This is a genomic window from Mycolicibacterium sp. 624 (assembly GCF_040548615.1).
In the GTDB taxonomy this organism is placed as follows: Bacteria; Actinomycetota; Actinomycetes; order Mycobacteriales; family Mycobacteriaceae; genus Mycobacterium.
The window spans coordinates 342,425-398,091 of the sequence record NZ_JBEPRZ010000003.1 but is presented as its reverse complement, the minus strand read 5'-3'; the positions used below and the strand labels follow the sequence as shown (position 1 = coordinate 398,091).

Here is a 55,667-nt window from a genome sequence, read left to right as displayed (position 1 = left end):
CGATGTCTGCGTCACGGCCATCAGCCACAACAGCGGCGCGCTGACCATCCAGGCCGCCGTCGACAAGGTGCGGGACCGGGGTGGTGTGGTCTGTCTGCAACCCGGTGTCTACGTGCTGCGCGAGACCGTCGACATGTCGCGGACCAACGCGGTGCGGGTACGTGGCAAGGGGTGGACGACCATCGTGCTCACACCGGGGCCCATGCCGGCGTTCTTCGTCGATCGTGCCAGGGAGGTCACGATCGAGGAGTTGACCGTGCTTGGCAACGACGGTCGGTTCATAGACCGGCAGGAACCCGGCAGGCCGGCGGAACCCGGAAGGCCAGCGGAACCTGGAAGGCCGGCGGAGCCCGCAAGGGCAGCCGGGCCCGTGGCTGCCGGGCCCGTGGCTGCCGCGCCTGTCGTCACCGGCGGGCTGCTCGCTGGGCTAGGCGGCAACGTTGCGATCGCGGTGCGCAACACAATTGGCTTCGCTGTGCAGCGCTGCTCTCTGATTGTGCATCCAACTCGCGCGCGGCTGCCCGCACTGGCGTTGCTCGGCATCATCGCGGGGCTGCGCGTGCGCGACTGTCAGATCCTGGGCGCCACGGCAATCGGCAATGCCCCCCTCGACGCCCTTGCACCACGCGCCGAACGCGCATTCGTCGCCGACGAGCGCACACCGGGACGTCTGTTACTCGCTCACTCCAGGATTGAGGACAACGTGCTCGTCGGTGTGCGTGCGGGTGTCTCCTTCGTCGGCACGGCAATCCACGTCGGGGACAACGTCGTTGCCGACAATATCGTCGCGGCGGTGATCGCCGGGATCACGCACTTGGGTACCTCAGCTGTGGGCGCGACGGTGGTCAGGTCGAACGTCGTCGCCGCCGGTTTCTACGGCATCGTCGACGGTCTGGACCCCGTCCGGATCACCGACAACGAGATCTTCGGCCTGAACACCCAGCTCGATCGGCTCGGGATTCCCGACCCGCGAGTTCCCGCCGAGCCTACCGATCCGCTCCGCCCGAACCCGTGCGCACCGGCGAGCGTCGTGTACAAGGCAGGGCCTTTCGGAATCGTGACCGACGTCGGCAGTATGCGCGGTGATGTCGGCTTGCCGGCAGCGATCTTCGTGACTGACGGCCTCGGCCACAGCGGACGTGTCAGGTCGGTGCGCGTCGCGGGCAACGAAGTCGTCGAATTCCTCGGTTACGGCATCATGGTGCAGGCCGCCGTCGTGACCGCGATGATTCACGGCAACCGCATCGCCCGAGTACCGCTCGACGGCATCGTCGTCACGGCCGTGCGCGGTGGCGCGGTGTCGGTGAACGACAACGTTATTCGCGGTGTCGGCTTCGAGGTCCGCGAGCAGCGGCATGCCCCAGCCGCGGAAGGGAAAGTGCTCGCCGCCATCTCCATCGGTCCGGTGCAGGAGGCCGATGTCCGCGCCAACCAGGTACTTGGGGTGCGGTCGATGTTCGCACAGACTGTGGCAGGCGTGTGGATCGAAGGTGCCCGCAACTCCCAGGTCGCCCTCAACACGGTCAACGACGTCAGTGCTCCCGACGGATTGTCGTTCGGTATCGCGGTACGAGCACCGTTCGACCGGACCGATGTCAGCGAGAATCGAGTTCACCAGCAGTCCCCGCGGGGCCGCTACACCGGCGTGTCGATCGGGGGTCTGTCGACATTGCGGCACACAGAACGCGCAGAGGAGTACCACCCGGTGGGACTCAAGTTCGGGAGACTGGTCATCGTCACCGACGGCGGCACCTGGTGGTACGGCGACGACAGGATCGTGCACCTGCAGTTGGGTCGCGAACTCGGGGCGGTGCACGGAAACACCGTCGACGGCGCCGGAATCCGCCCCATGGTGCAGGTCATCGTGGACGGGAATGCGCTGGTAAACGACAATCGAATCGTGTTCGTCCCCAACGAACACGTCGCCGCGGTACGCATTCGCGCCGACTCCGCCGTCGTGTCTGCGAACTACATCGAGACTCGACCGGAGGCGTCTGCGGTTGCGATCGACGCCGCCCCGGCGAGGGTCGCGATCTCGACGAATGTCACGAACGGCGAGCTTCGCATCAACGGCTTACCGCTAGCGTCGCCCTGGGACGCCATGAACGTCGCGACGCCTTGATCGCCATCACCGCACCGAGGAGGAAGCACCGTGTCGGCAAAACCGCCCAAGGTACCAGAGGACCCGCGCATCGGTCACCAGTCGCACGCCTTGTTGCGCCAGGCGCTGGAATCGACCCGTGGGCACGTCGCTGCGGCAGCCGATACCGCCAAAGCGGCAATGGCAGAGAGCAATCCGGAGGTCACGCGAGCCCGCCGAGCCGCGCGTGGGGACGGTCCGGAAGAACTGCAGGCCATAGTGGACGCGCAACGCGGTCACGTGAGGACGATCGCAACGACTGCCACCGCACACGGCAAGGCGATCGACGATCTGATCCTTGACCTGGCAGAGCTCTTCGACTCCTGACTCGCTGCGTGGCCACAATCTGTCAGGAAGCGACGGCTCCTCGACGCAGTGCGATCAATTCGTGCCCGGTTTCTTCTTCCGGCCGGTGCCCGATCTCCTCGAATCCCATCCGGGCATAGAAACGGCGGGCGCGCTGGTTGCGCTGGTAAACCTCCAGTGTCACCGTGCCGTGTAGTGCGCTGGCATGCTCGACAAGTGCCCGACCGACCCCACGCCGCTGCGCCTCGGGCGCGACGAACAAACCGCCGATCTCACTGCCCAGCATGCCGAGCAAGCCGACGATAGTGCCGTTGACGACAGACTCGACGACCCAGTTCTCGGCTTCCACCAGGTAGACGTCACGCATCTTTTGTTCGCGTTCACCCTCGCCCTCCCCGACGACGAACGGGTGAGCCTCCCGAGCGGCGCGCGCCCACACACTGACCACCGCGTCTTCATCAGCCGGTCGGTAGGGGCGCACGATCAGGTCACTGTCCACCTCGCCAACGGTAATCCAATCAACCAGCGGATTGCCCTTCCCAGGAGCCACGGGCGCGCGCACGATGGGAGACGGAAGCGCAGGAAGGGATTGGGCGATGAAGGCCAAGGTAGGCGACTGGTTGGTGATCAAGGGCACGACAGTGGAACGGCCGGATCAGCGCGGTGAGATCACCGAGGTGCGTTCGGCGGATGGCTCGCCACCATATGTGGTGCGATGGCACGCCACCGGCCATGTGGCGACAGTGGTACCCGGCCCGGACGCGGTCGTCGTCACGTCCGCGGAACAGGAAGAGGCGGACAAGCGGGCGCGGTCCCGGTCCGCATCGGTGGAGACGGCGGTCGCGCACCACATCAAGAGTGAGTAACCGCCGCGACTGATCGTGCCCGGTTTCTGGGCGTCGAGTTCACCTGGCGGATGCCGCCGATTTGGCATGGGGTGACGTAATCTCCGTCCGTGTACGTCGACGTGATGACCACGCCGCAGCGGTTGAGCCAGATCGGCGGCTTCGCCCAGCGCATTCAGGCTTCGGGGTTCTCCGGTCTCCTGCTCACCGAGACGGGCCGCACGGCGTATCTCAACGCGGCGGTGGCGTCGCAGTCCGCCCCCGGCCTCGAGCTCTCGACCGGTGTCGCCGTCGCCTTTCCTCGCAGCCCGTTCATCACGGCGGCGTCGGCCTGGGAGTTGCAGGAGGCAACCGGCGGCAGGTTCCGGCTCGGCCTCGGCACTCAGGTCCGCACGCATGTCGTCCGGCGCTACGGGATGCCCTTCGAACATCCGGGCCCGCGCCTGCGTGACTACGTGCTGGCGGTGAAGGCATGTTTCGCCGCCTTCCGGACCGGCAAACTCGACCATCACGGCGAGTTCTACGACCTCGACTTCATCACTCCCCAGTGGAGTCCCGGGCCGATCGACGCACCCGATCCCAAAGTCGATGTCGCAGCAGTGAATCCATGGATGCTGCGGATGGCAGGCGAGGTCGCCGACGGCGTGCACATTCATCCGATCGGCGAGCCCGGCTACATCGCCCGTCACGTGCTTCCCAACGTTGCCGCAGGTGCGGCCAAGGCCGGCCGCTCCCCCTCCGATATCGCCAAGATCGTTCCCGTCATGACGATCGTCGGCGACACCGACGAGGAGCGCGCCAACGAGCGCGAACTCGTGCGGGCCAGCATGAGCTTCTACGGAAGCACACCGAACTATGCGTTCATCTGGGACGAGGCCGGCTTCGAGGGCACGACGGCCCGTCTGCGGGAGAAGCAGAAGGCCGGTGACTTCGCAGGTATGGCATCGCAAATCACGGACGACCACATCGCCACCTTTGCCACCGAATCGACATGGGATGGCTTGGCAGACGCGTTGATCGCCAAGTACGACGGAATCGCCACTCGTATCGTGTTGTACAACGCGGGCAGCGAGACAGGGCGTCTCGAGAAGTACGGCGAGATCGCGCGCCTGATAGCGGCGCGGCACCCCGCGGCGGGTTGATCGACCGCGATCCCCGAGCGCAGGAGCCCCGATGATGCGATACACCCCGATGGCAACGTCGATGCACACCCCGCGTCTTCGTCTGGAGTTGCGTGACGAGTGCGATGCCGTCTGGAATCACGAACTGCTCGGTGAGCACGAGGGCGGGACGACCGAGTCAGTGCAGGATGTCCGTCTTCGACTGGCCGAGCAACGAAACAAGTTCCACGACAGCGGTATCGGACTGTTCACGATTCGCCGCAGGGCCAACGACGAACCCTTGGGGTACTGCGGGCTGATCGTCGGTCGATGCAGCCTCGATGAGCCGGAGATCGCCTGTGAACTGCTGAACCGGTTCCACGGCTGCGGTTACGCGACCGAGGCCGCGCACGCTGTGATGGACGCGGCATTCACGACAGGCCGCGGCCGAATCTGGTCAACCGTGGGGGCATGGAACCAGCCGTCACTACGGGTCCTGGAGAAACTTGGATTCCAACGACACCACGAGACCATCGACGATCGCGGCCGGCCGCTCATCTACCTGGTGCGGCAAGCCCCAGCACGCGAGTCGGGGTGATCCCTCTCATCTTCGACAGGCCGAGTTCTTCACGGTTCCCGGCGTTCTGCTTCCTTGACGAGTTTCCGCGACAACGTCCCCAGGACGAACCGCACAACAAGCCAGTACGCCACACCGATTGTCCGCGAACGAGTCTCATACCCGCCGCGCCACGTCACCAGGGTCCCGCCGGCGTCTTCGGTTAGCGTCACGTCGGCCTGATAGTTCCGGATTGGGCCGTCGGCCAGGATCGTGTAGCCGTGCCGGATTCCGGGCTCGTGGACGGTTGTCATCTCGCGGGTCTGCCGTCCCTTCGCTCCCACAGCACGAATAGCGCCGACTCCCCCGTCGCCCGCTGGTCCCAATGAGTCCCATGCCGAATAGCTGATCAGCGGTGAGGCCCAGTCCGACCAGTTGGCTCCGTCGGAAACGATGGAGAACAGGACCGCTGGGGACGCCGTGCTGTGGCGTCGGATGACACATTCGTATTCGTGAGGCATGTCGAGGACGATAACAGAATGGTGTTCTATTATCGTGGGATGTCAGGACCGAGTGCACCGCTTCCCTTCGCCCGTGCGCGCACCGAGGCGCAGCGGGACGAACGCCTGACCCAACTGGCCGCGGTCACCCGTGATCTCCTGCAGCGGTCCCGCGCTACGGCGCTGACGTTGGGCGATATCGCGGCGGCGTCCGGCCTGGCGAAGTCGGGCATCCTGCGATACGTCGGCTCTCGCGAGGCGTTGTTGCTACGGGTGATGTACGACGAGCACTTGCACTGGATCGACGCGCTGGACCGCGAGCTTCCGAACCGCACGGCGGCAGCGGCAGTGGCCTCCACGCTCGCGGCACGGCCGGTGCTATGTGATCTGATCGCCGTGTCGCCAGTGCTCCTCGGCCGGCTTGGCTCCGACGAACAACGCGTTCTCGCATCGCAGGCGACCGATGCCCAACAGCGACTCGGCGCGGCGCTGCAGCCATCGCTCCCCCTGTCCGATGACCAGCTCAGCGCGCTGACGGCCGCCATCCACGCGTTCACCGGGACCGCCTGGGCGTGGGCCACTCCCGAGTCCGCCAGCACCAATCCGATGGTCACCGACTTCGAATCGACCCTGGGCCGCCTCGTCGCCACGTTCATCGCCGGCCTGCGGGCCGAGGCTGGCTGACGCGCCTGCCTCTTGCCGCGCCCGGGCGGTTCTATTGCGGGTGATCCGCCAGGTAGTCGTGAACGGGAATCGGTGTCGTCGCGGCATACCCGACCGGCAGCAAGACGTCACCGGCCGTCGTGCGGTAGTAGATGTCCCACCGGTGGTAGCCGGCGAACGCAGCGGGGTCGGCCGCGAGCACGGCGGCGTAGTCGTTGACCCCCTGCACATACCTGTCCGAGTTGTTGTAGCGGAAGATCGCGCCGTCGCGGTCAGCGGCGAATCCGTTGGCAGCAAGGTGGCGTCCTGCGGCCATGATGCTGTCGCGCAGCGAGTGAATATCGCCACCGTCGCCGTACTCGGCGAACGTCGAGGGTAGGAACTGCATGGGGCCCTGGGCGCCGGCCGAGCTCGTGCCCGCAATTCGGCCGAGCCCGGTTTCGATGAGATGGATCGCGGCCAGGTAGTTCCAGCCGACGCCCGTAGCCGCCTCTGCTTGCCGGTAATACCCGAGCAACTCATCGGCCGGTGCCGGCGGGTTGATGCGCCAGGCGGGCAGGGTGTCCTTGATGTCACTCGCGCCCAACACGGTCAACTGTCGGCGTGCGTCGATGTTGCGGTCGTAGACGTCGAGAAGTGATGCCGGGATCCGTGCGCGGGCAACGGTGTCCCACTCCGGATGCCTGCCGAGGACGCGGTATGCCGCCTGCTGGCCGCGCGCCGCTTCCGCCAGCACTGCCTCCGATGAGGACGGGTCGCGAAGCACCCGCTCGTCTGCGACCAGGTCATCGGCGAGCTGCTCCGGGCTGGATGCCAGCCGTGGCTGCGCGGGCGGGCGTGGAAGCGCTGCCGGGGATGGGGCGGTGGACGGCGCCTGGGTCGACGTCGGTGCTGTCGATGTCGTCGGTGTGGTCGGTGGCGTCGGCGACTCTGCGCAGGCCACGAGGGCGAGCACGGTCGTGACGATCAGCGTCGTGCAGCGACGCATCGCACGGCGTCGACAGGCGGAATCGGTTCCGGCGCGCAAGGCCACCTATCAAGTAGAGCACGCGAACTATGCCCGGCTACTGACAGGCGTCGCCGTGCTCATCAGACACTGTGTGTCACAGTGCTTTTCCCCAAACGCCTCAGACGCACACCTCAAGCTGATGTAGATCCACCCGCAGCGCTACGTGCTCATCGAGTATCCGGCGCAGCGCGGCGTCCATTGGGCGCGCCGATGTGAGATCACGGCCGAACCGGCCGTCCACTGCCACTATCGCGCCCTCACACACGTCGGCGGTGTCGACCTGATCGACGAACGCATCGAAGAACGTTGGTGGCGTGGCCAGGTAATACAGCGCACGGTGTGACTCGTTCAATCCGGCGGCGTATATGAGTCCGTGTTGGGTGATGACGAAGGCTTCCGAGGTGATCCTGGCTTTCGGGTTCTCTGCTTTGCCCCACGTCACTGCTGCGCGCCGGCTCTCTGTCAGATGATCCGGGATTTCGTCAGTCAGCGTGAACAACCTTTCAACGAGGACTCCACCCATCTGCGGATAGGCGTCGATGGCGGATCTGAAGTACCGCTGGAGGATCTCGCCGAAGAAGTCGTACAGTTGCTCGCTCATCGCGGCTCCCCTGGTTTCGGACGAACACCACAATTGTGCTCCCGAAACGCCAGCTGAGCACGAATTTGCGCCCCGTTGTCTTCATCGGAGCGAGCAGCTCAACACCCCTGGTCAATCGTGCGAGGAAGAACATTGCCCTTGACTTATATAACTGATTGCTTATTCTTGTACCGTGCACGCGTTTGACGTCCTCGGCGATCCCGTCCGAAGGCGCATCCTCGAACTACTGGCTCGCGACGAGATGCCAGCTGGCGACGTGGTTCGTGCGATTGGGACAGAGTTCGGGATCACGCAACCCGCGGTCTCCCAGCACCTAAAGGTGCTGCGGGAAGCCGGGTTCGCGAGCATTCGAGCCGAAGGAACCCGCCGTGTGTACGCGCTGGATCCCGCACCACTACGCGGCGTCGATGAGTGGCTGGATCCGTTCCGGCGGTTTTGGGCGCCGCGACTGGATGCACTCGCGACCGAGATCGCCCGCGGCAAGAAATCACAACGAGATCGCAACGGGCGGCCGGCACCGACCAACGACTAGGAGCGACCATGGCTGAATCAACCGACAAGATCATCGCCGCGCAGCCCGGAGCGGTGCGCCGAGACCTCACCGTCAACCGCGGTGATACGACGCAGCACACGGTGCAGACCATCAGCCAGTCCTATGCGACCACGACCGACGACCTTTGGGAGGCCTGCACGCAGGCCGACCGGCTCGCGCGCTGGTTCGCGCCGGTCAGTGGCGACCTCCGGCTGGGAGGCCGCTACCAAGTCGAGGGCAACGCCTCTGGAGAGGTGACCGCCTGCGACCCACCACAATCCTTCACCGTGACCTGGGAGTTCGGTGGTGACTCGAGTCAAGTGTCTGTGCACCTCGCACCGGAGGGAGACCAGACGCGCCTTACCATCGAGCACTCTCACACGGGCGCCGCCGACTCTGACTTCTGGGCCCAGTTCGGACCGGGCGCGACGGGGGTGGGATGGGACCTCGCTCTGCTGGGCCTGTCGCTGCATCTGGTCGCGGGACAGGACCGTCCTGGCGATCCCGACGCCTTCGCGCAGACCGCACCCGCCCAGCAATTCATCCGCGCGGTCAGCGAGCGCTGGGGACAGGCCTCCATGCACGCCGGAACACCGGAGGAAGACGCCACCGCGGCCGCGAACCGCACCACCGCCTTCTACCTCGGCGAGGAAGTGGGAGGGCACTGAGGGTGGCCGATACGATGTTGGTCCAGACCATGGCCGAGCTGGCGACACTTGAGGATCCGAAGGCACGTGCGGTGAACGAGAGGCACGGTGACGATCACGGTGTGAACCTCAGCAAGCTGCGTGCACTCGCGAAGCGGCTGAAGACCCAGCAGGAACTCGCGGGCCAACTCTGGGAGACCGGTGACACCGCGGCCCGTCTGCTGGCGATCCTGATCTGCCGTCCGAAGGGCTTCGACCGTGACGAGCTGGATGTCATGCTGCGCCAAGCGCGCACCCCCAAAGTGCATGACTGGCTGGTGAATTACGTGGTGAAGAGCAATCCGCATTGCGAAGAGTTGCGGGTGATCTGGCTTGCCGATCCGGATCCGGTAGTCGCGAGTGCTGGCTGGGCACTGACCGCCGAGCGCGTGAAGAAACGTTCCGAGGGCCTTGATCTCGCGGGGCTGCTGGACGTCATCGAGGCGCAGATGAAGAACGCCCCGGACCGGCTGCAGTGGGCGATGAACGAGTGCCTGGGTCACATCGGCATCGAACACACCCACTACCGCGCCCGCGCGATCGATATCGGTGAGCGCCTGGAGGTGCTCAGGGACTATCCGACGCCGCCTGGCTGCACGTCTCCCTATGCGCCCACCTGGATCACCACGATGGTTAGCCGGCAGGGACGATAGGCGACAACGGATGGGGCTGGCGTGACGACACCTTTCGAAGTGCACGAGTCCGGTGCGCTCCTGCACGGCACCAAGGCAGATCTCTCTGTAGGTGATCTGCTGGTGGCCGGACACCGGTCGAACTACGAAGAAGGACGAATCTCGAATCACGTCTATATGACGCAGACCTTGGACGCCGCAGTGTGGGGAGCGGAGATGGCCGTGGGCGAGAGCCGCTGCCGCATCTACATCGTGGAGCCAGAGGGCGCGGTGGAGGACGACCCGAACGTGACGGACAAGAAATTTCCGGGAAATCCGACCCGTTCCTACCGCACGTCGGATCCGGTGCGAATAGTCGGCGAGATCACGGACTGGGTGGGGCACTCGCCCGAGCAGCTTCAAGCCATGCAGGACAGCCTGGCGGACCTGAAGCGGCGGGGACTTGCCGTCATCTACGACTAGATCGAGCCCGCCGGTAGATTCGGGGTATGGAGAACGCCGGACGCAGTCGGACAGCGCTCGCTACCGCGTATGCCCGTGCCTATCACCAGTGCGCCGACCGGCCGTCGATCTTCGCCGATCCCCTGGCGATGCGCATGCTCGGCGTGACTGCGGGTGAGCTGATCGACTTGAGCACGCGCACAACCGATCACCCCGTCGCTGCGGCCATTGATCGGCCCCGGCGGCTCTTCTTCGCGGCGCGCGCCCGCTTCGCCGAGGACGCCGTGGCCGCGGCCGTGGCCACCGGTGTGCGGCAGGTCGTGATCCTCGGCGCCGGACTGGACACCTTCGCCTACCGCAATCCGCACCCGGACCTGCGCGTCTTCGAGGTTGATCACCCTGCCACCCAGGCGTGGAAGCGCGAACGCCTGGCCACGGCCGGGATTGATCACCCAGAGACGCTGACACTCGTGCCGGTCGACTTCGAAACACAAGTGCTGGCAGCGGAATTGGAAGCCACCTCGTTCGCGCGCACGGAACCGGCGATATTCGTGTGGCTCGGCGTCGTCTTCTATCTGACTCCTAGCGCCGCCCACAGCACCCTGGAGTACATCGCCGGACAGGCCGGGCCCGTCGAGGTCGTCTTCGACTACCTGCAGCCAGCGGACACCGACGAGGATCGCGCGCACCTGCGGGCTCGGGCTGAGCGACTCGCCGGCGCCGGTGAGCCCCTCGTCAGCTACTTCACACCTGACGACATCTCCGGACAGTTACGCGCACTCGGCTTCACCGCCGTCGAGGACCACACCGCGCGAGACATCATCGGCAGGTACCTGGATGAATCCCCGGGTTTCGATGAGGACCCGCCCCGGGCACTTCGTGCGAGCCGCATCGTGCGCGCGAGCCGCTGAGCCCATGACACAACCGGGATATGAGGCGCTCGCCGAGCGCTACGCCGCGATGTTCCCCGGCCCCTACCAGTCGCCAATCGAACAACACGCCGTTGCCGCCTTCGTGGAGAAGATCCACACCGCGGGTGTCGTTGTCGACGTGGGTTGCGGCATCGGACACGTCACCGCCGACCTCGCTCGTCGCGGACTCGATGTCATCGGATGTGACCCCAGTCCGGCGATGCTCGCCATCGCCCGCACCACCTACCCGCACCTGGCCTTCATCGACACCGACGCAACTCTGACAGATGTAACCGACACCATATCGGCGGTCCTCGCCCGGTTCAGTCTGATACACGTCCCGCCTGATGAACTCGAAACCATCCTTGGGCTGTGGGCTGATCGACTTCGTTCCGGAACACCGGTGCTGATCGCGTCTCAGTCATCCGACATGCCTGGCCCCGCAACACCGTTCGACCACGCGGTAGCCCCGGCTTGGCGCTGGCACCCCGACGAGCTGAGCCGCGTCCTCGCTGACGGCGGCTTCGCCGAGGACTGGCGGATCGTCAACCGTCCCGACACCGTCCACCGCTTTCCCGGAGTCCATCTGCTCGCACACCGCCGCTAATAGCGGGGCCACCGTCCAGCCGCCTACGTCGCGATCCTGTGCAGCATTGCCAACGCCGCGGTCATCGCAGGTCCTTGTGCATCGGTGATTGAAACTCTGCGATATATTGGGTCCAGGCGAGCGTCCTGAACGTCTGAGCTGCACCGCCGACGCCGTCCCGCCAAGTCGCACTCTGCGCGGCGCGCGAATCGAATCTCCCCCATCCCGGTAGTTCCCTGACGCCGATGGTCGTCGCTCTCTCGCGATCGATCGCTGCACCGTCGCCTCGTGCCATTCATCACGACCCACGCAGTCAAACAGCGCCCATGGTGCACAACAGAGTGGAGTGAAAATTGATGAGTACCAACCGAACAACCGCTGGAACCGAGCGAGCAGTCATCGAGAGCATGCTCGACGGCAACCGCGAAGCTCTCATCGAGACCGTGCGCGGTTTGTCTGACGCCGACGCCCGCCGGCGACTCGTTGCGTCACTGACGACACCGATCTCCTTGATCAAGCACGCCGCGGCTGCGGAAAGGATCTGGTTTCAACGATTCTGGGCGGGACTCGACGAATCCGAATGCGATGGATACTCGCGCCGCGACGAGGGCACCTTCGTCGTCACGGCCGACGAGTCGCTGGCAGATGTTATCGCCGAGTTCGAGCGCGCCAGTCAACGATCGCGTGCGATCGCCTCCCGCTTCGACCTCGACGACATCAAGGTCAATCCACGCGAGGGGACGGTCAGCATGCGGTGGACCCTCCTCGCCATGATCCAGGAGTTCGCAAGGCATGCAGGTCACGGCGACATCCTCCGCGAACAGATCGACAGGCCCCCACGGCGAGAGCCGAACTCTTGAGAATGCGTAGCTGGTTGCGGGGATGAGCTTGGGACTGCGTCTCCCCCGCAGTGTCACAAAACGCGCCGTTGATCGGTCCTACCTGTAGACGGAGCCCAAACCGTCCAATTTTCGCAACGTCTTTGGTTAAGGCGCTCAGGAGGAGAAGAACATGAGCTTGGACACCACCTCACACATCGTCACGCCCGACGAGTTGGTTCCGTCGCGCTACGCACTGCGAGTCGGCGATATCGACGTCATGGTGATCAGCGACGGGGTGCTACCGATAACCACCGGCACGCTGGCCACCAACGCCGCTCCTGCCGACCTGTCAGCCTGGCTCACGGACATGTACCTGCCTCAGGAGGTGCTCGACTGGCCGTTGAATGTGGCCGTAGTGCGCAGCGGTGGCAAGACCATCCTCATCGATTCCGGACTGGGCACAGAGTTCCCGGACTTCCCGCGGGCCGGGCAGCTGGCGATGCGCCTCGTCGCCGCCGGGATCGATCCGTCGTCGGTGACCGACGTGGTGCTCACGCACCTGCACATGGACCATATCGGTGGGCTGCTGGTCGACGGGCTCAGGAATCAGCTCCGTCCAGACCTGCGGGTGCACCTGGCGGCGGCCGAGGCCGAGTTCTGGGAAGCGCCCGACTTCTCCCGCACGGTCATGCCCGGTCCGATTCCGGACGTGCTTCGACGGACTGCCGCGCAGTTCCTCGACGTGTATCGCAGCCAGCTGCGGCCGTTCGAGACCGAGCACGAGGTGGCACCCGGCGTGCTGCTTCGCCGCACCGGCGGTCACACCCCGGGTCACAGCATCGTTCGCATCGAGTCCGGCGGCGAGGCACTGACGTTCGCCGGTGACGCCGTGTTCCAGGTCGGATTCGACAACCCCGAGTGGCAAAACGGATTCGAACACGACCCCGAGGAGTCCACCCGAGTCCGGATCCGCTTGCTGCAGGAGCTCGCGGCCAGCGGCGAGGCGCTGGTGGCCACTCACCTGCCGTTCCCGTCGGTGTGCCACGTGGCGGTCGCCGGCGACGCCTTCCGCTTCATACCGGCCAACTGGGACTACTGACCGCCTGGTGGAAGGGCCGGCCCAGGCATCGGCCCTTCCACCGCGGCCCTCCCCCGGTCGGCCCTGAAATCAACCCGATCAACGAGCCGTCCCGCGGCAAGGACCGCGTACCGCGGCTGTAGCGTGGCAACCGTGAACTCCTCTCGCGTGTCCTCCTCCGTCGCGATCGCGGCCTGCGCCGCGTCGCTCGTCATGGCGCTCGCCGCGTGCGGCTCCGATACCGATACCTCATCGGCCAGCTCGTCGCCCGTCTCCGACGTGTTCACGCCGCCCAGCATCACGGAGACGGCAACCGAGGCCAGCACCTGCCCAACGGCTGCGCCTGCGGACGGTGCCGCCCCCGAGTGGACGCTCCCGGGAGCCACTGGCAGCGTTGCGGTCAGCGGATCCACGGATACGGCAGCGCCGAACGTCAAGGTCACTGCACCCTTCAGCGTGACCGAGACCCAGGTGCACACGCTGCAGGCCGGTGACGGTCCAGTCGTCGCCGACAATGCCACGGTTTCGGTCTGCTACATGGGCGTGAACGGCCGTGACGGATCTGTGTTCGACAGCAGCTACCAGCGCGGCGAGCCGGTTGAGTTTCCGCTGAACGGAGTCGTGCCGGGCTTCCAGAAGGCCATCGCAGGACAGACGGTCGGATCCACAGTCGGTGTCGCGGTGGTCTCTGCCGACGGCTACCCCTCCGGTCAGCCCGCCGCCGGCATCCAGCCGGGTGACACGCTCATCTTCGCGATCAAGATCCTCGACGCAACCAGTTGAGTTCGGCGGATCGACGCCCGACACGTCAGGCGTCGATCCGCACCTGGTAGCTCTGCGGCCATTCCTTGCCGCTGATCAGGAACTCCTGGCCGCTGATGTGGGCGATGCCGCTGACTACCTGGCGAGCCGTGCGTTCACTCGGGTTCCACAGGCCGGACGTGTCCAGCACCAGGTCAACCACGCCGGTCGCGGGATCGACGCGAACGAACTGGTCGTTGGGCCACGCTGCAGCCCAGACGCGGCCGTCCACACAGTCGAGCTCGTTGAGCCCGCTGACAGGCTGGCCGTCGCGCGTCACGGTGATCCCGCCGGTCACGGCGAAGGTGTTGACATCGTGAAACGACAACCGGCCGGTGCCATCGCTGCTGATGAGCCGATCACCGTCGAAGCACAGCCCCCACCCGCCGACGTCGATGGGGACTTCGCGAATCGGAGTGAATGTGGTCTTGTCCCATTCGATCGCCACATTGTTCTGATAGGTCAACTGCCAAATGCGGTCACCGACAACGGCAATGCCCTCGCCGAAGTACGTCGGGGGTAGGCCGACGGAGCGAAGCACCCGGCCAGTCGCCGGATCCACCTCGCGCAGTTGAGATTTCGTCTCCTCCCCCGTGGACTCATACAGGTCGCCTCCGTCGAACTCGAGCCCCTCGCTGTATGCGGCCGGGTCGTGTGGGATGACGCCGACGACTACCGGCGTGATGACTGGAACCGGCGTGACCTCCGCATCCGGCGGCACCAACAACACCGCCGCCCCCACGATCGCCGCCCCTGCGAACACCGCCGCTGTCGATCCCACCAACACTCTGCGAGGCCACATCACTTCGTTGTACATGGTCGTAGTCGTGTCCTCGCCGAGGCGCTCGGTCTTGACTGTCCGTCTCAGACCTTCTTTGGCCGAACGGTCATGGCGTGATCCTGTCGAGGACGCCAATCAGCCCGAGGCGGATCGAATCGCTGTCGCCGGTATCCAATCCGTGGGTGACCTCATGCCACGGGCCCATCTGGTGCCAGGACAGCGCACGATCACGCTGGTCGGCGGTCACCCCGTATGTCGACGCCAGTGCCTCGGCGAACGCCGCCGGGGTGCCGTGCAGTGCCCAGGCGAGGTCAAGCGCCGCATCGTCGCATCCGAGGTCCCCGAAGTCGATAACGCCGGTGGGGCCATCTCCCGTCGTGAGCACGTGTTCTGGCCCGAGGTCTCCGTGCACGATCGTGTCGGCGGGGTAGCTCAGGACACTGTCGAGCAACGCCAGTGCCGACGCGGCGCGTGCCTTCGGCAACAACGGCACGACGTCAGCCCGAAAGCGCTTCAACGTGTCGCCACGCTCTGCGATGGTGTCTGCGGCGGCGGGGAGGCCGCGCTCGATCGCCTCTGTCACCGGACACCCGTGTAGTGCGCGCAGGAACATTCCAAGCGCCCGGCCCGCCGTCGCGTCTAGAACGGTCAATGGCACGCCGGGAACGAGTTCGTGGCGCAGGACCAGCAGCGCGTTGCTGACTACCTTGGGTTCGGGCACTCGAAGCGGCAAGCGTGGCGCCAGCCACGGCATCAAAGCTGCCTCCCGGCGGAGCTGATTGGCGACCTCGGGCCGCCTGGGCGTGCGCTCGATCCAGCAACCGTCAACCAACCTCGCTCGGCAGTCCCACCCTCCGTCGAAATCCACGGCTCAGAATCCTAGGGTCCGCAGGCGGCGCGGCGCAGTCGACTTTTACGGCGCACGGCTCAGCTTCGGTGGCCGCGGTGCTCGCCGATGTAGCGTTCGGTATGGCTGAAAGTACGGTCGACACCCGGGCGCAGCGTCGACGGATGCGCACGGCCGGTCCGATCATGGACGCCGCGGAACGGCTCTTCGCCGTCAAGGGGCTGGTGAGGACCACCGTCGACGAGATCGCCGCGGAGGCCGATGTTTCGGTCGGGACCGTCTACTTTCACTTCGAGTCAAAGGACGGGTTGTATCTCGCGCTCGTCGAGCGGGCACTCGATGTCAACGAGGAGTACATGGCCCGGATCGATCGGGACCGTGGACCGTTCGATCGTGTGCTGCAATCCGGCGACTGCTACCTTCGCTTCTTCCTCGACCATCCCGACAAGTTCAGGCTCGTGGTCCTGCGCGTGCTGGAGCCCTCGAGCGGCGAGACGCTCAAGGACGCCGAGCATCGGATCGCACCTCGAGTCAAGGCAATCGTCGGCCGCATCGAGGCTGACCTCGCCGAGGCACGTGCGGCCGGGCTGATCCGCGACGTCGACGTGCCCGCCACCATGCGGTTTCTCTGGGGAGCCTGGAACGGCGTGATCGCGCTGGCGCTGCGTCAGGACGATCTGGTGATCAGCTCGGCAGAACTCGAGCACTGCCTCGAGGTGGGGCGCGGCCTTCTGCGGGATGCACTGCAGGCGTGAGATCCGTTTCGGCGCATGCGGATCGAAGTCACGCGCCGGCCATATGACGCCGATACCAGCGCCTGCCATGGAGGCGTTGATAGTGCCAGGTGGCACTCGCCAGGGCGCCGCGCGAATGCAGCCAGTAGCGTTCGGGAGGCTCGAGTGAGGGAGGGCGACGGCCGATCTCGACGTCGCCGAGGACGATGCCCTCGCCCTCATCTGGTCGACGCTCGGCGAGAATCGTGCCGTGTGCGTCGGTGATCAGAGTCGAACCCTCGAAATGGCCGCGGTACTGCACGGGCAGCCACGGCATCGCGCACGTCAAGCCTCCGGCGTGCGCGGCGTGAAGGACCGGTGCCCCCACGTATTTCGCGAATGAGGCCGCCGCGGTTCGGGCCGTTGCGGCGTTGCCGCGTTCCCACCGATCGAACACCGCGTGGGGATGCCATTGCGGAACCGACCACCACCCCGAGCCGGTCATCACCAGATCGACGCGGGACCGCAGACGCCGAACGGTGGCGGTGCGCATCAACTCCCAGCACACGGCGGCCCCGACCTGGTAGTCGCCACTGCGAAACACCCCGTCGTCCTGCCCACCGATGTAGAAGGCGTTCTCCCACATGGTCGGCAAGTCCTTGTCGTGGCGCCCGAGCACGCCGTCGGGGCCGGCCGCGATGTAGGCGTTGCGCACCTGGCCATCAGGGTCGCGGCACAGAAATGAGCCGCCCACCAGTGCCTGATGTCGACGGGCGAGCGTCGTGAGCAACGCGGTGGCCGCACCATCCGGCGGCAGCGCGGCGTCCTTCAACACGTCGTCGAAGCCGATGCCGGTCGAGAAGAACTCGGGTAGCGCGATGATCCGCGCACCCGCACGGCCTGCCTCATCGGCGAGCCGTTCACACGCCGCAAGATTGCCGGGAACATCGCCGAGAACCGCCTCGAGTTGGATCGCCGCTGCGAGCGTCATTTTGGAAGGTTAACTGAACGCAACTACAAAAACTGAGGGTTTGTGCAACACTCGGGTATGGTCGGCGGCTCGCCTCGATGCACCCTCGGTCGGACCCCTGTGCGATGAGCGCCATCGGCCAGCCACTGGAGTTAGCCTGCGGGCAGACGCTGGCAAACCGGCTGATGAAGGCGGGACTCAGCGAGCAGCTCAGCGATCGTGAGCACGCACCGACGCGGGCGCTCGAACAGCTCTACGACCGCTGGGGGCGTGGCGGCTGCGGCCTGATCATCACCGGCAATGTCACCGTGGACCGGCGGCACATGGCCGAGCCGCGCAACGTCGCCATCGAGGATGACCGCGATCGTGACCGCCTGCATCGCTGGGCGCGGGCCGGCCAACGTGGCGGCACGCGTGTCTGGGTGCAACTCAACCACCCTGGGCGCCAGGCCAATCCGCTCGCCGGACGCACGCGCCCGGTCGCACCCAGTGCGGTTGCGCTCGACGTGCCCGGTGCACCGCGTCCACGCGCGCTGACGGTGGGCGAGATTGAGGCGATCGTCGAACGCTTCGCGACGGCTGCGGCGATCGTCAAGGACGCCGGGTTCGACGGTGTCCAGCTGCATGGCGCGCACGGCTACCTGATCTCACAGTTCCTCTCACCGCTGGCCAATCTGCGCGACGACGACTGGGGTGGGGATCTGGACCGCCGCATGCGTTTCCCCGTGGAGGTGTTGCGCGCCGTGCGTGCCGCCGTCGGCGACGGGTTCGCCGTCGGCATCAAGCTCAACTCGGCTGATTTCCAACGCGGGGGCTTCACCGAGGACGAGTCCGAACACGTCGTCGCCCGTCTCGCCCGTGAGCGAATCGACCTCATCGAGATCAGTGGCGGCACATTCGAGAAGCCCGCGATGATGGGCTCCGTCGCACGACAGAGCACCCGCGACCGGGAGGCCTACTTCCTCACCTACGCCGAGCGGGTCCGCGCGCACGCCGGCACCGTGCCGCTCGCCGTCACCGGCGGATTCCGTTCACGAAGTGCCATGGATCAAGCGCTGGCGGATGACGCGTGCGACGTGATCGGCATGGGCCGTCCGCTGTGCGTCGACCCCGAGGCGGCGCACCGGCTGCTCAGCGACGCCGGCCACTACGCCGCGGCGGGGACTCCGCGCGTGTCGGCGCGTTCGCTGCTCGGCCGCGTGGTCGACCTGCACGCAGCTGACGCGCTGCTCGACGTGCAGTGGCACACCGACCAGATCCACCGCATCGCGGCAGGCCGCGACCCGGACCCGGCCCGTTCGTGGTGGCGGACCATCGCCACCACCGCGCATCGCAATGGCCTCGCGGCCCTCTCACGTCCGCGGCGCGGTTGAGCCGGTCAGCCCGCCGCCGGCATCCAGCAGGGTGACACCTTCATCTTCGCGATCAACATCCCCGACGCAACGAGCTGATCTGCGTCGACCGAACTCTGCTGTTGGTCAAACGCCCCGGCGAATCTGACGGAGCATGCATGGGCCACCCCCAGGAGGGCCGCTTCGTCAACCAGTACGCGGGAATGACCCGCGCTAAACGCTCTCGATCATTCCGCCGTCCACTCGCAGAATCGCACCGTTGACGTAGGCGGCGCGATCACTGGCGAGGAAGGCCACCGCGTCGCCGTACTCACGCGGGGTGCCGTAACGACGCGCGGGGATCCGGACCAAATAGTCCTGCTGTATCTCGTCGACACTGCGGTGCTGCTGTTCGGCGCGCAGGACATCACGGTCGAGGGCGGCCCGGCTGGCGATGCGACCGGGTATGACGACATTCGAGGTGACACCGTCGGGGCCAACCTCCAGCGCGACGGTCTTCGACCATCCCAGTAGGGCCGACCGCAGGGTGTTCGAGATGCCGAGCATCGGTATCGGTACGACGACGCCTGATGACGAACTGGTCACCAGTCGGCCCCAGCCGCGTTCGCGCATCCCTGGCAGTACCAGGTCGGCAAGATTGATGACGGAGGCGACCATCGACTCGAAGTAGTCACGCCAGGTGTCGATCGGCACCGCAGTGGCCGCGGTGCTCGGCGGTCCCCCCGTGTTGTTGACGAGGACGTCGACCGGCCCGAGGGCCTGCTCGACCTGACAGATCAGATCCTGTTCGGCCGCCCGGTCCCCCAACTCCACGGCGAACGCCCGGGTGGACGTGCCGCCGACCGCATCGGCGGTGGCTTGGGCGGCTTCCATCCTGCGGTCCGCACACGCGACGTGGGCGCCTTCAGCGGCGAACGCCTCGGCGATTCCGCGGCCGATGCCGCCCCCCGTCCCCAGCACCAGTGCGGTACGTCCGGTCAGGCCGAGATCCATCGGGCCCTGTCCTCTCTGCCGTGGCGGCCTGGGCTGCACACCTGTGTCACGCCGTCGGCGCCGGTTGGTTGCATCGTCGCAGCACGGTCCCGGGTCGGGCGTCGGTCTGGACTCCAGCACGGACGACCGGCGTACCAGCGACGAACACCTCGTCGACGCCGGCGGCGAACTGGTGCGGGTCGACGAATGTCGCCCGCTCGGTGACCCGATCCGGGTCCAGCACTACGAGGTCGGCGACCCCGCCAGGTGCGATGCGCCCGCGGTCGCGCAGGCCGATGCGGTCAGCGGGCAGCGACGTCATCCGCCGGACCGCCTCCGGCAGTGACAGCAGGGACTGTTCGCGGACATAACGCTGCAACACTCGGGCGAAGGTGCCGTAACTGCGCGGGTGCGGGGTTCCCCCCTCATCGGGGTGCATGGTCCAGCCGTCGCTGGCGACGGCGACTCGAGGATGTCGCATCACGCGTTCGATGTCCTCGTCGCCGATGGCGAAGATGACCACCTCCACCGCACCGTCACGGCCGAGTAGATCCAGCATGACGTCGACTGGTTCGCGGCCCGTCTCCCGTGCGATCTCGTCAAGCCGACGACCGACGATCCCTGCGTGCTCCTTGAGGCCGACTGACGAGATCATGACGGTGTCCGGTTCGAAGTCGCGTTTGGGCCGTCCGTCGTTCGGTCCGTCGAGCACCTCGGTACGGATCGTCGACCTGGTCTCGGGGTCCCGTAGTCGCGCGGCCAGAGCGTCCGAACCACCCTCGGCAGCCCAGCCCGGCACCAGCGCCAGCATGGTCGTCGACGACGCAGGATACGGATACTGATCCAGCGCGATGTCGGCGCCCGCCGCGATTGCGGCATCCACCCGCTGCAGCGAGGCCTCAGTGAGGCCCCAGTTACGGCGCCCCAGCACCTTGTGGTGGCTCAGTTGCAGGCGGACGCCGGAGCGTCGGGCGATCTCAAGGGCCTCGTCGAGCGCGATGAGCAACTGCTCGCCCTCATTGCGCATATGGGTGCTGTAGACCCCACCATGGGCGGCGATGACCCGGCACAGCGCCACCAGCTCATCGCGGCCCGCGAAACTGCCGGGCGGATAGATCAGGCCGGACGACATTCCGAATGCGCCTGCGGCCAGGGCTTCCTCGGCCAGCTCGCACATATCGGCGAGTTCGCGGCGGGTGGCGTCGCGCCGCTCGTAGCCCATCACCGCGATCCGGAGCGACCCGTGCCCCACCAATGGCGCGACGTTGACCGCGGTGCCCACCTGGCGGAGGTAGGCCGCATAGCCGGGCAGGTCGGTCCACTGCCAGTTCAGATTTCGACCGAATATCGCCGTTGCCTGATGAAGTTGTGCTGCATACTCGCCCGGTCCCACCGGGAATGGCGAGAACCCACAGTTGCCGACAACCAGCGTGGTGACACCCTGGCGGATCATGGACGCCGCGGACGGATGGGTGGGCAGAGAGAAGTCGGCGTGGGTGTGGATGTCGACGAAACCGGGCAGGATCGCCCGCCCGGCCGCCTCGACGATCTCCTCGCCACCGTCGGTGGCGAGGGAGTTCGGAGGTGCGACCTCCGCGATGCGTCCGTCACGCAGCCGGATGTCGGCGGTCACGGGTGGCCCGCCGGTGCCGTCGATCACCACCCCGCCGGTCAGGACGTAGCCGACCGGCTGTGTCACACCGTTTCCTTCTTGGCAACAGTCATTTTCAGGTTCCACTGGACGTTGCGCATGAACTGAACCGACAGCATGGGATGAATGCCACGCGCGACCAGACCGTCGTAGTCGAACGTCGTCATCAGCTTTCGCGCCTCCTCGTCCAGCACGTAGCCCCCGACGAACTCCTCTGGGTTCGCCATGAAGTCGGTGAAGAGTTGGTCACTCTCCTGGATGTCATGAATCAACCGGGCCAGCTCATAGTCCTCGGGCCGCGGCCTGGGATAGTAGAGTCCGTCAGACATTTGGTTTCCTCTCCGCTGCAGTCTGTTTCAGAACTCGATGACTGCGTACCCGCAGTGATCATTGGGCACGTAGGTGACATGCTGGGCCTTCGGCGCGCTGCCGCGAGCGCCGATGGCCACCGCCCAGTTGCGCAGCTCGGTCATACCGTGGGTGTCCAGCGCCTTGGCGCTCATCGAGGCGAGCTTGTTGACCTCGCCGTTCCGCAGCCAGCCCAGAATCTCCTGGTCGTACTCCAGGTCGGGGTCGTGGTAGCGCGACGTACCCGGAAAGTGCGACATCCCACCGGTTCCCAGGGTCCCGATGCGGACGCCGGCATTATCAGCCCAGCGGGCAATCTCGCGCCCGAGTTTGAAACACCGCGAGATCTCCGGCTGCGGAGGCACGTAGGTGTTCAGGATGATTGGGATGACGGGTAGGTCCAGCCCGCCCTGCATGCCGAAGTGCAAAGGCACCATGAACGAGTGGTCGAGCACCTGCTTCTGGCTCCACGCCGGGTCGAAGTCATTGGTCAGCAGGTGATCCAGCAGTGCGTTGGCCAGATCCGGGCGTGCCGGGAGCTCGACGGTCTCCTGGTTGAGCGCCGCGACGACAGGTGAGCCGGTGTAGACGGTCATCGCCGGAACCAGGTTGAAGAAGTGATTGTGGATGTGGTCCAGGGCAATCACGACGAGCGCGTCCAGGTTTGACTCCTGGATGCGCTGGCCCATCCGCCTCATTCCGGCTTGCGTCTCGGCCAGCACCTCCGGAGAATCCTGGCGCTCGAGGAAGATCTGGGGGGCATGCGAGCTGACGAACGCGATCTCGACACCCGGTTCTTCACTTGTTGACATCAGCTACTCCTCTCGGTGACAAAGTCACAACATCGTTGTTAGTTGTTGTTGCGGCGCCGGAGCGGTGTCTCCGACGTCGTCAGCGAGGAGATCCTGGAGGAACTCCAGCTGGGCCTCGGCCATGGACACCGGCGCACGCAGACCGCCGAGGCCGCGCACCCAGTTCACGTCGAGGCCCATACCGACAAGCGCTTGATGATCCATACCCCCAGGAGGCGAGGCGATGTCGAAGATCCGCGCGGTGACGCGACTGCCCGCCACCGACAGCGGAACGGCGTCAAGGGCCGGCACGGTGTTGATGACGATGTCGGCGGTCTCCATCACATCGACGCGGTCGACATAGGCGACGGGACGAGCCCCCAGTTGGCGGGCGCGTTCTCGATCGCGCCGTGATCGAGCCGCGACCACGACCTCACATCGCATGGCCAACAGCAGCTGTGTGATCGCCAGACCGGTCGAGCCGAATCCCAGTACGACGAAGAGGTGTTCGCGCAGCAGCCGGTAGGTGCTCTCGACGAGAACCGAGACGAGGGCCTCCGAAACGGCAGTTGCGGTCTTGACGACCAAGCCCGAGTCGGCCTTGGTCTCGTGAACGGCGATTCCGAGGTCGGCGCACAGCGCCCGCACCCTCTCGCTCGCCCGGCCGAGCACCAGCCCGCCCCGTTGCGCCGCCGACGCGCCAAGCAGTTCACGATCCAGTCGGATCGGCACATCACCTGCCGGAGAATAGACTTCGTCGTTGACGGTCAGGCCCGGATAGGGGCACAGCACCCAGCTGGAACCACGCACCGCGTCTGCCACGCTTCTGGCCCTGCGGTACCTGGCAAGTGGATCGAGGACGGCGCCACCGAACGCCCGTACGTCGAACTCGTTCTCGCCGAGGGCGTTGGCGATGTGGTGCTCGCGTTCGTCACCACCTAGCACGGCCACGGCCAGACGCCCGGTCATGTACCGACCGCCGCGGCGAGCAGATCATCGGTTTCGGCGAGCGCGGACGCCAACTGACCGGTCTCGGTCTCGTCGAGGGGAAGGTAGGGCGCACGCACCCGCGCGGTGCCGGCGTAGCCGCGCAGCACCATCGCCGCCTTGACGACACGCGGCTGGCCGAGGGAGCGCACCAGTGCGGCGTAGGGCTGCAAAGCCGCCAAGACCGCTGCCTTCGATGCCGGCGGGACCGCCGGATCGGCAAGTGTGATGAAGGCCTCAGGGAACACCCAGACGTTCGTCGAGGTCACTCCACCGACACCTGCCCCGACCGCTGCGGCGCACACCATGTCCGCCGCGGCCAGAACCTGTCCCTGCCCCGTCGACTGCACCCGGGCTATGGTCTCGACCATCGCCGCCAGTGCCTTGGTGCCCTGTTTGACGCCCGTGTAGGCGGACATTCGAGTGACTCTCTCGAGGACCGCGGGCGACACATCGGTCCCGAAAACCGGGTTGTTGTACACGATCAGGTCGTGCTTCAGCGCATCGCCGATGCGCTCGAAGTGCACGAGGAGGTCGGCGTCGGTGAGTTCAGCGGCGAAGGGTGCCGACACCATCACCTGGTGCGCACCGACCTCGAGAAGTCTTGCGCCGATGTCGATCGCGTCGTCACCGTTGAGCGCCGCCGCCCCCGACATCACCACCGCTTCGGGATTGGCGCGCACCACCGTGTCGGTCACGCTGATTCGCTCATCGGGTCGTAGCACCTGGAACTCGCCGTAGGAGCCGGTCAGCAGGACCCCGGTCACACCGTGAGCGGCGATCCGAGCGACATTGTCCGCGACCGCGGCACCATCTACGCCACCCGCGCCGTCGAAGGCCGTTGGGGCGATCGCATAGAAGTGTGTGACTCGCATCGACTCCCTCTCGCAGCGATTACTTTAGCGCTTTTGCTAAAGCGCTTTAGAAGCATAAGGTCTGACGAGCGGGACTGACAAGTCCCTTGGAGATGTTGGGGGTTAACGCATATGCCACAGGGGCGCCAGACTCCGGCACGTCTGATTGACGTCGCCGAGAAAGCCGGTGTGTCGCTGACGACGGCCTCGTTTGCGATGTCCGGGCGTCCCGGCGTCAGCGAGGCGGTCGCGGAGCGCGTTCGCGCCATCGCGGCCGAACTCGGATACGTGCCCAATATGCAGGCCCGTTCGTTGGCCAGCGGTGCGAGTTCGACGGTGGGTCTGCTGGTGCACGACATCGCCGACCCGTACTTTGCCGAGCTGGCCTCGGCTGTGGTGGCCTCGGCCGCCGACCTCGGCCTCACCGTGCAGATCTGTCAGAGTTCACGCGACCCCGAGCAGGAGATCACCCAGGTTCGCACCTTGGTCGCCAGCCGGGTACGTGCGCTCATCATGGCCGGATCCGGTCGGACCGGCACCTCCGATGCACGCGCCACCTATGACGAACTCGAACGGTTCCAGGCGACCGGCGGTCGCGTCGCGATGATTGGACGTCACCGCACGCCACTCGATGCCGTCGTGCCCGACAACACGTCCGGCGGCGGACTGGTCGGCGCGCATCTGCGAGAACTCGGCCACACCCGGATCGGCATCGTCGCTGGGCCCGACGACCTTGCCTCAGCCGCCGACCGGTTGCGGGGCGTCACAGAGGCACTCACCGCTGACAGCGAACGGGTGAAACTGTACGTCGAGCACTCGGCGTTCGATCATGCAGGCGGCGAGGTGGCAGCTGAACGCCTGCTGGCCGATCACCCGGACATCACTGCGCTTGTCGCGCTTAATGACTCGATGGCGGCGGGTGTGCTGGCCACGACTCGTCGGAGTGCCCTCGACGTACCTGGGGACATGTCTGTCACCGGATTCGATGATGTCCGGGTCGCGGCCGACCTCGGCCCGGGTCTGACGACGGTACGTCTGCCGCTGCACGAGATGGGAACCTCGGCGGTGGCGTTGGCGATGAAACCGCCGGCCGCACGCGCCCGGCGAATCCAGGTCCCCGTCGAACTCGTGGTTCGCGGTTCCACTGGGCTCAGACGGCGTTGATGTAGCCCCCGTCGATCCTGAACACCGACCCGGTCAGGTACGACGCCCTCTCGGAGGCGAGGAACGCCACAACATCTCCGTACTCGCTGGGCTGGCCGTAGCGACCGAGCGGTATCGAGTCAGTACTCTGCTGCACCACGTCCTCGAATGCCAGACCTTCACGCTCAGCGCGCTTCTCGTCGAGGAACCGGATCCGATCGGTCGCGATGCGCCCGGGAAGCACGATGTTGCTCGTCACTCCGGCGCGGCCGACCTCCGCGGCAAGTGTCTTCGACCAGCCGACCAGCGCCGAGCGGAGAGTGTTCGACAACCCGAGATTCGGAATCGGCGCGATCACACCCGATGAGGTCGATGTGATCACGCGGCCCCAGCCGCGCTCGGTCATGGCTGGCAACACCAAATCGGTGATGCCAATGACGGCCAGCACCATCGAGTTGAAGTGCGACTGCCATGTGTCGGCCGGCTGTCCCGCCACGGGCGATGGCGGCGGTCCACCGGTGTTGTTGACGAGGATGTCCACGGGGCCCAGCGCCGACTGCACACGCGCCATCCGCGCGGCGGCGCCGGCGATGTCGCTGAGGTCCCACTCTATTGAGTGTGTCTGTGCTCCCGACTCACGTAGCCGAGCCTCAGTGCGTGCCAACGCGTCACCGTTGATGTCTGCGAGCCCGACACGCGCGCCCTCTCGTGCCAGTGCCGTCGCGATGGCCCCACCCAGGCCGCCACCCGCGCCGAAGACCAGTGCGGTCCGTCCTGCAATCCCAAGGTCCATTGCGGATGTGCCTCCATCAAAGTTCCGAATTTCGTAGAGCGCACCCAGCTTAAGCGCTTTGGTAATCTGAGTTCAAGTGCTCCTCCACTAGAGGACTGAGAGGGGTGTGCATTGATAGGCGATCGGAAACCCGCACCGGCCCGAGGGTCAGACTGATGACCGCTCCCAGCAATCGAGTGCTCACGCTTGGGGTCTCCCATGCAGCGACGGACTTCTACCAGGGCAGCGTCGCCGTCCTGGTGCCAATCCTGGTGCTTCAAGCCGGATTCACCGCGGCGCAGGCCACCACCGTCGTGCTGGCCGCCACGCTGGGCTCGGCCCTCGTCCAGCCCCTGTTCGGCATACTCACGGACAGGTTTCAGACCTTTTGGTTACTGCCAGGCAGCATGCTGCTCGCGGGGGCGGGCATCGGACTGCTCGGACTGACAAGTTCCTTCGGCGCGACGCTGGCCGCGGCCGCGGTGTCGGGCATCGGCGTGGCCGCCTACCACCCCGTCGCGGCAAGCCTCGCGCGCGGAGTCGGCAGCACCGCCCGTTCGATGAGCTGGTTCATCGCGGGTGGAAACATCGGGCTGGCACTCGCACCCGCCATCGCGGCGCCGATTCTGCTTGCATGGGGGCCGCAGGCGTCACCGCTTCTTGCCGTTCCCGGCGTTCTCGGTGGCCTGACCGTCATCGCGGTACGCCGCTGGCTGCTGGCTGGTGACGCCTCTCGCGGCCAGAACGGCGGGTCCCCGGCCGTCGACGGCGCCGACGACTGGCGCACTTTCGGTTGGCTCGCCGTGGTCGCGATACTGCGCTCCGGTGTGTACTTCGGCATCTCGACGCTCGTCGGCTTGCTGGTGGTCGAGGAACTCGAACTCAGCGGAGGTGTCGGCGCGGCGCTGCTGGGCGTGTTTCTGGCTGTTGGCGTACTCGCCACGCTCGCCGGCGGCGTGATCGCCGACCGGTGGCGCCGTGTCACCTGTGTCCGACTCGGCTTCGCGATCAGCCTGCCGGGCCTGCTCACCTTGGCACTCGCCCCCAACGCTGCAGTGGCCACGATCGGAGTCGTCGTCGCCGGTGTCGGTGTGTTCCTTCCGTTCTCGGTGCAGACCACGCTTGGCCACGAGTACCTGCCGCATCACATCGGCACGGCATCCGGTGTCACCATCGGACTGTCGGTCTCGGCGGGCGGCGCATTCGCTCCGATCCTCGGACTGATCGCCGACGGCCACGGACACCGCCACGCGCTGCTGGCGCTGGCGGCGCTTCCGGTCCTCGCGCTGCTGATAAGTCTGCGCCTGCGCGAGGGTGGCCGCGGTGCCAGTTCGCACCCCAGCCAGACCGATCAGGTATGCGCCGCCGCACCGCCGAGGTAGAGGTCGGCCAGCTTGGGATCTGCGAGCAGATCGGCTGCGGGCCCGCTGATGTGGACGCATCCGAGGTCGAGCACACATCCGAGGTCGGCGGTCTGCAGCGCCCGGCGTGCGTTCTGCTCGACGAGCAGCACCGCGGTACCGGCATCACGCATGCGCACGATCTGTTCGAACACGGTGGTCGTGGTCTTCGGATCCAAGCCCATCGAGGGTTCGTCGAGGAGGACGACCTTCGGCGTGACCATCAACGAACGCGCGAACTCCACCTGCTTCTGCTGACCACCAGAAAGCAGTCCTGCCAACTGGTTCCAACGTTCCCCGACGATCGGGAACAGCTCCTGCACGTGTTGAATCCGCTCGGCGATGACCGCAGGATCCTTCACTGTGAACGCCCCGAGCCGGACGTTCTCCTCGACGGTCATCTCGCGGAACACGCTGTGGCCTTGAAGCACATGGGACAGCCCTGAGCACAACATCGCCTGCGGGCCCTGCCCCGTCACGTCGTCCCCGTCCACACGGATGGTCCCTGAGCGAGGTTTGAGCAGGCCGCTGGCCACCTTGAGGACGGTCGACTTGCCGGCGCCATTAGGCCCTACCAGGCACACGATCTTGCCCGCGGGCACCCGCACGGTCAGCCCGCGCAGCACCATGGCCGCCCGACCGTAACCGGCCTGGATGTCAGCCAGTTCAAGCAGACAGTCGGACGCTGTTTCAGATGCCAAGGTAGGCCTCCAGGACTCGCGGGTCGGATTGCACCTCTTGCGGGGTGCCAGCGGATATCGGACGTCCTCGGTCGAACACGATGACGTGATTGCTCAGGCTCATCACGAGATCCATGTTGTGCTCGACGATCAGGAACGTCTTACCTTCTTTGTTCAGTTCCACGATCAGCGTCATGATGCGCTCGATTAGCGCGGGGTTCACCCCGCCTGCGGGCTCGTCGAGCATGATCGTCTCAGGGTCGCTCATCAGCACACCGGCCAACTCCAGCAGCTTCTGCTGACCGTAGGAGATGTTGCGCGCCTCGGCGCGCTCCAAGTGGTCGATGCCAACTCGCCGCAGCAGCGCACGGGCCCGCTCCACCGCCTCCTTGTTACGCGAGCTACGCATCATGGTCAGCTTCGGCCCGCTGACCCCCACCAGCATGTTCTCCATCACCGTCATCTGCGGGAAGGTGCGGCACAGCTGGAAGCTGCGGCCGATCCCCGCGCTGGCGATCCGGTTGGCGGGGCGACCGGTGATGTCTCTGCCTCGATACGACACTGAGCCGCTGTCCGGCTTGATCATCCCGGTGACGCAGTTGAAGAAGGTGGTCTTACCGGACCCATTCGGACCGATCAGCGCGTTCACGAGGCCATGACGGAACTCCACCGTGGCCCCGTCGACGGCAGTCACGCCACCGAACCGTTTGGTCAGCCCGACCGTCGAGAGGTTGGCGGTTTCGGTTGTGGTCATCCGCGTGCTCCGTTCACCGTGGGCTCGAGGTCGGACTCGGAGTCCTCGGTCCGCGCGCGCTGAGAGTCCAACAGCTCCTGTGCCGTCTGTTCGCGGATTGACGTCTCGCCGCGGCGCAGACGCCGGTTCAGCAGGTCACGCACGCCGGGGATGACGCCGTCTGGCATGAACAGCACCACTAGCACCAACAGCAAACCTGTTGCGGTGAGGTGAATCTGGGTGTCGCCGTAGTTGAGCTTGAAGTACTCGAGCGCGAACCCCACCAGGACCGCTCCCAGGAGCGGACCGAAAAGACTGCGGATGCCGCCCACCAATGCCATGAGCACCATGTAGGCGCCCAGCAGGATGGAGAACTGGAATACCGGGTCCAGGTCACCGAACCACAGCGCATAGAACCCGCCTGCCGCTGCGGTGAAGGCCGCCGACAACACGAACGCCACCAGTTTGTACTCGGTGGTGGGCACGCCGAGTGCGCGCGCCTTGTCCTCGTCCTCCCGGATGGCCTTGAGCCGCATGCCGAACTGCGATCGGTCGATCAGCCACCACAGCAGCAGCGCGACGGCCAGCAGACCTAGGTACAGATAGTAGAACCGCAGGTGGTGTTCGGGACGCAGAAGTCCTGGGAACGGCCGCGGCGCCTCCATACCCGACGAGCCGCCGGTGAACGAACTCCAACTCTGGGCCACCAGGAGCACGATCAGGACGAAGGCGATGGTGGCGATCACGAACGACGCCCCGCGTAGTCGCAGCGCGGCGAAGCCCACCGGTATGGCGGTCAGCGAGACGATCACCACCGCAACCGCCACCGCCAGGAAGCTCGTCATCCCCAGCCGGTTGATCAGCAGCGCCGTGCCGTAGGCACCAAGACCGAAGTAGGCGGCGTGACCGAAGGAGATGTATCCGGTGAATCCGCCCATGAAGTTCCATCCGGTGGCGCACACGGCGTAGTTGAGGATCACCACCGCCGCCGCCAGCAGGTAGGCGTTTCCCAGCGTGGAGGGAATGGCCAGTCCGGCGACGATCAGAACTATGACGCCGAGGAGCTTCAGTGCCGGAACGAGCTTCGCCGTCCGGAGTGTGACTCCCATGTCAGAAGCGCTGTGCAAGACGACCTCCAAAGAACCCCTGCGGACGGAACAGCAGAGTGGCGAAAAGCGCGATGTAGAACACGGTCTGGGCCCAGGTCGCGCCCATCGGAATCTGCAGCATGCTGGTGGCGATGCCCAGGACCATCGCGGCGATGGCCGCGCCGGGCACTGAGCCCAGACCGCCCACGACGATGATCGCCATCAGCGGACCGATCCAGTACCAGTGCAGCGACGGAAAGATCGTGGCGTCCAACGACAGTGCGGTACCACCGACGGCCGCGGTCGCCAGACCGAGACCGAAGCCGTAACTGGCCACCCGATCGGTGTTGATGCCGACCAGCCGCGCGGCGTCCGGATGCTGGATGGTGGCCCGCAACGAACGACCGAACGAACTCCGCATCAGGACGAAGTACAGTGCCCCCAGACCGGCCACAGCGAGCCCGAACGAGACCAGCTTGACCACCGGGATCGACGCTCCGAAGAAGTCGATCTGCGCCGAGCCGTAGTCGAGTTGGACACGCCGCTGCACGCCGGTGAACGCGAATCCGAGCAGGCCCTCGATGATCAAGGCGAAGGCCAGCGTGAGCAGACACGACATCATCGTCAGGGTGGCAGGCCGTAGCCGGGTGAGAAGAGCTCGTTGCAGGACGACACCGAGCCCGAAGAACAGCGGCACCGTCAGCGCCAGGGACAACATGGGGTCAAGCCCGGTCACCGAGGTGAAGAACCAGGCGAGGTAGGCGGCGAGCACCAGGAAGGCCGCGTGCGCGAGCATGACGACCCGCATGACCCCGAAGTAGAGGGTGAGCCCCGAGGCCAGCAGCGCGTACTGTCCGCCCAGCAGCACACCGAGGATGAGGGTCTGAAAGACGACTGCCAAATCCATGGTCACCAGCCTGGTTTCGGGACGATGATCTCAGCTTCGGCGACATCCTCGGGCAGCACGATCTTGGTCTCGCCGTCCTGCCACTGCAACACCATGCTCGCGCCCTTGGGGCGGCCGTCCTCATCCCAGGACAACGAGCCGACGACTGTCGGCACCTCGGCAGAACGCAGATAGTCGATCAACTGCTGCTGGCACTCACCCTGTTCCGCGCAGCCGACGTTCTCCACGGCGGCCTGAACGACCTGACCCGTGGCGAACGCCGCCGCCTCGTCCTCATTGGGCTGGTGGTTGTACTTCGCCTCGTACGCGGCGACGAACTCGGGGTTGGTCGGTGTGGTCGAATCCGGTGAGTAGGAGGTGGGCGCGAGGATGCCTGCGGTCCGCGGCCCAAGTGCACTGGCGAACTCGGGGTGCGTCGGGGCGGTGGTGAAACCGGCGATCTTGGGCTCGAAGTTCAACTGCTGCAGGGCGATGATCAGGTTCACGGCGTCCTGGTAGGCCGCCCCACCGATCACCACGTCGGCGTTGGTCGGTGCGATCTTGGCGGCCAGCGTCGAGAAATCGGTCTGGTTCGGCGGATAGAGCTCGTCGACGACCACTTCGAGACCGCCCTCCACCAAGCGGTCCCGGACGCCGTGCGCAGTGGCCTTCGGGAAGGGATCGTCCATGGACGCCACCGCCAGCGTCTTCGGACGCTGGTCCTCCGGCATGGCGAGGATGTAGTCGACGAGGTAGTCGAAGCTGTTGTCTGCCACCGACGGTCCGGAGTAGAAGAGGTTGTCGAAGCCCTGCTCGAACACCGCGGCTGCGTTGCCGGCCGGCTCCACGAACAACATGCCGTACTCCTGGGCGACCCGAGCGGCTGGGACGACCAGGCGGCTCGAGTACGGCCCGAAGATGAGATCGGCCTCGTCTTGGGCGATGAGCGCTTCGTAGTCTGAGACCACCGCCTCGGCCTGGGACTTGTCGTCGAGGATCTTCAGTTCGACCGGGCGCCCCAGCAGGCCGCCGTTGGCGTTGACAGTTTCAGCCCAGAGTCGGTAGCCCCGCTCGACACCCTTCCCCGGCTCGGCGAAGTCGCCCGTCAGAGGAATCGAGACTCCGATCAGGATGCGTTCGTCGTCGCTGCCGTCACCGCCGCTGCTGCAACTGACAGCACTCAGCGCCAACGCCGTTGCCGCCGCTACCGTCAGGCTCTTCCGTACCCACATTTGCGCACTCCTCACAGCTGCCCTGAGCACTCAACTAAAGCGCTTCACTAGGACACCCTGCACTGAACACGAGGCGAGCGCAAGAGGAAATAGTGAATTAACGCACAGTTGACGGAAGCGCTTTAGTATTTGCGTGCTGCCGGAGGCTCACGCAGCAGCGGACCCTGGCCGGCGGTGAGTTCGGCTGCCTAGAGGGTGGTGCGAGGGATGGCCTCGGCGGACAACCCGAGTCGGCGATCCACCGCTGGATGCACGAGATCGTCCCCGGAGTGCGGCGCGCCATTGCCGAGTCGAGTCCGCAACGCGGCCGCTGAGCGATGGCGCCGAGAAGCAGGCCGGCGATACGCTGGCCACGGCATGTTCTTCGAGAGCGACGCCTATGAAGGATTCATGGGCCGGTGGAGTCGTCGCCTGGCGCCACTGCTGATCGACTTCGCAGAGGTCGGCGCGGGTCAGGCGGTACTCGACGTCGGCTCGGGAACCGGGGCGCTGACATTCGCGGCCGCCGCAGTGCCCGCCACCCGGGTGACCGGCGTCGATCCCGCGCAGCAGTACATCGAGTACGCGCGGGCGCGCGCCGACGGTGCGAGCGTACGGTTCGAAGTCGCCGACGCGCAGGCGCTGCCGTTCTCCGACGCCACATTTGACCGCGCACTCGCGCTGCTTTCGCTCAACTTCGTCCCCGATCCCGGCCGCGCATTGGATGAGATGAGTCGCGTGACCCGACCGGGAGGTGTTGTCGCTGCGGCAGTTTGGGACTACGGCGGCGGTATGGAGATGCTCAGAGCGTTCTGGGACGAGGCCGTTGCCCTGGATCCAACCGCCCCCGACGAACGTCGGATGCCACTGTCGCGGCGCGGTGAACTGGCCGCGTTGTGGAGTGCGCATGGGCTCGAGAGCGTCGAGGAGAGGCGGTTGGTCATCGAGATGACGTTCACCTCATTCGACGACTACTGGCGGGGGTTCCTGGGCGGGCAGGGGCCTGCAGGGCACTACACCGCGACATTGACGGAATCGCAGCGAGCCGCGCTGCGGTCCCGGCTGCACGACCGCCTGGCGCCGTCGGGCGAGGGTTTCACCCTTCGCGCGTGCGCCTGGGCCGCACGCGGTGTGGTCACGCGCTAGCGCCGGGTACGATGTGCAGCGATTGCAGCGTGGCCGATATCGGCGCTACACTTGCTACATGAACGCTGCGGAATCCGCCTACGAGGTCGCCGAACGGGCCGACCACCTCGAGGTGCGCGGAGTGAGCCGCCGTGATGTCGAGGAGGGGCTCGAGCTCATTGGCAGAGTCCGCGTCCTGCAGGCCGACCACGTTGCGGCAACGCGCACCGATCTCCTGCGCGCCCTGATGTCACGCAATGTCACGCTGACGCCACCAGCCACCTTGGCCCAAGCCCAACGGCTGGCCACCCACCGTGACGGGCTGCTGGCGACGCCGGTGTTCACCCATGACACCCTGCGGGCGTTACGCGGTGACGCGAAAACCTCCAGCACCCGAACCTGGCTGACCCGCCGTCGCGACAACCACGAGGTGTTCACGGTGACGCACAACGGCCGCACTCTGATCCCGGCGTTTCAGCTCGATGAGGTGGGCCAGCCCCGCCCCGAACTGCAACCCGTGCTCGAGGCACTCGCCGGTGCGGGTGTCACCGGATGGCCACTGTGGACCTGGCTGACCAGCCCCGCCGCTCTGCTGTCCGGTGATGTTCCCGAGGAGCTCGCCCGCAGAGCACCGGCCCGGGTGCTCCGAGCCGCGCGGCGATTCGCGTCCACCGCAGCCGCATAACGCGGCGGATGACCGTCCCGCCAGCAGATCTCGACTGCCCCGATCCCGACGGGTGCCCCGTCGCACCAGCGCTGCCTCGGCTGCGAACCACGACCCTGCCCGCGGGCACTCCGCTCTACCGGGTGTACGACGCGACCTGGGGTTACGACGAGCACAACCCCGGATACGGGGACGCCCGCTTCTCCCCCCTCGACGACCCCGCCACCGCTGACCGCTTGCCCAGCATGTATCTCGCGATGACCCCCTCCGCCGCGCTGCTGGAGACCGTCTTCCACGACGTCCACCAGCTCGGCGGGCGCATCATCTACGAGCGTGACCTACGCGGGAAACTGTTGGCCCACCTACGGGTACCGACCGCGGCCACCCTCGGCGATCTGCGCGATCCCGAACTCGAACGGCTGGGCCTCTCCCGCCCGCAGGTGGTGTCCAGCCCCGCCGAGCACTACCCGTGCACGCGCCGACTGGCCGGCGCGGCGCTCAACAAGACCCCGCGCGGACGTGCCCCGGCTGGGCTCATCTGGCACTCCCGACAGACCGAACTCGCCGAAACCGAACGTGTGGAGGTCATCGTGCTCTTCGGCGACCCGCGGTACGCCTCTGGGCGCGGCAGCTGGCCGCTCTTCGGGCCCGGCGCCTCATCACTCTACGACGGACCCGGACGACTCCTCGTCGAGGAGATCGCCGAAACCCTCGGCGCGATAATCGAACTCGATGGCTCATGACCGCGCTGGCAGGTGAGTCCGACACCGAGCATCCGAACCCGCTCGTCCAATTCGCAGAATTGCACGGTCAGCCCTCCTAGCCTGAGACTGTTGAGGGCGCCACACCAGTTCCTCTCGAACATGCGAGGTCGACATGGCCGTTTCCATCAGACCGCTGGCGATGAACCCCGCGCATCCCGACTTGACCAACGCGGCCGGCGTGCGTGCGCGACTTGCCAACGAGCAGTACGTCGAATCACTCGCACGGATCTCGTACTACTGGGGATATCCCGCCGTCAACACCTTCGGACGGACCGATACCTGGCAGGTGATGCAGGCTCCGGGTGCCACGATGGGGCTCTTCCCCGGTGCGCCGAAGAACCGGCTGGGTTACCTCGACGACTACATGTCCGCCGCACAGCGCAAAGTGGTCACCCCGAACAATGACACGATCTACGGCGCCGGGTTTGCCGACCTCGCCGAGGGCGCCGTCGTGATCCAGACTCCGCGGGACGTACCGCAGGGCCACTACTGGACGATTCAGATCGTCGACCTCTTCACCACCGTGACACATCAGCTCGGCTCGGCGTCCGGAACGCCCGGAGGCAAGCTGCTGCTGGTCGGTCCGGGCTGGACCGGCGAAAGGCCCGCCGGCTTCCTCGACGTGCTCCACTCGCCCACCAATGTCGCCGGTGTATTCGGTCGCAGCTTCGCCGCACGAACTCCCGAGGCGAAGGCACGGGCTCGCGCGGTGCTCAACCAGATCGGCATGGTGCCGCTGGGCCAGGACGAGCCGGGCCCGCTGACGTTCGACTGCGAAGCGAGCGCGCGCAACAAGGTGTTCCCGCCTGGGATCACCGAACAGATGGTCACCGCGGACCCCGATATCCTGCGCGTACGGCCGGTGGACGTCACCGCCTTCTGGGACGACCTTGAGGAGGCACTGGACTTCAATCCCGTCGTCGGGGCTGACGACGCGCCGATGGCGGACCAGGCACGGACGCTGCTCGCACTGCGGAAGGCCGACCCGGTGTGGAAGGCGCTGATCGATCACGCCGCGCTCGAGGCCGACACCGAGTTGCACGACGGGGCGACGTACCACCAGGTGGGTGTCGACATGGGCAACGGCTGGCAGCGCCAGCAGAACGCCGGGCTATGGGGCACCGACTGGTTCGGTCGGGCGCAGGCCGCGGTGATCTACATCTATGTCAACGACTTTCACGAAGCGCTGTACTTCATCCGCGGTACCGATGCCCGAGATACGTTGCTCCACGGTCGCTATCACTACGCCATGACCTTTTCGCCTGATGCCCTACCGCCGGTGGACGCGGCAAGGGGCGGCTTCTGGTCGCTCACCATGTACGACCAGGACTACTTCATGCCGGCCGACAGCCCCAACGGCAGGCACAACATCGGCACCGTCAATCTCGACGCCAACGAGCTGAGGTTCGCCGAGGACGGATCGCTGACGCTGCACCTCTCGCACGAGTCACCGACAGATGAGGTGGCGCAGGCTAATTGGTTGCCCGCTCCGGACAGTCAGTTCGCGTTGATCGTGCGTGCGTACGTCCCAACGGATCCACTGTTGGGCGGCACGTATCAGTTGCCGAACGTGCAGCGCTTGTAGGGGAACCATCCACAGCGCAACGATTGTGAGGAGCGGCCATGACTGAGAAGTTCAACGGCAAGATCGCACTGGACATCCGCGACTCCACGCCCGACTGGGATGCCTTCCTGGACCAGAAAGCGCCAAAGGACGCGCCGAATGTACTCGTCATCCTCTACGACGACACCGGGTGCGCTGCATGGTCCACGTACGGCGGACGGATCAACATGCCGACGCTGGACCGGCTGGCCGCCGACGGACTCACGTACTCCCAGTGGCACACCACCTCGGTCTGCTCGCCGACGCGCTCCACTCTGCTGACTGGCCGCAACCACCATCAGAACGGCTTCGGGACCATCGCCGAGTCCGCGTCGGGTTTTCCCGGCTACGCCGGGCACATCCCCCCTCAGAACGCGACGATCGCGACGGTGCTCCGCGACGCGGGCTGGAGCACGTTCTGGGTGGGCAAGAACCACAACGTACCCGTCGACGCCTTCGACATCGGCGCCAATCGCAAGCACTGGCCGTTGGGACTCGGGTATGACCGGTTCTACGGCTTCATCGGCGGCGAGACCAACCAGTGGTATCCGGCGCTGATCGAGGACAACCACTACGTCGAGCAGCCCTACTCGCCCGAGGAGGGCTACCACTTCTCGAAGGACATCGCCGACAAGGCAATTGGCTTCATCCGGGACACCAAGCAGTCACGACCGGACAAGCCCTGGTACATGTGGTACTGCCCGGGCGCCAACCATGCACCGCATCACGCGCCGAAGGAGTACATCGAGAAGTACAAGGGTCAGTTCGACGACGGTTACGAGGCGTACCGAGAGTGGGCCCTCGCGCGCATGATCGAGAAGGGCGTGCTGCCGCCGAATACCGATCTGACCGAACTCAATCCGATGGAGCCGGGCACGTTCATCGAGGGCGACAGCGTCCGCCCCTGGGCGTCGCTCTCGGAGGAGGAGAAGACGCTGTTCAGCCGGATGGCCGAGGTGTATGCCGCGCTGTCGGAGTACACCGACGTCCAGATCGGGCGGCTGATCGACTATCTCGAGGAATCGGGACAGCTGGACAACACCCTGATCTTCTACTGCGCCGACAATGGCGCATCGGGTGAGGGCAGCCCTAGCGGTTCGGTCAACGAGAACCGGTTCTTCAACGGCTATCCCGACGACGTCGAGTCGAATCTGGCCATGATCGACAAGCTTGGATCGCCCGAGACCTACAACCACTACCCGACCGGATGGGCCGTCGCGTTCAGCACGCCGTATCGAATGTTCAAGCGGTACTCCCAGTATGCGGGTGGTACGGCCGACCCGATGATCATCCACTGGCCCCGAGGTTTCGAGGCCCGCGGTGAGGTGCGGGACCAGTATCACCACTGCACGGATATCGTCCCGACCATCCTCGACTGCTGCGGCCTCTCCATGCCGGAGGTGGTGGACGGTGTTCGGCAGGCGCCGCTGGCCGGCGTGTCGATGCGGTACAGCTTCGAGGACGGTGATGTGCCCACCCGCAAGGAAACCCAGTACTACGAGATGCTCAGCACACGCGGCCTGTGGCACAACGGGTGGAAGGTGTCGACTGAACACGGTCCGATGATCAACAGGGGCGCCTTCGACGACGACCGCTGGCAACTGTTCCACACCGACGTAGACCGCTCCGAGGCGCACGACCTGGCGGCCGAGCATCCCGAGAAGGTCAAGGAGCTGTCCGAGATGTGGCTGGCAGAGGCGAGGAGAAACAACGTCCTGCCGCTCAATGACTACGGTGTGGAAGGGATTCACGCACTGGAGTACAAGGTGGCTCCGCCCGAGGACGGCCGTTACACCTACTACCCCGATACGAGCGAGGTACCCGAGGCGTCGGCCGCCAGAACCCTCGGGTCGTCGTTCAAGATCCTCGCCGAGGTCGAGTTCACCAAGGCCAGCACCGGCGTGATCGTGTCGCAGGGATCACGCTTCGGCGGATACACGATGTTCGTGAAGAACGGCGTGTTGAGTTTCGTATACAACTTCCTCGGCATCGCGCCCGAACAGAAGCTGAGTTGTCCGTTGCCCGATCCGGGACGACATGTCGTCGGTGTGGACTTCGCCAAGAACTCGATCAGCGACAGGCTGGAGGCGCTTGGAGCGATGACGCTCTACGTCGATGACGAGGCCGTCGGACGCGCGAACTTCCGCACCCAGAGCGGCCACTACGCATTGTGCGGCGAGGGCGTGGCCGTGGGGCGCGACAGCGCGGACCCGGTGTCGACGGAGTACTCGCCCGGCTTCGCGTTCACCGGTGGACGCATCTTCAAGGTGACGTTCGATGTCGGCGACGATGCATACGTCGATTTGGAGCGGCGTATGGGCGCGATACTCGCGCGCGACTGATCAGCGGCTAGCCTCGGGGTGGTGACGAGCAACGGTCGACCGAAGGTCCTGATCATCGGTGGCGGTTTCGGAGGGCTGTTCTGTGCCCGCAGGCTCGGTGACGTCGATGTCGAGGTCACGCTGCTTGACCGTGCCGCGTGCCACGTGTTCCAGCCGCTGCTCTATCAATGTGCCACCGGGACACTGAGTATTGGTCAGATCAGCCGTTCGCTGCGGGAGGAACTCGCGCGACACCGCAACGTCACCACACTGCTCGGCGAAGCGTTCGACCTTGACGCGGATGCGCGTCGGGTCACTGCTCGCCGCCCAGATGACACCACCTTCGTGATCGACTACGACGTGTTGATCGTCGCTGTCGGGATGAGGCAGGCATATTTCGGACACGAGGAGTTCGCCCAGTGGGCACCGGGGATGAAAACCCTGGACGACGCACTGAGCGTTCGTCGGCGGCTGTTCGGTGCGTTCGAGATGGCCGAAACGCTGCCCCCTGGGCCCGAGCGAGACGCCTGGCTCACCTTCGCGATAGCGGGCGGCGGACCGACCGGTGTGGAGTTGGCGGGGCAGATTCGAGAGATGGCCACTCGCGCCCTGGCCAAGGAATTCCACAGCATCCAGCCCGAGGCTGCGCGCGTAATGCTCTTCGATGGCGGCGACCGTGTTCTCGACAGCTTCACCCCGGGCCTCACTCACAAGGCCACCCGAATACTGCAGAAGCTAGGTGTTGAACTGCACCTCGGTGTGCATGTCACCGACGTTCGTCGTGATGGAATCACCGTCACTCCGAAGTCCGGCGGCCCTTCCGACGAGTACTCGGCGCGGACCATTCTCTGGACTGCCGGTGTCGAGGCCGTGCCCTTCGCGCGGCGCGCAGCAGAGGCCCTGGGGGCATCCTCCGACCACGCTGGGCGGATCGCGGTGGAACCCGACCTCTCCGTGGCCGGCCATCCGGAGGTCTTCGTCGTCGGCGACCTCGTCGGCCGCGACCACCTGCCGGGCGTTGCCGAGAACGCGATGCAGGGTGGCATTCACGCCGCCGCCTGCGTGCGTCGCGACCTCGCAGGCAAGGCTCGTCGACCGTACCGCTACCGCGACCTCGGCTCGGCGGCTTACATCAGCCGGGGCCACGCGTTGTTGCAGGTAGGTCCCGTCAAACTCGCCGGATTTGTCGGCTGGCTGGCCTGGGGATTCATCCACATCGCCTTCCTGACCGGCATTGAGAACCGCATCAGCACCGTCGCATCCTGGCTGGCCACGATCGCCCGCGCCCGCCGTACCGACCGAACGTTCACCCTGGGGAGCACGACATCACCTGAGCATCCGTACACCTGGTTGAAATTGGTGCATCCCAACATGATTCACCAGGAAGAGGGTTACGGGGAAACGGAATCGGTGTCGTAGGGCCATCTTCGCTGAACCGGCGAGCGCCGCTTGTGTCCCGTTGCAGCCACTTACGGGTTGGAGGTTCGCGAACGCAGTAGTTCGGCGCGGGTGGCCGGAACGCCGCTGCGACCGTGTTCATCGCATTTGACAGCCAGTATCTGATTGATCCCGAGCCGGTTGGCGGTGAATCCAAGCGCCGACCCGGCCATGTAGAGCCGCCATATCCTCGCGCGCCCAGCGCTGCTGCGCGTCACCGCCGCGTTCCAGTTGTCCTCGAGATTCCCCACCCATGCTCGCAGTGTCATTGCGTAGTGCTCGCGTAGCGACTCGACGTCGCGTACCTCGAAGCCGGCTCCTTCGAGTGCATCGATCACTGGTGCCATCGGTTCAATCTCCCCATCGGGAAAGACGTAGCGATCGATGAACGAGGTCTTGGAAAACTCCGCCGGCTTGCCCGGTCTGCGGGAGATGGCGTGATTGAGCAATCGCCCCTGGGCGCGCAGGAGCTCATACAGGTGGGTGGCATACACGGGCAGCATTGCCGCACCGACGTGTTCGGCCATTCCGATACTCGAGATTGCGTCAAAGGGCCCGTCGGAGACGTCGCGGTAGTCCTGGACGCGGATTTCGACTAAATCGCCCACACCCTCATCGACCATCCGTTTGCCTGCATAGTCCGCCTGCTCACGCGACAGGGTGATGCCGACGACACGCACGCCGTAGTTGCGGGCCACGTGCAGGGCGAAGGTCCCCCACCCGCAGCCGACGTCGAGCACCCGCATGCCCGGGGTCAGACCAAGCTTGCGGGCCACCAAATCGCATTTGGCGAACTGTGCCGCAGTCAGGCTCTCCTCTGGTTGCGCCCAGTACCCACATGAGTACGTCATCGACTCGCCCAGTACAAGGCGGTAGAAGTCATTGCCGACGTCGTAGTGGTGGCTTACCGCTGCTGCGTCCCGAGACTTGTCGTGCCGGTGTCCGCGACCAGTTCTCGCCTCCTCATTCGGCGGCCTAGGTGGCGGGCCAATGATTCCAAGCCGCAGCGCCGCCTTTATCAGGGCCTTCTTGGTCTCGCTATCGATGTGCACACCCGGACCGCGTGCCGGATTCGACAGCCGCTCTAGGACTTCCATGCCCGCGAGCAGGTCCCCCTCGATTTCGATATCACCGGACACGTAGGCGCGGGCGAAGCCGAGTTCGTTGGGGGCCCACAGCAGGCGCCGCAGACCCCTGCGGTTGTTGAACTTGATTGCCCACTGTGTGTTCGGCGGCCCGGTCCGACTTCCGTCCCAACCCCTGATCTCGATTGGAACCTCTGCGCCCACGGCCGCACGAACCAAGGGCAACAACGATTCGGCAACTGTCACAATCGAACCTCCGTCCAAAGTCGGCTCATCAGTGGCGTCACTCACCATGTCGCCAGCGTACGACTGCCGACGTCTGGCGACACAGATACGCCAGATTCGCTTGGCCGGCTTACTGATTCACATGACGGCTGATCCGCCACCCCCGCCGGCCACATCGGGATTGAGGATGTACAGACCGGCTATCGTTCGATCGTCACGGAAGGTGATGCGAGCGACGAAATCGCCAGCCTCGAAGCCCAATGGCGTGTTGGTAGTGGTGAAGTCGCCGGCGCGCACGGTGTCAGTGTCTCCGTGGCCCTCGTAGGCCCCGGCCAACCCCACAATGTGGGCCCACGCCTCCGCAAGCCCTTCCTCCGTGAGCCGGTCACGCATCGTGGCGTCGAAGCGAGCGCTGACATCAGCCCACCGGGCGTGCGCAAGATCAGCGATGACCTTCCTGGCGAGCTCGTCGGCCTCGGGAAGTGCGCTGGTATTCATGAGTCCTCCGGTTCGCGGATCAATCGGCTTGCCGTAACGCTGGAAAACGGCCTGACGCGATACACCGAGCACCTCACCGATTTCCTGCCAGGTTCGGCCCGCCTCTCGCGCATCCTCGACGGCCGCTGCCATCAACACCTCGGCCCGCTCCTGAACCTCGTGCGCCGCACGAACCAACTCGAGCGGATCGTCCTCGCCACGCAGAACCGGCGCAGCGAGAATCTGGCCGAGCTGGCGGTGAAGCTGCTGACCAGTCACCGTGAACGAACCAGGCATACGTCAATGTTCAATTGACATAGGTCGATCTGTCAAGCAATCCTTGACATCATCCGCGCCCTGTGGAGGCCGCTGCGTCCCATTCGCGGGGTGACCAGTGAGGCGCAGGCGTCACCTGGGGCGCGGGTGATCGAGTCGCTCACACGAGCCGTCCCGACACGCGATCCCCGCGCCTGCGATGGCGTGGCCGTCGCCTATGTTGGACGGTCCGAGGATCAAGACAGGGGGTTTGGTGGACGACAACACGACGACGTCGGCCGTCGACCTCCTCGACCTCAACCGCGATATTCAGGGCTCCCCCGCGATCCGCCTGCTGGCCACGCTCAACCTGGGCGTTTACGCAACTCTGATGGAGCGCCATCTCAGCGGTGGCGTCGTCGCCGAGACCGAGCTGGTGGTCCGGCTTGAGCGTGATCTCGACGAGTTGGGTCGTCCCGGTGGCGAGCAGTCCGGCCTGGCGTTGATCAAGTCATGGGCCAGCCAGGGCTGGCTGCACCGAGTCGCCGACCAGCGAGCCGGCGTCGAGCGCAACCTCTGCTACCTGACACAGGACGCACGCCGGGCGCTGGACTTCCTGCGTGGCATGCGGCGCCAGGACACCATCGCGACCGGCGGCTCCATCAACGGCATCGCATCACGGCTCAAGCAGATAGCCCTGCGCGTGGGCAATGACCCGGATCGCATCCGTGCCGGTATCGAGGCCGAGATCGCCGCGCTGCACGCCGAACTCGACGCGCTGGACAGAGCCCAAGACGACCTCGACGACGACGATCTCTCACGTCCCGAGCCCGATCTGACCGACTCCTACGACGAGGCCCGCGCCATCGCCCTGCAGATGGAGCGCCTGATCACCGACATCGGCCAGTACGGCACGATGATCGAGCAGGCCACCGCCGCGCTCGATGAGCCGATCGACACCAACGTCGAGTACCGCGACCGGCAGCGCCAGATGTACGCCGACTATCAGGCCGCATGGGACTCCCAGGGACGCGATTCGCACCGCGCTTTCCTGCGCATGATCAATGACCCCGACCAGCGCGCCGAGTTCGAGGCCGATGTGGCCGCGGTCGCCGAGGCGCTACCGGCACTCGACCCGGCGCTGCGCAAGGTCATGGCCGGGTTCTTCGAACTGGTCGGTCATCAGATCGACGAGGTGGAGCGCATCCAGCAGCGCTGTGCCCAGCGCGTCAAACGCTTCACCGCGTTCGGCACCCTGGAACAGAGTCGCGGGGTGGCCCGACAGCTCAACGAGGCCATCGGCACCGCTCGCGCCCTGCTGAAGACGTCCCTGACCGACTCGCGGCTGGACATCGAACTCCCGCTGGCCCGGCACGCCATCAGCTCGGTCGGCGCTCTGAGCTTCCGGATCGGCGACCTGTCGAACCCTAAACCCGCCCACGCCGCCGACGGCGACGTCGACCTGTCCAGCTTCGCCGCGCTGACCACTCAGGTCGACGCAGCCGCGATGTCGGAGATGATCAACACCGCGATCAGTGCGGGCACCCAGCTCTCTCTGCCGGAGGCGGTGCAGATGCTCTCCGCCGACGGACAGGGGGCGTACCTGGGGCACGTCATCGTGCTGTGGTCGTGGGCGCTCAAACAAGCCGTCCACCCCGACAACGCGGCGCAGGCATCCGAGTCCGTCACGATCCGTTTTCAATCCCTGGATGGGCGTGACCGTGAGATGGAGCTTCCACAACTGATGTTCACCGAACCGATCTCGAGCCTCCTGGGAGCCTCTGCGTGAAATCCCCACAGCCGACCGCCGACGGAGACATCGACTTCTCCTCACTGCCTCAGGTCGACCAGACCGGCCGCAATCCGCACCAGCGGAGGCCCCGGTTCGACGGCGATGTCAGCGAACTCCCCGACCGCGCGTGCTGGGCGCTGCAACACCTTCTGACGCGGCGCTACATCAGCGCGGAATCCGATCGCGATCTCTACACGTGGGTGCTTGAGTACCGGGCGGCACTGACCGTGCGACTCTCCGAACTGGACCTTCTATTGCGCATCGTGGAGGGTGCTGACGTCGCGTTCGTCGAACAGGCCCGCTACGAATCAGCCAGGGGCGTCAAGCTTCTGCGCCGCGAACCGCTCGGCACATACGACTCGATCCTGGCGCTGCATCTGGCGCAGATGATGCGTGCCTCCGGCGACCAGGCCGTGCTCATCAGCCGCGACGAAGTCCACGGCTTGTTCACCGGGGTCCTCAATGACACCGACCGCGACGTCGTCACGTTCACCTCGCGCATCGACGCGGCCATCGCCCGGCTGACCTCGCTGGAGATTCTGCGCAAGAGCCGCGACGACGAGGACAGTTACACCGTCAGCCCGGTGATCAACGCCATCATGACGGCGTCGGTCATCACCGAGTTGCAACAGCAATTCGAGCTGCTGCTCACCGGTGGGGCTCCGCAGGACCAGGAGGAGGCAGAGCAAGATGGCTGAACAGTTCCACCTGTCACGCCTGCAGGTCATCAACTGGGGTGTGTTCGACGGCTATCACTCCATTCCGTTCAGCGAGGGTGGAGCCCTGATCGCCGGCGCCTCCGGCAGCGGTAAATCCTCACTGTTGGATGCGATCTCGCTCGGGTTCCTGCCGTTCAACCGGCGCAACTTCAACGCGTCCGGCGACAACTCAGCGGCCGGCTCCAGCGCGGGCCGCCGTACGGTCGACAAGTACGTCCGCGGCGCGTGGGGCCAGCGCAGCGATGCCGGCGCCAGCAAGGTCATGTATCTGCGCGGCGACGGCACCGCGTGGGCGGCGGTGGCCGTCACCTACACCAGCAACACCGGCCGCACCATCACCGGACTGGTGCTGAAATGGCTTACCGGAGAATCACGTTCGGACTCCTCCAGCAGGTTCGTCCTGGCCGACGGGGACCGCGACATCGAGGGCATCTGCAACCGATGGGCCGCAGGCCGTTTCGATGGCAGTGTCTTCAAGGACGACGACTGGCGGTTCTCCACCAAGGTCGAGTCGCAGTACCTCGCCCAGCTGTACGCGACGATCGGCATCCGCGCCTCCGACGCCGCCCAGCAGCTGCTCGGAAAGGCCAAGTCGCTCAAGAGCGTTGGCGGCCTGGAGCAGTTCGTCCGGGAGTTCATGCTCGACGAGCCCAGCAGCCTGACTCGACTGCCCGAGGCACTCAAACAGATCGACCCGCTGGTGGAGGCGCGCGAACTGCTGGCCGTCGCGCAGCGCAAGCGCAAGATCCTCGGCGACATCGAGAAGATTCAGCAGCGCTACGGCTCGGAGTCCTCGGATCTGGGCATCATCGATCTGGTGGATCAGCCGATGGTCCGGGCATATACCGACCACATCCGGCTTGCACAGTGCCCGGCGCAGATCGATTCGCTCGACGCCACGATCGACCAGCTCGGCAACGAGTACGAGGACGTCACCCGCCAGCTCAATCTCGCGAAGGCTGAGGGTGACTCGCTCAACGCTCAGATCAGCGGATCAAGCGCGAGTATCGGGCCGCTGCAGTCGCAGGTGGCCGGTGCCGAGGCTCAGGCCGAGGAGGTGTCACGTCGGCACGCCGCATACGAATCGCTGCTCATGGCCCAGGGGCTGGACACCCCCGATACCGCGGACGAGTTCTGGAACCTGCGTGAGGAACTCACAGCACAGGTCACCGAGCTCCTGGCCAAACTCGACCGTGGCCGCGAGGCATCCACCGATGCCGAGTACGCGCAGAAGTCGGCCCGCATGATCCGCGATGACGCCACCAAGGAGTTGAAGCGCGTCGAGCACGTGGGGTCAGCGCTGCCCGAGTTCGCCATCACGATGCGTGAACACATCTGCGCCGCAGTGGGCGTCGATCCGAGTGAGCTGCCCTATATCGCCGAGCTCATGGACCTGCGGCCCGAGCAGAACCGATGGCGCATGGCGGTCGAGAAGGTGCTTCGCGGTGTGGGCCTGCGGCTGCTGGTGCCCGACCGGCACTATGCCGCGGTCCTGCGGTTCGTCAACGAGACCAACATGCACGGACGCCTCCAGCTGCACCACGTCCGCGCGTCGGCAAGCGGTCGTGAGGCTGAGCCGAACACGTTGGCAGGCAAGCTGTTCGTCGTCGACCCGACCCACGTGTGCGCCGCCGAGGCCGCCGACGTCGTCGCCGCGGCAGGCGACCACATCTGCGTCGACAACCCGGACCTATTCCCCCGGTTCCGCCGCGCCGTCACCGACACCGGCCTGTACAAGGATTCCGACCGGTTGGCGATCAAGGACGATCGGCGCCCACTGAAGCAGTCCGAGTACATCTTCCAAGGTGATGTCGCCGCCAAGATCGACGCGCTGACTGTCGATCTCGCCAACGCCGAGGAGGCCTATCAGGCTGCCCGACGCTCCGCCGACGATATCGCCACCGAGCGTCAGCAGTGGCGAGACCGGGCTGCGGCCTGCAAGGCCATCTGCGAGCAGTTCCCACAGTGGAACCACATCGACACCGAGTCCGCGGACGGACACGCCGAAAGGTTGCGCGAGCAGTACGAGCTGCTGCTGGCCGACCATCCCGACATCGAGGCGCTCAATGCCCGCGCCGATCAGTGCTGGGAGGAGATCCAGACACTGATGACGCGACGCGGGGCGATCCAGACTCGCCGCGACGACCTCGATGGCCGCCGGACCCAGCTGCTCGAGCTCCAGGAGCGGCTGACACCGACATTCGTGTCCGAGCCGCTGACCGAGCTGCTGAACCGCTATGCCGGAGACGTTCCGGTGACGTTGGAGCTGCTCAATCCCGAGCCGCATCGCGATGCCGTGTTCACCGCGATCCGCCGCGAACGTGAGCAGTTGCGCGAGAGCCGCAGGCGTTCCTACGACGAACTCGCCCGCATCCTCAACACATTCGACACGGCGTTCCCGGACGCGATTCCCAACGACAGCGACGTCTTCGACGAGCGCGTGCACGACTACGTCGCGCTGTGCCGGCACATCGACGAGCGCGAGCTACCCGAGGCCTACGAGCGGATGATGCGCCTGGTCACCGAGCAGGCACCCGATGCGATCCTGACGCTGCACCGGGTGGCAGAACAGGAAACCCGGCGCATCAGCGACCAGATCGACCGCGTCAACACCGGTTTGGGCGCCGTGGAGTTCAATCGCGGCACCCGGTTGACGTTGCGCGCGACGCCGCGCAACCTGACCGCGGTGGCCGAGCTGACCGATATCGTCAAGGCCATTTCACGCCGTATCGCCGAGGTTGGCCTGGGTGACAAACAGGCGATTCTGGATCAGTACGCCGACATCCTGCGGCTGCGCAATCGGCTGGCGTCGGTGGCACCGGAGGACAAGGCGTGGACCAGAGATGCGCTCGATGTCCGTAACCGGTTCACCTTCGACTGCGCGGAATGGGATGTCAGCACTGAGGAGCTGATCCGCACGCACAGCAATGCCGGTGACAACTCCGGCGGCGAGCAGGAGAAGCTGATGGCGTTCTGCCTTGCGGGCGCCCTGAGCTTCAACCTGGCCAACCCCGAAAGCGGCGACAATAAGCCGGTTTTCGCACAGCTGATGCTCGATGAGGCGTTCTCGAAATCCGATCCGCAGTTCGCGCAGCAGGCGCTGCAGGCGTTCCGCAAGTTCGGCTTCCAGCTCGTCATCGTGGCCACGGTGCAGAACGCCACCACCATTCAGCCCTATATCGACGGTGTGGTGATGGTGTCCAAGACCGAGGCCACCGGACGCAATGCACGCCCGGTGGCCACTGTCGCGACGAAGACAATCAGCGATTTCACCGCGCTGCGCCAGGAGATGAGCGCTACCGCGGCCGTCGCCAGGGTGCCCGCTGGGGTGTGACGCGCACCGATCCCCGGGTCATCGCCGCCAGAACAGGTGGTGCGTCACGCCACTCGGACTCGGTACGACGTCGTGGTGGAACCGGTCGTTCAGCTCGTCGGGAGACTCCCACAGTCGTACTCCGGATCCGAGTTCCACATCGGACACCGCGACGTGGAGGGTGTCGACGAGGCCAGCGTCGAGGAACTCCCGGATGACGGTCGTCCCACCGCCGAGTCTGATGTCCTTGCCCTGCGCGGCCTCCCTGGCCCGCTCGAGCACAGCGGCCGGATCGTCATTCACGAAGTGAAACGTTGTGTCCGACAGCGTGAACGACGGGCGCTCATGGTGCGTGACAACGAAGATCGGCGTGTGAAACGGTGGCTCGTCGCCCCACCAGCCCTGCCAGTCGTGGTCGAGCCAGGCGCCGCGCTGCGGGCCGAACTTGTTGCGGCCCATGATCTCGGCGCCGATGTTGTGGGCGAAGTCCCGTGTGAAGTAATCATCGAGTCCGCGACTCCCGCCGGGATCGGTGCGGTTGGGCCAGCTCGCCGTCGCGCCAGCCCATGACATCAAGGCACCGGGGTCGGCGTGACCGAACGGACGCTCGAAGCTCTGGTTCTCACCCGCGCCGAAGCCGTCCCGAGACACGGTGAAGTTCTGGACCTTGAGCAGTTGCACTACGGATTCCTCCTGGGTTGTGGACAGACGATGATTGGACCACTGGGGTCGGCCAAACTCATCGCGCGGGGCCGTCCTCGATCAAGGACCGCACATCGGCGACGTCGTACTCGGCGACCGACGCCGAGAGCATCGCCGCACTCTGGTCATCGCTCGGGCCGCTGCCGCGGAAGTCCTCGACGGCCTCTCGCGACTCCCAGCGCTCGTAGATGTTGACGCGGCCAGGGTCGATCAGGTCAGCGGCGATGGTGAAGTCCAGGCAGCCGGCCCTCCCCCGTGCCTGCTCGACGACGTTCACACAGCCCGCGAGGTAGGACGTGCGCTCCTGGGGCTCGACGGTGACGTGGCCTGCGACGATGACCATGGCGGACTCCTCCTGAGACATTCGTGTCGTGCCGGCCGGCACCGTGCTCTCCATATAGACACCGCGGGGGCGCAAAACTCATCCCCCCGTACCTCGCCTCTTGAGAGCGGCGCGCGCCCGTGCCAGTTCTGGCAGCGGACAGCCCATCGGCATCTTCTCGACGGCTTCGGCGAGATAGTGGCGGGCCGGTTCTCCGCGTAGCTCGACATCATCCAGAGCGGAGCGCAGCTCGAACAGCCAGGCACCCTGGGCGCGCGCGAGTTCGCGGGCCGCGGCGAGACCCTCCGCGCATGAGGTCGAATCCCCATGAGTGTGGGCGAGAGCGCGCAGCAACTCGGCGCTGTAGAAGCAAATGCCGGTGTCCGCGGTGAACTGCAGAGCGGTGTTGAGACGGACGCGCGCTTCGTCGAGCCGGCCGGCGGCAATCAACAGCTGCCCAAGGGTGCACCAGTAGAACGGCCGATACGTACTGGCGCCGAGCGCCTGCCAGACCTCGATCACCTGTGTCAGGGCGTCGATCTGAGCAGCGATCGTGGCGAGTTTGGGAGTGCGTCCGGCAAGTGATGCCCGCCCATCCACCATCGCCTTCTCGGTGGCGCCGAGCAGCTGCCAGTACAGGTGGTCCAGTCCAAAGCGGTCGGACTTCTCGACGAGTTCCTCGACCAGTGCGCGAGCGCGGTCGAACTGCCCGGCCTCGGCGTGCACCCAGATCTTCATGTCAATGGCATATAGGTGGTTGTATGGCCGTTGCGGATAGCCGAGCCGGTCTGCGCGGTCGACGGCCTCGCCCAATCGCGCCTGGGCGCTGTCCAGCTCACCGCGGATCAGGTGATCCCAGGCGAGGTGTTCATGCGCCAGGGCCACCGGGTCATGCGGGGCGGTCCAGATGGCCTGAAGTCGGTTTTCGTACTCGTCGGTCACGCCCGTGGCGGCTTGCTCGAAATACGTTCGTGCGGTGTCGAACTCACCGCGTAGCCACGCCACGATACCGAGCGACCCGGCAATCGCCGGGCGGAACCACCGCCTGGCGTGTTCGGTGCTCTCCCACATCAGCTCCATGAGCTGGCTGGCCCGGGGCAGGTCCGCGCGCCACATGTAGTAGGCACCCACCGCGCACAGCGTCGCGACCAGTTCGTCGTCGCGCAGGTCCGTGCCCACCAGCTGGAGGCACCGTTCGAAGTCGGCGACGGCGACAGGGCTCTGGGCGCCCTCAGCGGTGGCGGTGAGGTACCCCCGCTCAAGTCGAGGGGCGATCTCACTGCGGTCGCGAGCCGGGCCGGGCGGACAGTGCTCGAGCTGTGTGAGGGCCTGGGTCAGGTAGGTGCGGGCCTCAGCCAGCGCCCCTCGCCGACGGGCAGCGGCCGTCGCTCGTTGATAGGCCGCTGCCGCGTCGGCGTGCTGAGCGGCCTCCTGGTAGTGCGAGGCAACCAGTAACCAGTCCGGGTCGGCGGTCACCCCCTGGACCATCGCATCGGCAACCCTGGCGTGGAGTCTGCGCCGCACGCTGGGCGGTGCCAGCTCGTCGACGACCTCGCGCAGAAGCTCGTGCCGAAACCGCCAGGTGTCGCGGCCAGTCGGTTCGAGCACACGGGCTTCAATGAGCTGGCCGATCACCTCGTCGACCTGTGTCTGGTCGAGGTCGACCACCGCTGTCAGCAGGGATCTGTCGATGTGGCGGCCAATGACCGCGGCGGCCTCGACCACCGGCACGACATGTGTGCCTGCGCGCAACCGTGCGAGGAGCGGCTCGTACAGGGCATCGGGCACACGACGATCCGACGACGACGTCATGCGCAATCCGGCCACGACCTGCTCGATATAGAAGGGCATGCCGTCGCAGCGGCTTCGTACCGTCGCCCGCTCCTCCTCGTTGACCGTCGGATCGATCGCGGTTATCAACTCGTCCGTCTGCTCATCGGACAGCGGCGCGAGGTCGAATGTCTCGACATGCCACTGTGCAGGCAACCAGTCACCGTCGCGGCCGGTGAGTAGGACGAGCAGTCTGCCCCGCCCGGAATCCAGCATCGACCCGACGACGCCCAGCGTGGACTGATCGAACCACTGCAGATCCTCGGCGACGAGCAGCGCCGGAGTGTCACCGATGCGGGCGAGTAGATATGACCGGACCGATGCCGCGATGAGCTCCCCGAGCCTGAGACCCTCAGCGGCCACGGGTGTGTAGCCGTGCTCGGGGGCGATCGCCAACACCGGCGCGAGTGCGGGCACCGCAGTTACGGGATCCAGCCCGCGCGCGGCGATCTCGGCCTCGAGCAGCAGCAGGCGTTGTTCGGTGGTTGTGTGCCTGTCGATTCCGCATTGCCGCTCCAGCAGAACCCGGACTGGATGTAAGCCCACTTCGGCGTGGTAGGGCGAGCCGACGAGTTCAAGCACCACACCACCGCTGGCGCGGACCAGATCTGCCGCTTCTTCGGCCAGCCGACTCTTTCCGATGCCTGGTTCACCGCGGAAGAGCAGCCCCGGTTCCGCTGACGTGCCGGACTGCACGTGGGCCCACGCCTCATGGAGACGACGGCGCTCACGGCGGCGTCCCACCAGCGGACTCCGGGCGGAACGGTCTGGGGTGGCCCGTTCCGCGATCAACCGGTAGTGCGTGATCAGCTCCTCGACACCCTTGACCGGTGCCGGAGCGCAATCGGCAAGCTCAAAGTCATTGCGCACCAGGGCCTCGATCGCCGAGGACACCATGACCTGGCCCGGTGCGGCCAGGCCGGAGACGCGTGCAACGAGATTGGCGGCGAGTCCGTAGACGTCGTCTTGGGCTGTGTCCAGATAGACCAACCCGCGGTGCACACCGACCCGAACGTTGACCTCGATCCCGAACCGGTCCCGGGCCTGACGGCTGATCCGGGCGACCTCGGCGACGACGTCCATGCCCGTGAGCACTGCCCGACGCGCGTCGTCGCCGTGGGCCACCGGATGCCCGAACACGGCCAGAATGCCGTCGCCGGCGGTCCCGCCGATGTGGCCCTCATAGTGGGCGACGATGCGACGCACCTGTTCGCGATATCGCCCCACCACCGAGTGGTACGTCTCCGGCTCGACCCGGGTCGAAAGCGCCGTCGAGTCAACCAAGTCGGCGAAGAGCAACGTCAACCGCCGGATCTCGCCGGCATCGCCTGGCGCGGCCAGCAAGTCCTCGGCATCGGTATTGCCCTTGTCGGCCGCGAGCACCTGCCCCGCCAAGGCCGCCGCATGGCTGCGATCGCCCCGGTTGATCGCCGCCACGGCGCGGTCGATCAGCGCGTCGACTGAGGCATCCCGCTGAGAACCAGCGTGACTGCCTTGCGGAACGTCGGGGCGGCCGGTCGCCACATCACCATCTTGGCAGCCGCGCTCACGACGCAGTGCTGGAATGGGTCGCTGTAGCGCTGCGAAAATGGTTGGCGCGACGTGTACCTGATGCGTAACGCTCTCAACATGCTCGATGCAGCGGGGTTCGCGGAGAACGGTGTCCTCAAGCTGGACGAGGCGGCACCCCGGGAGGTCGCCGACGCGGCGCGAGACCTGCTGTGGACCCAGATTGGCTTGTCTCCCGACGATCCTGAATCGTGGACCAAGCCGGTGGTGTGGGCGGCCGACCTGACCGGTGCGGGCCCCTTCGGCGTGCTGGCGCGGAGTCGCAGGCTCGCGGACGCCCTCGATGTGCTGTGCGGGCCCGGCGGGTGGCAGCCGCGGGGCGCGCTGGGCAACATCCCAGTGCGGTTCCCGGTGAAGCCCACGGACGACGACCGCGGTTGGCACATCGACAACAACACCCCGCGGTCAGATGGCACATGGGCGGTCAGCGGCCGCCCTCAGACGCTGTTGCTGCTGACAATTCTGTCCGAGGTGGGCCCCGATGACGCACCGACGCGGATCCGGGTTGGCTCTCATCGAGACGTCGCCGCCGTGTTGGGCGATGATCTGATCGACGCGCACGAGTGCGGGCCGTTGGTGGACGCCGCCAGCGCCGGCCGCGACGTCATGCCGGCCACCGGCGTTCCCGGCGACATGTATGTCGTGCACCCGTTCACGGTCCACGCCGCCGATGAGCATCGCGGCCGAACCCCGCGGTTCATGGCGCAGGCGCCGGTGTTGCTCGCTGCCCCGCTCACACCGCAGACCGGATCACTGCTGGGATCGGCGTGGCACCGTTGACTCAGCGAATTGGCAGTCAATCGACATTGATTAGCCAGCTTCGTGCCCATTCTTGGAAAGCGCTGTTAGATTTCCACTGCGCATATAGGAATTTCTCAGAAAAGGCCGTTTGAACTGCGCTTATAGCGCGCATTTGTGAATTTTAGATGAACGGGTGGGCTATCTCACGAATTGCAAAATGACTGAACTAAACGCGAGTTTTATCCCGTTCAATGTGCATGACCAATACAACAGATTCACCATTCACGCGCACCATGCCCGAACATCGCACGGGTGCTCCCCGCATCTCAGGCACGGGGGTGGCCCTGACACCGCACCGATACTCCCAAGAAGAGGTGGTCGGCGAGCTCACGTCGATCATCGAGCCGGGGTTCGCGCGCTTCGCACGTACCAGCGGTGTCGAGCATCGCAGTCTCGCAATGACTCTCGATCGCTACCCCGCCATGACCGGGTTCACCGAGGCGAACTCCACCTACCTCGAGGTGGCCACCGACCTCGGTGAGCAGGCTGTGCGCTCGGCGCTGGACGCCGCCAAGCTCGAGCCATCCGACGTCGACGTCATTGTGACGGTGTCGAGCACGGGTGTTGCCGTTCCGACGATCGACGCGCGGATCTTCTCGCGGCTGGGATTGCGGCCCGACGTCAAGCGCGTGCCGCTCTTCGGGTTGGGTTGCGTCGCCGGTGCTGCCGGGCTGGCGCGAGTTCACGACTACCTTCGCGGGTTCCCCGACCATGTCGCGGTTCTCCTGTCGGTGGAACTGTGTTCGTTGACGTTGCAACGCGGCGACACCTCGATACCGGCACTGATCGGGGTGTGTCTCTTCGGTGACGGCGCCGCCGCAGTTGTCGCCAGTGGTGCGGATCGAGTTCCTCATGGCCCGAGCATGATTGACGAGCCACGGGTACTCGCGACACGTAGCAGGATCATCCCCGACACCGTCGACGTGATGGGTTGGAACGTCACCGCCAGCGGATTCGGGCTGGTGATGTCGCGTGATGTGCCGCGAATGGCGCTGGACTACCTCGGCGATGAGGTCGCCGACTTCCTCGCCGCTCACGGCCTCACCACCCGCGACGTGTCGGCGTGGATCTGTCACCCCGGGGGTCCCAAGGTCCTCGAGGCGGTCGGACAGGCACTCGACGTGCCCACGGCGGAGTTCCGGCACAGCTGGGAGTCGATGCGGGACAACGGCAACATCTCCTCCGCCTCGGTCCTTGACGTACTCAATCGAACCCTGGCCGAGCCTCCACCGACGGGGTCGATCGGCCTGATGCTGGCGATGGGCCCCGGATTCAGCTTCGAACTGCTCCTCCTGGGCTGGTAGGGAACGACGATGTACTACCTGTTCATTGCGTTGATCGGCGCCGAACGCCTCGTCGAGCTGGGGTTCGCGCAGCGCAACGCCGCATGGTCGTTCGCCAACGGCGGCAAGGAGTTCGGGCGCGGGCACTACCCGGTGATGGTGGGCATGCACGTGGCGCTACTCCTGTCGTGCGTTGCCGAGGTCGCGTTCCTGCACCGGCCGTTCATTCCCGTGCTCGGCTGGGCCATGGTCGCGGTGGTTGCCGCCAGCACCGCGGTCCGATGGTGGTGCGTGTCGGTCCTCGGCAGACACTGGAATCCGCGGGTGATCGTCGTGCCAGGGGCTCCCCTGGTCCGGAGCGGCCCCTACCGATGGGCGCATCACCCGAACTACACCGCGGTCGCGGCGGAGGTGGCAGCACTGCCCCTGGTGCACTCGGCGTGGGTGACCGCCATCGTGTTCAGCATCGCGAATGCCCTGGTGCTGAGGGTTCGTATCAGGACGGAGAATGCCGCGCTGGGGTACGCCTGACTCCGCTTCCGCAGCGGAGTCGTCGCAGTCCATCATGGACGTCATGGAATCGTCCCGTGTGGATCGGTGGTTGTGGGCGGTCCGGCTGACGAAGACCCGGCCGGACGCCGCCGAGGCGTGTCGCGGCGGGCATGTGCGGGTCAACGATCGACCGGCAAAGCCGGCGACCATGGTGGTGCCCGGTGACCAGGTACGCGCCCGGGTTGGCGACACGACGCGGATCGTCGAGGTGGTACGGGTGATTCAGAAGCGCGTCGGTGCGGCCGATGCCGTGACGTGCTACCTGGATCGAACACCCGCGCCGCCACCGACTTCCTCGGTCCCGGTGGCGGCCCGAGATCGGGGCGCGGGTCGGCCCACCAAACGTGATCGTCGGCTTCTGGACAAGTGGCGCGCAGGTCAGGGGTGAGACGTCACGGGGCGTCCCCTGACACGGCGAACTGGCCGGACAAGTCCGATGGT

Annotated in this window: 57 protein-coding genes (2 of these 57 running past the window's edge); 32 read left to right on the top strand and 25 right to left on the bottom strand. The window is 65.9% G+C overall.

The window, feature by feature from the left end; genetic code table 11:
- Window positions 1–2,122, top strand: the 3' portion of a protein-coding gene (locus ABIA65_RS14820) for a DUF6519 domain-containing protein (protein WP_354524009.1). It extends 1,343 nt beyond the left edge of the window; only the last 2,122 of its 3,465 coding nucleotides appear in the window; its start codon lies beyond the left edge, outside the window; it ends in the stop codon at window positions 2,120–2,122.
- Between the two features lie 30 nt (window positions 2,123–2,152).
- On the top strand, window positions 2,153–2,467 hold the full coding sequence (locus tag ABIA65_RS14815) for a hypothetical protein (RefSeq protein WP_354524008.1): 315 nt from the start codon (window positions 2,153–2,155) through the stop codon (window positions 2,465–2,467).
- A gap of 22 nt (window positions 2,468–2,489) precedes the next feature.
- On the opposite strand, the gene ABIA65_RS14810 is transcribed toward ABIA65_RS14815, so the two are convergent.
- Window positions 2,490–2,945 (bottom strand): GNAT family N-acetyltransferase, encoded by a 456-nt coding sequence (locus ABIA65_RS14810; protein WP_354524007.1) that lies wholly within the window; start codon window positions 2,943–2,945, stop codon window positions 2,490–2,492.
- 97 nt (window positions 2,946–3,042) lie between these two features.
- Between ABIA65_RS14810 and ABIA65_RS14805 the strand changes: the two genes are divergently transcribed.
- From ABIA65_RS14805 to ABIA65_RS14795, 3 genes are all read left to right on the top strand, one after another.
- Window positions 3,043–3,312 (top strand): DUF1918 domain-containing protein, encoded by a 270-nt coding sequence (locus ABIA65_RS14805; protein WP_354524006.1) that lies wholly within the window; start codon window positions 3,043–3,045, stop codon window positions 3,310–3,312.
- A gap of 89 nt (window positions 3,313–3,401) precedes the next feature.
- The gene (locus tag ABIA65_RS14800) at window positions 3,402–4,433 is read left to right on the top strand and encodes a TIGR03617 family F420-dependent LLM class oxidoreductase (RefSeq protein WP_354524005.1); all 1,032 of its coding nucleotides are present in this window, start codon (window positions 3,402–3,404) and stop codon (window positions 4,431–4,433) included.
- 31 nt (window positions 4,434–4,464) lie between these two features.
- On the top strand, window positions 4,465–4,989 hold the full coding sequence (locus ABIA65_RS14795) for a GNAT family N-acetyltransferase (RefSeq protein WP_241405327.1): 525 nt from the start codon (window positions 4,465–4,467) through the stop codon (window positions 4,987–4,989).
- 29 nt (window positions 4,990–5,018) lie between these two features.
- Here the strand turns inward: ABIA65_RS14795 and ABIA65_RS14790 are convergent, their stop codons facing one another.
- On the bottom strand, window positions 5,019–5,468 hold the full coding sequence (locus tag ABIA65_RS14790; protein WP_241405326.1) for an SRPBCC family protein: 450 nt from the start codon (window positions 5,466–5,468) through the stop codon (window positions 5,019–5,021).
- A gap of 39 nt (window positions 5,469–5,507) precedes the next feature.
- On the opposite strand from ABIA65_RS14790, the gene ABIA65_RS14785 reads away from it, so the two are divergent.
- The gene (locus tag ABIA65_RS14785) at window positions 5,508–6,131 is read left to right on the top strand and encodes a TetR/AcrR family transcriptional regulator (RefSeq protein WP_354524004.1); all 624 of its coding nucleotides are present in this window, start codon (window positions 5,508–5,510) and stop codon (window positions 6,129–6,131) included.
- A gap of 31 nt (window positions 6,132–6,162) precedes the next feature.
- On the opposite strand, the gene ABIA65_RS14780 is transcribed toward ABIA65_RS14785, so the two are convergent.
- Window positions 6,163–7,098 (bottom strand): lytic transglycosylase domain-containing protein, encoded by a 936-nt coding sequence (locus ABIA65_RS14780; protein ID WP_371747109.1) that lies wholly within the window; start codon window positions 7,096–7,098, stop codon window positions 6,163–6,165.
- Between the two features lie 139 nt (window positions 7,099–7,237).
- On the bottom strand, window positions 7,238–7,720 hold the full coding sequence (locus ABIA65_RS14775; RefSeq protein ID WP_354524003.1) for a glucose-6-phosphate dehydrogenase: 483 nt from the start codon (window positions 7,718–7,720) through the stop codon (window positions 7,238–7,240).
- A 172-nt stretch (window positions 7,721–7,892) separates the two neighbouring features.
- On the opposite strand from ABIA65_RS14775, the gene ABIA65_RS14770 reads away from it, so the two are divergent.
- The 9 genes from ABIA65_RS14770 to ABIA65_RS14730 all read left to right on the top strand — a co-directional run bounded on the left by ABIA65_RS14770 (window position 7,893) and on the right by ABIA65_RS14730 (window position 14,190).
- Entirely contained in the window at window positions 7,893–8,252 is a 360-nt protein-coding gene (locus ABIA65_RS14770; RefSeq protein ID WP_241405322.1) for an ArsR/SmtB family transcription factor, read from the top strand.
- An 8-nt stretch (window positions 8,253–8,260) separates the two neighbouring features.
- Window positions 8,261–8,920 carry an SRPBCC family protein gene (locus ABIA65_RS14765; protein ID WP_354524002.1) on the top strand — a complete coding sequence of 220 codons (660 nt, stop codon included), beginning with the start codon at window positions 8,261–8,263 and terminating at the stop codon, window positions 8,918–8,920.
- A 29-nt stretch (window positions 8,921–8,949) separates the two neighbouring features.
- Window positions 8,950–9,591, top strand: coding sequence for a DNA alkylation repair protein (locus ABIA65_RS14760; RefSeq protein ID WP_371747059.1), 642 nt, complete (start codon window positions 8,950–8,952; stop codon window positions 9,589–9,591).
- 21 nt (window positions 9,592–9,612) lie between these two features.
- Entirely contained in the window at window positions 9,613–10,032 is a 420-nt protein-coding gene (arr, locus tag ABIA65_RS14755) for an NAD(+)--rifampin ADP-ribosyltransferase (protein WP_241405319.1), read from the top strand.
- A gap of 26 nt (window positions 10,033–10,058) precedes the next feature.
- Window positions 10,059–10,922 carry a class I SAM-dependent methyltransferase gene (locus ABIA65_RS14750; protein WP_354524001.1) on the top strand — a complete coding sequence of 288 codons (864 nt, stop codon included), beginning with the start codon at window positions 10,059–10,061 and terminating at the stop codon, window positions 10,920–10,922.
- Between the two features lie 4 nt (window positions 10,923–10,926).
- A complete protein-coding gene (locus ABIA65_RS14745; protein ID WP_241405317.1) occupies window positions 10,927–11,529 on the top strand; it encodes a class I SAM-dependent methyltransferase in 603 nt (200 codons plus the stop codon).
- A 335-nt stretch (window positions 11,530–11,864) separates the two neighbouring features.
- A complete protein-coding gene (locus ABIA65_RS14740) occupies window positions 11,865–12,368 on the top strand; it encodes a DinB family protein (protein WP_354524000.1) in 504 nt (167 codons plus the stop codon).
- A 151-nt stretch (window positions 12,369–12,519) separates the two neighbouring features.
- The gene (locus ABIA65_RS14735; protein WP_241405315.1) at window positions 12,520–13,428 is read left to right on the top strand and encodes an MBL fold metallo-hydrolase; all 909 of its coding nucleotides are present in this window, start codon (window positions 12,520–12,522) and stop codon (window positions 13,426–13,428) included.
- 132 nt (window positions 13,429–13,560) lie between these two features.
- Window positions 13,561–14,190: an FKBP-type peptidyl-prolyl cis-trans isomerase gene (locus ABIA65_RS14730; protein ID WP_241405314.1), complete on the top strand. Its 630-nt coding sequence runs from the start codon at window positions 13,561–13,563 to the stop codon at window positions 14,188–14,190.
- A gap of 25 nt (window positions 14,191–14,215) precedes the next feature.
- Here ABIA65_RS14730 and ABIA65_RS14725 read toward each other — a convergent pair whose 3' ends face one another.
- Both ABIA65_RS14725 and ABIA65_RS14715 read right to left on the bottom strand, forming a co-directional pair.
- Window positions 14,216–15,010: a glutaminyl-peptide cyclotransferase gene (locus tag ABIA65_RS14725; RefSeq protein ID WP_241405313.1), complete on the bottom strand. Its 795-nt coding sequence runs from the start codon at window positions 15,008–15,010 to the stop codon at window positions 14,216–14,218.
- An 85-nt stretch (window positions 15,011–15,095) separates the two neighbouring features.
- Window positions 15,096–15,857 (bottom strand): aminoglycoside phosphotransferase family protein, encoded by a 762-nt coding sequence (locus tag ABIA65_RS14715; RefSeq protein ID WP_354523998.1) that lies wholly within the window; start codon window positions 15,855–15,857, stop codon window positions 15,096–15,098.
- A gap of 101 nt (window positions 15,858–15,958) precedes the next feature.
- Between ABIA65_RS14715 and ABIA65_RS14710 the strand changes: the two genes are divergently transcribed.
- A complete protein-coding gene (locus ABIA65_RS14710) occupies window positions 15,959–16,591 on the top strand; it encodes a TetR/AcrR family transcriptional regulator (protein WP_241405311.1) in 633 nt (210 codons plus the stop codon).
- A 28-nt stretch (window positions 16,592–16,619) separates the two neighbouring features.
- Here ABIA65_RS14710 and ABIA65_RS14705 read toward each other — a convergent pair whose 3' ends face one another.
- Window positions 16,620–17,540 (bottom strand): carbon-nitrogen hydrolase family protein, encoded by a 921-nt coding sequence (locus ABIA65_RS14705; RefSeq protein ID WP_354523997.1) that lies wholly within the window; start codon window positions 17,538–17,540, stop codon window positions 16,620–16,622.
- A 104-nt stretch (window positions 17,541–17,644) separates the two neighbouring features.
- Here ABIA65_RS14705 and ABIA65_RS14700 point away from each other — a divergent pair, with 104 nt between their 5' ends.
- Window positions 17,645–18,892 carry an NADH:flavin oxidoreductase/NADH oxidase family protein gene (locus ABIA65_RS14700; protein ID WP_354523996.1) on the top strand — a complete coding sequence of 416 codons (1,248 nt, stop codon included), beginning with the start codon at window positions 17,645–17,647 and terminating at the stop codon, window positions 18,890–18,892.
- 192 nt (window positions 18,893–19,084) lie between these two features.
- Here the strand turns inward: ABIA65_RS14700 and ABIA65_RS14690 are convergent, their stop codons facing one another.
- From ABIA65_RS14690 to ABIA65_RS14665, 6 genes are read right to left on the bottom strand one after another with little or no spacing between them, the layout of a single operon-like run.
- Window positions 19,085–19,864: an SDR family oxidoreductase gene (locus ABIA65_RS14690; RefSeq protein WP_354523995.1), complete on the bottom strand. Its 780-nt coding sequence runs from the start codon at window positions 19,862–19,864 to the stop codon at window positions 19,085–19,087.
- A 46-nt stretch (window positions 19,865–19,910) separates the two neighbouring features.
- Window positions 19,911–21,542 carry an N-acyl-D-amino-acid deacylase family protein gene (locus ABIA65_RS14685; RefSeq protein ID WP_354523994.1) on the bottom strand — a complete coding sequence of 544 codons (1,632 nt, stop codon included), beginning with the start codon at window positions 21,540–21,542 and terminating at the stop codon, window positions 19,911–19,913.
- Window positions 21,539–21,823, bottom strand: a complete 285-nt coding sequence (locus tag ABIA65_RS14680) for a hypothetical protein (RefSeq protein ID WP_354523993.1) — start codon at window positions 21,821–21,823, stop codon at window positions 21,539–21,541. Before ABIA65_RS14680 ends, ABIA65_RS14685 begins: the two co-directional genes overlap by 4 nt.
- 27 nt (window positions 21,824–21,850) lie before the next feature.
- Window positions 21,851–22,654: a DODA-type extradiol aromatic ring-opening family dioxygenase gene (locus ABIA65_RS14675; RefSeq protein WP_354523992.1), complete on the bottom strand. Its 804-nt coding sequence runs from the start codon at window positions 22,652–22,654 to the stop codon at window positions 21,851–21,853.
- Window positions 22,655–22,678: 24 nt separating this feature from the next.
- Window positions 22,679–23,602 carry a dipicolinate synthase subunit DpsA gene (locus ABIA65_RS14670; protein WP_354523991.1) on the bottom strand — a complete coding sequence of 308 codons (924 nt, stop codon included), beginning with the start codon at window positions 23,600–23,602 and terminating at the stop codon, window positions 22,679–22,681.
- Window positions 23,599–24,495, bottom strand: coding sequence for a dihydrodipicolinate synthase family protein (locus ABIA65_RS14665; protein ID WP_354523990.1), 897 nt, complete (start codon window positions 24,493–24,495; stop codon window positions 23,599–23,601). Before ABIA65_RS14665 ends, ABIA65_RS14670 begins: the two co-directional genes overlap by 4 nt.
- Window positions 24,496–24,606: 111 nt before the next feature.
- Here ABIA65_RS14665 and ABIA65_RS14660 point away from each other — a divergent pair, with 111 nt between their 5' ends.
- Window positions 24,607–25,638, top strand: coding sequence for a LacI family DNA-binding transcriptional regulator (locus ABIA65_RS14660; protein ID WP_354523989.1), 1,032 nt, complete (start codon window positions 24,607–24,609; stop codon window positions 25,636–25,638).
- Here ABIA65_RS14660 and ABIA65_RS14655 read toward each other — a convergent pair.
- A complete protein-coding gene (locus ABIA65_RS14655) occupies window positions 25,625–26,410 on the bottom strand; it encodes an SDR family oxidoreductase (RefSeq protein ID WP_354523988.1) in 786 nt (261 codons plus the stop codon). The two genes, ABIA65_RS14660 and ABIA65_RS14655, sit on opposite strands and share 14 nt — an antisense overlap.
- A gap of 155 nt (window positions 26,411–26,565) precedes the next feature.
- Here ABIA65_RS14655 and ABIA65_RS14650 point away from each other — a divergent pair, with 155 nt between their 5' ends.
- Complete coding sequence (locus ABIA65_RS14650) at window positions 26,566–27,771, top strand: MFS transporter (RefSeq protein WP_354523987.1); 1,206 nt, start codon at window positions 26,566–26,568, stop codon at window positions 27,769–27,771.
- Here the strand turns inward: ABIA65_RS14650 and ABIA65_RS14645 are convergent.
- Genes ABIA65_RS14645 through ABIA65_RS14625 form a run of 5 tightly spaced genes read right to left on the bottom strand, consistent with a single transcriptional unit; the run spans window position 27,741 to window position 32,408 of the window.
- Window positions 27,741–28,490 carry an ABC transporter ATP-binding protein gene (locus ABIA65_RS14645; protein ID WP_354523986.1) on the bottom strand — a complete coding sequence of 250 codons (750 nt, stop codon included), beginning with the start codon at window positions 28,488–28,490 and terminating at the stop codon, window positions 27,741–27,743. The genes ABIA65_RS14650 and ABIA65_RS14645 overlap by 31 nt on opposite strands.
- On the bottom strand, window positions 28,480–29,223 hold the full coding sequence (locus ABIA65_RS14640; protein WP_354523985.1) for an ABC transporter ATP-binding protein: 744 nt from the start codon (window positions 29,221–29,223) through the stop codon (window positions 28,480–28,482). Before ABIA65_RS14640 ends, ABIA65_RS14645 begins: the two co-directional genes overlap by 11 nt.
- Window positions 29,220–30,311 carry a branched-chain amino acid ABC transporter permease gene (locus tag ABIA65_RS14635; protein ID WP_354523984.1) on the bottom strand — a complete coding sequence of 364 codons (1,092 nt, stop codon included), beginning with the start codon at window positions 30,309–30,311 and terminating at the stop codon, window positions 29,220–29,222. Before ABIA65_RS14635 ends, ABIA65_RS14640 begins: the two co-directional genes overlap by 4 nt.
- A gap of 1 nt (window position 30,312) precedes the next feature.
- Window positions 30,313–31,197, bottom strand: coding sequence for a branched-chain amino acid ABC transporter permease (locus ABIA65_RS14630; protein WP_354523983.1), 885 nt, complete (start codon window positions 31,195–31,197; stop codon window positions 30,313–30,315).
- A gap of 2 nt (window positions 31,198–31,199) precedes the next feature.
- Window positions 31,200–32,408, bottom strand: a complete 1,209-nt coding sequence (locus ABIA65_RS14625) for an amino acid ABC transporter substrate-binding protein (RefSeq protein ID WP_354523982.1) — start codon at window positions 32,406–32,408, stop codon at window positions 31,200–31,202.
- A 357-nt stretch (window positions 32,409–32,765) separates the two neighbouring features.
- Here ABIA65_RS14625 and ABIA65_RS14620 point away from each other — a divergent pair, with 357 nt between their 5' ends.
- The 6 genes from ABIA65_RS14620 to ABIA65_RS14595 all read left to right on the top strand — a co-directional run bounded on the left by ABIA65_RS14620 (window position 32,766) and on the right by ABIA65_RS14595 (window position 40,283).
- Window positions 32,766–33,533 (top strand): class I SAM-dependent methyltransferase, encoded by a 768-nt coding sequence (locus ABIA65_RS14620; protein ID WP_354523981.1) that lies wholly within the window; start codon window positions 32,766–32,768, stop codon window positions 33,531–33,533.
- Between the two features lie 58 nt (window positions 33,534–33,591).
- Window positions 33,592–34,197 (top strand): hypothetical protein, encoded by a 606-nt coding sequence (locus tag ABIA65_RS14615; RefSeq protein WP_241405303.1) that lies wholly within the window; start codon window positions 33,592–33,594, stop codon window positions 34,195–34,197.
- A gap of 8 nt (window positions 34,198–34,205) precedes the next feature.
- Entirely contained in the window at window positions 34,206–34,919 is a 714-nt protein-coding gene (locus ABIA65_RS14610) for an RES family NAD+ phosphorylase (RefSeq protein WP_354523980.1), read from the top strand.
- Between the two features lie 133 nt (window positions 34,920–35,052).
- Window positions 35,053–36,525: a DUF1254 domain-containing protein gene (locus tag ABIA65_RS14605; RefSeq protein ID WP_354523979.1), complete on the top strand. Its 1,473-nt coding sequence runs from the start codon at window positions 35,053–35,055 to the stop codon at window positions 36,523–36,525.
- Between the two features lie 38 nt (window positions 36,526–36,563).
- Window positions 36,564–38,885 (top strand): arylsulfatase, encoded by a 2,322-nt coding sequence (locus tag ABIA65_RS14600; RefSeq protein WP_354523978.1) that lies wholly within the window; start codon window positions 36,564–36,566, stop codon window positions 38,883–38,885.
- Window positions 38,886–38,906: 21 nt separating this feature from the next.
- The gene (locus ABIA65_RS14595; protein WP_354523977.1) at window positions 38,907–40,283 is read left to right on the top strand and encodes an NAD(P)/FAD-dependent oxidoreductase; all 1,377 of its coding nucleotides are present in this window, start codon (window positions 38,907–38,909) and stop codon (window positions 40,281–40,283) included.
- A 50-nt stretch (window positions 40,284–40,333) separates the two neighbouring features.
- Here the strand turns inward: ABIA65_RS14595 and ABIA65_RS14590 are convergent, their stop codons facing one another.
- Both ABIA65_RS14590 and ABIA65_RS14585 read right to left on the bottom strand, forming a co-directional pair.
- Complete coding sequence (locus tag ABIA65_RS14590; protein WP_354523976.1) at window positions 40,334–41,632, bottom strand: class I SAM-dependent methyltransferase; 1,299 nt, start codon at window positions 41,630–41,632, stop codon at window positions 40,334–40,336.
- A gap of 117 nt (window positions 41,633–41,749) precedes the next feature.
- Window positions 41,750–42,385, bottom strand: a complete 636-nt coding sequence (locus tag ABIA65_RS14585; protein WP_354523975.1) for a DUF3887 domain-containing protein — start codon at window positions 42,383–42,385, stop codon at window positions 41,750–41,752.
- Between the two features lie 196 nt (window positions 42,386–42,581).
- Here ABIA65_RS14585 and ABIA65_RS14580 point away from each other — a divergent pair, with 196 nt between their 5' ends.
- The 3 genes from ABIA65_RS14580 to ABIA65_RS14570 are packed head-to-tail and all read left to right on the top strand — an operon-like array spanning window position 42,582 to window position 48,188.
- Window positions 42,582–44,132, top strand: coding sequence for a DUF3375 domain-containing protein (locus ABIA65_RS14580; RefSeq protein WP_371747058.1), 1,551 nt, complete (start codon window positions 42,582–42,584; stop codon window positions 44,130–44,132).
- Entirely contained in the window at window positions 44,129–44,833 is a 705-nt protein-coding gene (locus ABIA65_RS14575) for a DUF4194 domain-containing protein (RefSeq protein WP_241405296.1), read from the top strand. The genes ABIA65_RS14580 and ABIA65_RS14575 overlap by 4 nt, the downstream gene beginning before the upstream one ends.
- Window positions 44,826–48,188 carry an ATP-binding protein gene (locus tag ABIA65_RS14570; protein ID WP_241405295.1) on the top strand — a complete coding sequence of 1,121 codons (3,363 nt, stop codon included), beginning with the start codon at window positions 44,826–44,828 and terminating at the stop codon, window positions 48,186–48,188. The genes ABIA65_RS14575 and ABIA65_RS14570 overlap by 8 nt, the downstream gene beginning before the upstream one ends.
- Before the next feature lie 18 nt (window positions 48,189–48,206).
- Here ABIA65_RS14570 and ABIA65_RS14565 read toward each other — a convergent pair whose 3' ends face one another.
- The 3 genes from ABIA65_RS14565 to ABIA65_RS14555 form a co-directional block, all read right to left on the bottom strand.
- A complete protein-coding gene (locus tag ABIA65_RS14565; protein ID WP_354523974.1) occupies window positions 48,207–48,848 on the bottom strand; it encodes a dihydrofolate reductase family protein in 642 nt (213 codons plus the stop codon).
- 58 nt (window positions 48,849–48,906) lie between these two features.
- A complete protein-coding gene (locus tag ABIA65_RS14560) occupies window positions 48,907–49,212 on the bottom strand; it encodes a putative quinol monooxygenase (protein WP_241405293.1) in 306 nt (101 codons plus the stop codon).
- A gap of 78 nt (window positions 49,213–49,290) precedes the next feature.
- Window positions 49,291–52,545, bottom strand: coding sequence for an adenylate/guanylate cyclase domain-containing protein (locus ABIA65_RS14555; RefSeq protein ID WP_241405292.1), 3,255 nt, complete (start codon window positions 52,543–52,545; stop codon window positions 49,291–49,293).
- A gap of 105 nt (window positions 52,546–52,650) precedes the next feature.
- Between ABIA65_RS14555 and ABIA65_RS14550 the strand changes: the two genes are divergently transcribed.
- From ABIA65_RS14550 to ABIA65_RS14535, 4 genes are all read left to right on the top strand, one after another.
- Entirely contained in the window at window positions 52,651–53,370 is a 720-nt protein-coding gene (locus ABIA65_RS14550; protein ID WP_354524221.1) for a phytanoyl-CoA dioxygenase family protein, read from the top strand.
- A 254-nt stretch (window positions 53,371–53,624) separates the two neighbouring features.
- Entirely contained in the window at window positions 53,625–54,695 is a 1,071-nt protein-coding gene (locus ABIA65_RS14545) for a type III polyketide synthase (protein ID WP_354523973.1), read from the top strand.
- A 9-nt stretch (window positions 54,696–54,704) separates the two neighbouring features.
- The gene (locus ABIA65_RS14540; protein WP_354523972.1) at window positions 54,705–55,205 is read left to right on the top strand and encodes an isoprenylcysteine carboxyl methyltransferase family protein; all 501 of its coding nucleotides are present in this window, start codon (window positions 54,705–54,707) and stop codon (window positions 55,203–55,205) included.
- A 43-nt stretch (window positions 55,206–55,248) separates the two neighbouring features.
- The gene (locus ABIA65_RS14535) at window positions 55,249–55,614 is read left to right on the top strand and encodes an Hsp15 family ribosome-associated heat shock protein (RefSeq protein ID WP_241405289.1); all 366 of its coding nucleotides are present in this window, start codon (window positions 55,249–55,251) and stop codon (window positions 55,612–55,614) included.
- 4 nt (window positions 55,615–55,618) lie between these two features.
- Here ABIA65_RS14535 and ABIA65_RS14530 read toward each other — a convergent pair whose 3' ends face one another.
- Window positions 55,619–55,667: the 3' end of a hypothetical protein gene (locus tag ABIA65_RS14530; RefSeq protein WP_354523971.1), read on the bottom strand. Its footprint extends 1,112 nt past the window's final position; only the last 49 of its 1,161 coding nucleotides appear in the window; its start codon lies beyond the right edge, outside the window — the gene reads right to left on this strand; it ends in the stop codon at window positions 55,619–55,621.

What these genes read in the sequence shown, in the direction of transcription:
- ABIA65_RS14705 (WP_354523997.1), bottom strand. Translation starts at nt 17,540, where the DNA reads ATGACGCTCGCAGCGGCGATCCAACTCGAGGCGGTTCTCGGCGATGTT.
- ABIA65_RS14615 (WP_241405303.1), top strand. Translation starts at nt 33,592, where the DNA reads ATGAACGCTGCGGAATCCGCCTACGAGGTCGCCGAACGGGCCGACCAC.
- ABIA65_RS14550 (WP_354524221.1), top strand. Translation starts at nt 52,651, where the DNA reads ATGCTCGATGCAGCGGGGTTCGCGGAGAACGGTGTCCTCAAGCTGGAC.
- ABIA65_RS14580 (WP_371747058.1), top strand. Translation starts at nt 42,582, where the DNA reads ATGTTGGACGGTCCGAGGATCAAGACAGGGGGTTTGGTGGACGACAAC.
- ABIA65_RS14735 (WP_241405315.1), top strand. Translation starts at nt 12,520, where the DNA reads ATGAGCTTGGACACCACCTCACACATCGTCACGCCCGACGAGTTGGTT.
- ABIA65_RS14795 (WP_241405327.1), top strand. Translation starts at nt 4,465, where the DNA reads ATGATGCGATACACCCCGATGGCAACGTCGATGCACACCCCGCGTCTT.
- ABIA65_RS14665 (WP_354523990.1), bottom strand. Translation starts at nt 24,495, where the DNA reads ATGCGAGTCACACACTTCTATGCGATCGCCCCAACGGCCTTCGACGGC.
- ABIA65_RS14655 (WP_354523988.1), bottom strand. Translation starts at nt 26,410, where the DNA reads ATGGACCTTGGGATTGCAGGACGGACCGCACTGGTCTTCGGCGCGGGT.
- ABIA65_RS14610 (WP_354523980.1), top strand. Translation starts at nt 34,206, where the DNA reads ATGACCGTCCCGCCAGCAGATCTCGACTGCCCCGATCCCGACGGGTGC.
- ABIA65_RS14780 (WP_371747109.1), bottom strand. Translation starts at nt 7,098, where the DNA reads ATGCGTCGCTGCACGACGCTGATCGTCACGACCGTGCTCGCCCTCGTG.
- ABIA65_RS14790 (WP_241405326.1), bottom strand. Translation starts at nt 5,468, where the DNA reads ATGCCTCACGAATACGAATGTGTCATCCGACGCCACAGCACGGCGTCC.
- ABIA65_RS14650 (WP_354523987.1), top strand. Translation starts at nt 26,566, where the DNA reads ATGACCGCTCCCAGCAATCGAGTGCTCACGCTTGGGGTCTCCCATGCA.
- ABIA65_RS14660 (WP_354523989.1), top strand. Translation starts at nt 24,607, where the DNA reads ATGCCACAGGGGCGCCAGACTCCGGCACGTCTGATTGACGTCGCCGAG.
- ABIA65_RS14535 (WP_241405289.1), top strand. Translation starts at nt 55,249, where the DNA reads ATGGAATCGTCCCGTGTGGATCGGTGGTTGTGGGCGGTCCGGCTGACG.
- ABIA65_RS14560 (WP_241405293.1), bottom strand. Translation starts at nt 49,212, where the DNA reads ATGGTCATCGTCGCAGGCCACGTCACCGTCGAGCCCCAGGAGCGCACG.
- ABIA65_RS14775 (WP_354524003.1), bottom strand. Translation starts at nt 7,720, where the DNA reads ATGAGCGAGCAACTGTACGACTTCTTCGGCGAGATCCTCCAGCGGTAC.
- ABIA65_RS14640 (WP_354523985.1), bottom strand. Translation starts at nt 29,223, where the DNA reads ATGACCACAACCGAAACCGCCAACCTCTCGACGGTCGGGCTGACCAAA.
- ABIA65_RS14675 (WP_354523992.1), bottom strand. Translation starts at nt 22,654, where the DNA reads ATGTCAACAAGTGAAGAACCGGGTGTCGAGATCGCGTTCGTCAGCTCG.
- ABIA65_RS14630 (WP_354523983.1), bottom strand. Translation starts at nt 31,197, where the DNA reads ATGGATTTGGCAGTCGTCTTTCAGACCCTCATCCTCGGTGTGCTGCTG.
- ABIA65_RS14540 (WP_354523972.1), top strand. Translation starts at nt 54,705, where the DNA reads ATGTACTACCTGTTCATTGCGTTGATCGGCGCCGAACGCCTCGTCGAG.
- ABIA65_RS14725 (WP_241405313.1), bottom strand. Translation starts at nt 15,010, where the DNA reads ATGTGGCCTCGCAGAGTGTTGGTGGGATCGACAGCGGCGGTGTTCGCA.
- ABIA65_RS14750 (WP_354524001.1), top strand. Translation starts at nt 10,059, where the DNA reads ATGGAGAACGCCGGACGCAGTCGGACAGCGCTCGCTACCGCGTATGCC.
- ABIA65_RS14570 (WP_241405295.1), top strand. Translation starts at nt 44,826, where the DNA reads ATGGCTGAACAGTTCCACCTGTCACGCCTGCAGGTCATCAACTGGGGT.
- ABIA65_RS14635 (WP_354523984.1), bottom strand. Translation starts at nt 30,311, where the DNA reads ATGGGAGTCACACTCCGGACGGCGAAGCTCGTTCCGGCACTGAAGCTC.
- ABIA65_RS14710 (WP_241405311.1), top strand. Translation starts at nt 15,959, where the DNA reads ATGGCTGAAAGTACGGTCGACACCCGGGCGCAGCGTCGACGGATGCGC.
- ABIA65_RS14765 (WP_354524002.1), top strand. Translation starts at nt 8,261, where the DNA reads ATGGCTGAATCAACCGACAAGATCATCGCCGCGCAGCCCGGAGCGGTG.
- ABIA65_RS14585 (WP_354523975.1), bottom strand. Translation starts at nt 42,385, where the DNA reads ATGCCTGGTTCGTTCACGGTGACTGGTCAGCAGCTTCACCGCCAGCTC.
- ABIA65_RS14760 (WP_371747059.1), top strand. Translation starts at nt 8,950, where the DNA reads ATGGCCGAGCTGGCGACACTTGAGGATCCGAAGGCACGTGCGGTGAAC.
- ABIA65_RS14670 (WP_354523991.1), bottom strand. Translation starts at nt 23,602, where the DNA reads ATGACCGGGCGTCTGGCCGTGGCCGTGCTAGGTGGTGACGAACGCGAG.
- ABIA65_RS14600 (WP_354523978.1), top strand. Translation starts at nt 36,564, where the DNA reads ATGACTGAGAAGTTCAACGGCAAGATCGCACTGGACATCCGCGACTCC.
- ABIA65_RS14785 (WP_354524004.1), top strand. Translation starts at nt 5,508, where the DNA reads ATGTCAGGACCGAGTGCACCGCTTCCCTTCGCCCGTGCGCGCACCGAG.
- ABIA65_RS14625 (WP_354523982.1), bottom strand. Translation starts at nt 32,408, where the DNA reads ATGTGGGTACGGAAGAGCCTGACGGTAGCGGCGGCAACGGCGTTGGCG.
- ABIA65_RS14545 (WP_354523973.1), top strand. Translation starts at nt 53,625, where the DNA reads ATGCCCGAACATCGCACGGGTGCTCCCCGCATCTCAGGCACGGGGGTG.
- ABIA65_RS14740 (WP_354524000.1), top strand. Translation starts at nt 11,865, where the DNA reads ATGAGTACCAACCGAACAACCGCTGGAACCGAGCGAGCAGTCATCGAG.
- ABIA65_RS14690 (WP_354523995.1), bottom strand. Translation starts at nt 19,864, where the DNA reads ATGGATCTCGGCCTGACCGGACGTACCGCACTGGTGCTGGGGACGGGG.
- ABIA65_RS14700 (WP_354523996.1), top strand. Translation starts at nt 17,645, where the DNA reads ATGAGCGCCATCGGCCAGCCACTGGAGTTAGCCTGCGGGCAGACGCTG.
- ABIA65_RS14620 (WP_354523981.1), top strand. Translation starts at nt 32,766, where the DNA reads ATGTTCTTCGAGAGCGACGCCTATGAAGGATTCATGGGCCGGTGGAGT.
- ABIA65_RS14680 (WP_354523993.1), bottom strand. Translation starts at nt 21,823, where the DNA reads ATGTCTGACGGACTCTACTATCCCAGGCCGCGGCCCGAGGACTATGAG.
- ABIA65_RS14745 (WP_241405317.1), top strand. Translation starts at nt 10,927, where the DNA reads ATGACACAACCGGGATATGAGGCGCTCGCCGAGCGCTACGCCGCGATG.
- ABIA65_RS14605 (WP_354523979.1), top strand. Translation starts at nt 35,053, where the DNA reads ATGGCCGTTTCCATCAGACCGCTGGCGATGAACCCCGCGCATCCCGAC.
- ABIA65_RS14805 (WP_354524006.1), top strand. Translation starts at nt 3,043, where the DNA reads ATGAAGGCCAAGGTAGGCGACTGGTTGGTGATCAAGGGCACGACAGTG.